38 protein-coding genes and 1 pseudogene are annotated in these 45741 nt (G+C 59.9%); 15 read left to right on the top strand and 24 right to left on the bottom strand.

The features are described from left to right. The first annotated feature begins 64 nt into the window (after positions 1-64). The 5 genes from trpA (at position 65) to VF629_RS21060 (ending at position 5837) form a co-directional block, all read left to right on the top strand. Positions 65-847: a tryptophan synthase subunit alpha gene (trpA, locus tag VF629_RS21080; RefSeq protein WP_331060485.1), complete on the top strand. Its 783-nt coding sequence runs from the start codon at positions 65-67 to the stop codon at positions 845-847. Positions 848-1003: 156 nt separating this feature from the next. Next, positions 1004-2008 carry a 3-deoxy-7-phosphoheptulonate synthase gene (gene aroF, locus VF629_RS21075; protein ID WP_414653918.1) on the top strand — a complete coding sequence of 335 codons (1005 nt, stop codon included), beginning with the start codon at positions 1004-1006 and terminating at the stop codon, positions 2006-2008. Positions 2009-2240: 232 nt separating this feature from the next. Beyond that, entirely contained in the window at positions 2241-2960 is a 720-nt protein-coding gene (locus VF629_RS21070; protein ID WP_331060484.1) for a phenylalanine-4-hydroxylase, read from the top strand. Between the two features lie 136 nt (positions 2961-3096). Next, on the top strand, positions 3097-4434 hold the full coding sequence (locus tag VF629_RS21065) for a helix-turn-helix domain-containing protein (protein WP_331060483.1): 1338 nt from the start codon (positions 3097-3099) through the stop codon (positions 4432-4434). A gap of 95 nt (positions 4435-4529) precedes the next feature. Further along, entirely contained in the window at positions 4530-5837 is a 1308-nt protein-coding gene (locus tag VF629_RS21060; RefSeq protein ID WP_331060482.1) for a DoxX family protein, read from the top strand. A gap of 138 nt (positions 5838-5975) precedes the next feature. On the opposite strand, the gene VF629_RS21055 is transcribed toward VF629_RS21060, so the two are convergent. From VF629_RS21055 to VF629_RS21030, 6 genes are all read right to left on the bottom strand, one after another. Further along, the gene (locus VF629_RS21055; protein WP_331060481.1) at positions 5976-6848 is read right to left on the bottom strand and encodes a dienelactone hydrolase family protein; all 873 of its coding nucleotides are present in this window, start codon (positions 6846-6848) and stop codon (positions 5976-5978) included. Positions 6849-6887: 39 nt separating this feature from the next. After that, positions 6888-7433, bottom strand: coding sequence for a hypothetical protein (locus VF629_RS21050; protein WP_331060480.1), 546 nt, complete (start codon positions 7431-7433; stop codon positions 6888-6890). Positions 7434-7492: 59 nt separating this feature from the next. Continuing rightward, positions 7493-8815 (bottom strand): AarF/ABC1/UbiB kinase family protein, encoded by a 1323-nt coding sequence (locus VF629_RS21045; protein ID WP_331060479.1) that lies wholly within the window; start codon positions 8813-8815, stop codon positions 7493-7495. Positions 8816-8938: 123 nt separating this feature from the next. Further along, entirely contained in the window at positions 8939-9568 is a 630-nt protein-coding gene (locus tag VF629_RS21040; RefSeq protein WP_331060478.1) for a TetR family transcriptional regulator C-terminal domain-containing protein, read from the bottom strand. Positions 9569-9678: 110 nt separating this feature from the next. Continuing rightward, on the bottom strand, positions 9679-11004 hold the full coding sequence (locus VF629_RS21035) for a deoxyribodipyrimidine photo-lyase (protein WP_331060477.1): 1326 nt from the start codon (positions 11002-11004) through the stop codon (positions 9679-9681). A 124-nt stretch (positions 11005-11128) separates the two neighbouring features. After that, positions 11129-11845: an SDR family oxidoreductase gene (locus VF629_RS21030; protein WP_331060476.1), complete on the bottom strand. Its 717-nt coding sequence runs from the start codon at positions 11843-11845 to the stop codon at positions 11129-11131. Positions 11846-12045: 200 nt separating this feature from the next. Here VF629_RS21030 and VF629_RS21025 point away from each other — a divergent pair, with 200 nt between their 5' ends. The 3 genes from VF629_RS21025 (at position 12046) to VF629_RS21015 (ending at position 17781) form a co-directional block, all read left to right on the top strand. After that, entirely contained in the window at positions 12046-15486 is a 3441-nt protein-coding gene (locus tag VF629_RS21025) for a pyruvate carboxylase (protein WP_331060475.1), read from the top strand. A 71-nt stretch (positions 15487-15557) separates the two neighbouring features. Further along, complete coding sequence (locus tag VF629_RS21020) at positions 15558-16361, top strand: hypothetical protein (RefSeq protein ID WP_331060474.1); 804 nt, start codon at positions 15558-15560, stop codon at positions 16359-16361. Between the two features lie 193 nt (positions 16362-16554). Beyond that, a complete protein-coding gene (locus VF629_RS21015; protein WP_331060473.1) occupies positions 16555-17781 on the top strand; it encodes a M20/M25/M40 family metallo-hydrolase in 1227 nt (408 codons plus the stop codon). Positions 17782-17786: 5 nt separating this feature from the next. On the opposite strand, the pseudogene VF629_RS21010 reads toward VF629_RS21015, so the two are convergent. The 3 genes and pseudogenes from VF629_RS21010 to VF629_RS21000 form a co-directional block, all read right to left on the bottom strand. Beyond that, positions 17787-18068, bottom strand: a pseudogene (locus VF629_RS21010) (META domain-containing protein); the annotation flags it as partial. A 21-nt stretch (positions 18069-18089) separates the two neighbouring features. Further along, a complete protein-coding gene (locus tag VF629_RS21005) occupies positions 18090-18260 on the bottom strand; it encodes a hypothetical protein (RefSeq protein WP_331060472.1) in 171 nt (56 codons plus the stop codon). Positions 18261-18343: 83 nt separating this feature from the next. Further along, positions 18344-19165: a transporter gene (locus VF629_RS21000; protein ID WP_331060471.1), complete on the bottom strand. Its 822-nt coding sequence runs from the start codon at positions 19163-19165 to the stop codon at positions 18344-18346. Between the two features lie 129 nt (positions 19166-19294). Between VF629_RS21000 and VF629_RS20995 the strand changes: the two genes are divergently transcribed. Beyond that, positions 19295-20221, top strand: coding sequence for an alpha/beta hydrolase (locus VF629_RS20995; protein ID WP_331060470.1), 927 nt, complete (start codon positions 19295-19297; stop codon positions 20219-20221). A 322-nt stretch (positions 20222-20543) separates the two neighbouring features. On the opposite strand, the gene VF629_RS20990 is transcribed toward VF629_RS20995, so the two are convergent. Then, entirely contained in the window at positions 20544-21881 is a 1338-nt protein-coding gene (locus VF629_RS20990; RefSeq protein ID WP_331060469.1) for a leucine-rich repeat-containing protein kinase family protein, read from the bottom strand. A 185-nt stretch (positions 21882-22066) separates the two neighbouring features. Between VF629_RS20990 and VF629_RS20985 the strand changes: the two genes are divergently transcribed. Next, positions 22067-22606 (top strand): vitamin K epoxide reductase family protein, encoded by a 540-nt coding sequence (locus tag VF629_RS20985; protein ID WP_331060468.1) that lies wholly within the window; start codon positions 22067-22069, stop codon positions 22604-22606. An 80-nt stretch (positions 22607-22686) separates the two neighbouring features. Here VF629_RS20985 and VF629_RS20980 read toward each other — a convergent pair whose 3' ends face one another. Next, entirely contained in the window at positions 22687-26091 is a 3405-nt protein-coding gene (locus VF629_RS20980; RefSeq protein WP_331060467.1) for a UvrD-helicase domain-containing protein, read from the bottom strand. Between the two features lie 653 nt (positions 26092-26744). On the opposite strand from VF629_RS20980, the gene VF629_RS20975 reads away from it, so the two are divergent. Continuing rightward, positions 26745-27866, top strand: a complete 1122-nt coding sequence (locus tag VF629_RS20975) for a capsule assembly Wzi family protein (protein WP_331060466.1) — start codon at positions 26745-26747, stop codon at positions 27864-27866. A 3-nt stretch (positions 27867-27869) separates the two neighbouring features. Here VF629_RS20975 and VF629_RS20970 read toward each other — a convergent pair whose 3' ends face one another. Continuing rightward, the gene (locus tag VF629_RS20970) at positions 27870-28283 is read right to left on the bottom strand and encodes an acyl-CoA thioesterase (protein ID WP_331060465.1); all 414 of its coding nucleotides are present in this window, start codon (positions 28281-28283) and stop codon (positions 27870-27872) included. Positions 28284-28439: 156 nt separating this feature from the next. Here VF629_RS20970 and VF629_RS20965 point away from each other — a divergent pair, with 156 nt between their 5' ends. Next, complete coding sequence (locus tag VF629_RS20965; RefSeq protein WP_331060464.1) at positions 28440-28634, top strand: cold-shock protein; 195 nt, start codon at positions 28440-28442, stop codon at positions 28632-28634. A 481-nt stretch (positions 28635-29115) separates the two neighbouring features. After that, complete coding sequence (locus VF629_RS20960) at positions 29116-31140, top strand: DEAD/DEAH box helicase (RefSeq protein WP_331060463.1); 2025 nt, start codon at positions 29116-29118, stop codon at positions 31138-31140. Positions 31141-31279: 139 nt separating this feature from the next. Here the strand turns inward: VF629_RS20960 and VF629_RS20955 are convergent, their stop codons facing one another. From VF629_RS20955 to VF629_RS20945, 3 genes are all read right to left on the bottom strand, one after another. Next, positions 31280-31726: a PA2169 family four-helix-bundle protein gene (locus VF629_RS20955; RefSeq protein ID WP_331060462.1), complete on the bottom strand. Its 447-nt coding sequence runs from the start codon at positions 31724-31726 to the stop codon at positions 31280-31282. Positions 31727-31789: 63 nt separating this feature from the next. Continuing rightward, positions 31790-33064, bottom strand: a complete 1275-nt coding sequence (locus tag VF629_RS20950; RefSeq protein WP_331060461.1) for an NAD(P)/FAD-dependent oxidoreductase — start codon at positions 33062-33064, stop codon at positions 31790-31792. Between the two features lie 39 nt (positions 33065-33103). Continuing rightward, a complete protein-coding gene (locus VF629_RS20945) occupies positions 33104-33982 on the bottom strand; it encodes an NAD(P)-binding domain-containing protein (RefSeq protein WP_331060460.1) in 879 nt (292 codons plus the stop codon). Between the two features lie 183 nt (positions 33983-34165). Here VF629_RS20945 and VF629_RS20940 point away from each other — a divergent pair, with 183 nt between their 5' ends. Further along, positions 34166-35038 (top strand): SDR family oxidoreductase, encoded by an 873-nt coding sequence (locus VF629_RS20940; RefSeq protein ID WP_331060459.1) that lies wholly within the window; start codon positions 34166-34168, stop codon positions 35036-35038. 358 nt (positions 35039-35396) lie between these two features. Here the strand turns inward: VF629_RS20940 and VF629_RS20935 are convergent, their stop codons facing one another. The 8 genes from VF629_RS20935 to VF629_RS20900 all read right to left on the bottom strand — a co-directional run bounded on the left by VF629_RS20935 (position 35397) and on the right by VF629_RS20900 (position 42836). Further along, positions 35397-36224 (bottom strand): LysM peptidoglycan-binding domain-containing protein, encoded by an 828-nt coding sequence (locus VF629_RS20935; RefSeq protein WP_331060458.1) that lies wholly within the window; start codon positions 36222-36224, stop codon positions 35397-35399. A 101-nt stretch (positions 36225-36325) separates the two neighbouring features. After that, on the bottom strand, positions 36326-36625 hold the full coding sequence (locus VF629_RS20930; protein WP_331060457.1) for a hypothetical protein: 300 nt from the start codon (positions 36623-36625) through the stop codon (positions 36326-36328). A gap of 214 nt (positions 36626-36839) precedes the next feature. After that, a complete protein-coding gene (locus VF629_RS20925; RefSeq protein ID WP_331060456.1) occupies positions 36840-37367 on the bottom strand; it encodes a YkvA family protein in 528 nt (175 codons plus the stop codon). An 89-nt stretch (positions 37368-37456) separates the two neighbouring features. Beyond that, positions 37457-38647 (bottom strand): hypothetical protein, encoded by a 1191-nt coding sequence (locus VF629_RS20920; RefSeq protein WP_331060455.1) that lies wholly within the window; start codon positions 38645-38647, stop codon positions 37457-37459. Between the two features lie 27 nt (positions 38648-38674). Beyond that, complete coding sequence (locus VF629_RS20915) at positions 38675-39499, bottom strand: type 1 glutamine amidotransferase (RefSeq protein WP_331060454.1); 825 nt, start codon at positions 39497-39499, stop codon at positions 38675-38677. 121 nt (positions 39500-39620) lie between these two features. Further along, positions 39621-40718, bottom strand: a complete 1098-nt coding sequence (locus VF629_RS20910) for a carboxylate-amine ligase (protein ID WP_331060453.1) — start codon at positions 40716-40718, stop codon at positions 39621-39623. 98 nt (positions 40719-40816) lie between these two features. Beyond that, positions 40817-42058, bottom strand: coding sequence for a hypothetical protein (locus VF629_RS20905; protein WP_331060452.1), 1242 nt, complete (start codon positions 42056-42058; stop codon positions 40817-40819). 70 nt (positions 42059-42128) lie between these two features. Then, a complete protein-coding gene (locus VF629_RS20900) occupies positions 42129-42836 on the bottom strand; it encodes an alpha/beta fold hydrolase (protein WP_331060451.1) in 708 nt (235 codons plus the stop codon). A gap of 140 nt (positions 42837-42976) precedes the next feature. Between VF629_RS20900 and VF629_RS20895 the strand changes: the two genes are divergently transcribed. After that, positions 42977-44539 carry an alpha/beta hydrolase-fold protein gene (locus VF629_RS20895; protein ID WP_331060450.1) on the top strand — a complete coding sequence of 521 codons (1563 nt, stop codon included), beginning with the start codon at positions 42977-42979 and terminating at the stop codon, positions 44537-44539. A 298-nt stretch (positions 44540-44837) separates the two neighbouring features. Here the strand turns inward: VF629_RS20895 and VF629_RS20890 are convergent, their stop codons facing one another. Beyond that, positions 44838-45464: an ATP-binding protein gene (locus tag VF629_RS20890; RefSeq protein WP_331060449.1), complete on the bottom strand. Its 627-nt coding sequence runs from the start codon at positions 45462-45464 to the stop codon at positions 44838-44840. Between the last annotated feature and the right edge of the window lie 277 nt (positions 45465-45741).

Below are 45741 nucleotides of genomic sequence, written 5' to 3'. Positions count from 1 at the left end.
GCAGTGGACGACCTCCGCGAACCTCTGCGGTTTTCCTCCGCGCACCTCCGCGAGAAACTTCCTTATGAACAACCGAATAGCCAACGCCTTTGCGAGCAAGCGAAACCTGCTCAACATGTATTTCACGGCCGGCTACCCGAGCCTGCACGACACCGTGCCGCTGGCCGAAGCGCTGGTAAACGCCGGCGCCGACATCCTCGAAATCGGCATGCCTTTCTCCGACCCGCTCGCCGATGGGCCCGTCATTCAAGGCAGCAGCTCGGTGGCCCTGGCCAACGGCATGAACCTGCCGGTGCTCTTCTCGCAGCTGCAAGGGCTGCGCGCCGCGGTGCCCGAAACGCCGGTGTTGCTCATGGGCTACCTCAACCCGGTGATGCAGTTCGGGGTGGACGAGTTTTGCCGGCAGGCCGCGGCCGTGGGAGTCGATGGCTTGATTCTGCCCGACTTGCCGCTCGACGAGTACGAGGATACTTACCAGGAAATCTTCAAGAAACATGGATTGAAGGCCGTTTTCCTCATCACGCCGCAGACTTCTGAGGAGCGGATTCGCCGGCTCGATAGCCTGTCCGAAGCCTTCCTATACCTCGTGTCGGGCCCCGGCACCACGGGCGGCACCACGCCCACGGACGCGCCGGCCCAGCAAGACTACTTCGAACGAATTGCCGCCCTGAACCTCCGCAACCCCCGCCTCATCGGCTTCGGCATTGCCGACAAGGCCGGCTTTGACCGGGCCTGCCAGCACGCGGAGGGAGCCATCATCGGCTCGGCTCTCATCCAAGCTCTGAAGGACGTGGACGACGCGCCGGCTGCCGCCGCCCGGTTTGTCCAGGGCATCAAGCAAGCGTAGCATTTTACCAACCCAATAAAGAACGGTCATGCTGAGCGTAGTCGAAGCATCTCGCGTGTGGTAGTAACTCAATCGTTTTACGAAGCGGTAGAGATGCTTCGGCTGCGCGGACGCCAGATGAGCATGACCGCCTTTTAACATTCCTACTTCTTATCCGTGATAATTCAACTCGAAAAAACGGCCCAGGTGCCCGCCATCACCGAGCACCTCAAGCTGCAAGGCTACAAGACCACCGAAGTGACCACCCAGCACGCGCACTACTTGGTGGCCATCGGGAAAAAGGACTTTGACATCCGCGCCATCGGCCAATTGCCGGGTGTGCGCGACGTGCACCGCGTGTCGGACGACTACAAGCTGGTGAGCCGCAAGTGGCGCGTGAAGCCGACGGTGCTCGACCTCGGCGACGGCGTGACGATAGGCGAGGGGACCCTGGCCTTGTGCGCCGGCCCGTGCAGCATCGAAAGCGAAGCGCAAATGGAAAAGGTGATGGCGCACCTCGTGGAAAACAACGTGCGCCTGATGCGCGGCGGCGTGTTTAAGCCGCGCTCGTCGCCTTATGCGTTTCGCGGGTTGGGCATGGAAGGCCTGAAGGATTTTCACCGCATGGCCCGCGCACGCGGCATCAAAATCGTGACCGAGGTGATGCAGGTGTCGCAGGTGGAGGAGATGCACGATTTCGTGGACGTGTTCCAGGTGGGCGCCCGCAACACCCAAAACTTTAACCTGCTCGACGCCTTGGGCGGGGTGGATAAACCCGTGCTGCTCAAGCGCGGCATTTCGGGCACCATCGAAGAGCTGCTGTCCTCGGCCGAATACGTGTTTTCGGGCGGCAACGAGAAGCTGATTCTCTGCGAGCGGGGAATTCGCACGTTTGAAACGGCCAGTCGCAATACCTTGGATTTGAACGCCGTGCCCATCCTGAAGGAGAAAAGCCACCTCCCGGTGGTGGTCGACCCTTCGCACGGCATCGGCATTCGCGACTACGTGCCCCAAATGGCCATGGCGGGCGTCATGGCCGGGGCCGACGGCATTGTGTACGAAACGCACGAGACGCCCGAAACGGCGGCCTCGGACGGCCAGCAAACGCTGAATTTTGACGAGTCGGCCAAGCTGATTCGCAACCTGCGGCGGGTGTATAAGCTCCGCGGTGAGCTGGAGTAAGCAAAAATTTAATCTAGCTATTTGCTTGCTATTTAAAAATCGGCTCTTACATTCGTTTCACTCATGCGCCTCCAACACGTCAACCGTATTATGCTAGCGACTTGCCCCAAGAAGGGGAAGAACGGGCTGCGGTTGGCGCTAAGGAAAGACAAGGCATGAAACCTGACTTTCACTAGAAACTCCAAAAAGCCCGGTTCCGTAAGGATATCGGGCTTTTTTTTGTCACAACGCTATGTTCACCAAGCCCTACCCAGCTAACGCCCTCGGCCAAGACCAACTGGTCTGGAAAATTCTGTTTGACCGCCAGACGGCGCTGTTGCACAAGCGCGCCGCCCCGGCATTTTACACCGGCCTGACCAAGCTGGGCCTCCGCCGCGAGTTCATCCCCGACATCCCGGAACTGAGCGCTACCGTGCGGGAGCAGACCGGCTGGCAACTGGCTCCGGTGGGCCGGCCATTCGCGCCCGATGCCTTCTTTGAGCTGCTGGCCGAGCGCAAGTTTCCGGTGGTGACGCGCATCCGGCCCATGCGGGCGTTCGACTTCAGCCCCGAGCCCGACCTGTTCCACGACCTCTTCGGCCACGTGCCCATGCTGCTGGACGAAGGGCTGGCCGATTTCCTGCACGTGCTGGGGCAGGCGTATCGGGCCCAGCCGGCGGGCTCGCCGGCGCGCGAGCAGCTGTGGGCGCTGTATTTCTTCACGGCCGAATTTGGCTTGGTGCAGCACGAGGGCTCGCCGCGGCTGTACGGCGCGGGCCTGTTGTCGTCGGCCGGCGAAATCCACCACTGCATCAACGAGCACACCCCGCGCTTGGCCTTCGACCTGGCCACCGTGCTGCGCACGCCCGTAACGGGCGCCCGCTACCAACACCAGTACTTCGTGCTGCCCGCCTGGGAGCAGCTGAACGAGTGCGTGGCCGAGCTGGCGGGCATGCTGGCCACCGCCTGGTAGTTGTTGGTTGTTGGTTACTGGTTTTTCGTTGCTGATTGTCAGTTATTAGGTAGTTCTATGCCAGTATCTGCCAACCGATAACCAGCAACTAACAACCAACAACCAACAACTACCAAGCGGTATGTAGCTTCGCGGCGTGCTGTTCGAATTCAGAGCTTATAGTGCGTTGCTGCTGCCGTTTGTGGTGCCGGGATTGGCGCTGGCGGCTCACCTGTTTATACGAGCCGCCCGCACTGGCACCCTGGCCGATGGCTTGTTGGGCTTGCTGCTGCTGCTGAACGTGCTGCCCGTGGCGCAGTGGATGCTGGGCTTTGCCGGCTGGTACGACAGCCACGACGCCTACAGCACGGCCATGTTCTACGTGCCGTGGCGGCCGTGGCTGGCCTGGGGACCGGTCTTTTACCTGTATTTCCGCAGCCTCACCAACCAGGAGTTTGAGCTGCGGCGGCACTGGTGGCACCTGGCGCCGTGGCTGCTGTTTGTGGGGGCGTTCGCGGGAACGGCGGTCTACGACGTGGGCTGGCAGCACCTGGTGCGCGGCCTGCCCATGCCGCACCATTTCGGCACCAAAGGCGCCGGGGCTGCCGCTCTCGACGAGGTTGACCTGCTCCTCGACATAGTTGGTTACGGGTCGATGCTGGGCTACGGCATTGCCACGCTGCGCCACTACCGCCACTACCGCCGCTACCTCGACGACAACTTCTCGGACACCACCCGGCTGCGCTTTCGAGGCCTGCGTGATTTGCTGCTGGCGGCCCTGCTGGCCTTGGTGGTGTGGCTGACGCTCGAAGTGCTGGATGCCCTTATTGGCCCGCTGGGGTATAGCGGGTCCTGGTACGCGTACCTGGCCAACGGCGTGCTGATTTATTACCTCAGCGTGGTGGGCTTGCAGGCCAATTATGCGGCCACCGTGCCCTTGCGGTTTGAGCCTGACGACAGCCCCCGGGCACCCATCGCCGCGGAGCTGCCAGCGCCTGTGCCGGTAGCGCTAACCGAGGGCCCGCCGACTCCTGCGTTCGTCAGCGCCGCCACCGCGGCTCGGCCAGAACCAGCAGCGCCGAGCCTGGAGCCTGATTCATTGCAAGTAGAGTTGCCCAAAACGGCCGGAGCACCAGCGGTTGAGCTGGCGCCCGAGTTGCGGCCGTGGCGCGAGAAACTGCTGCGCCTGATGGCGGAAGAACAGCCCTGGCTAGAGCCCGAATTGACCCTGGCGGAGCTGGCGCATCGGCTGCGGACCAACACCTCCCTGCTCTCGCACGTCATCAACACCGGGTGCGGGCAGAATTTCAACGACTTCGTGAACAGCTACCGCGTGGCCGAGGCCGAGCGCAAGCTCCGGGACCCGCGCCTGGCGCATTACTCACTGGTAGGCATTGCATTAGAGTGCGGATTTAATTCCAAGTCCACCTTCAACCGGGTGTTTAAGAAGCTAACTGTGCGCACGCCGGGCGAGGTCACCAGGCCCAAATCATAAATTGGGGCGGCCCAACCCGTAAGTTGGAGCGCGGGGAGCAGGGGCGAAGAGGACTTTTGGGGCATCCATTCGCCAACCCATACCCCTTTCCCCTCATGGAAACCTCCACCACCCTCCGCCCCGACTGGCGCGGTCCCGCCGCGGCTCTCGGGCTGCTTGTTTTCCGCCTGCACCTGGGCTTTGTCATGGTCGAAGCCGGCCTGCCCAAACTGGAAACGTCCGACTGGTTTACCCAACAAGTCGCCGACCTTGGCTTCACTTTTCCGTCGCCCGTGATGTGGGCGTGGCTGGCCGCCTGGGGCGAGCTAGCCGGGGGCCTCATGCTGATGCTGGGGCTGGGCACGCGCTGGGCCGCGGCCCAATTGGCGTTTCAGTTCTTCGTCATCTCGTTTATGTGGTACGACAAGCCGGAGTTTTTCACGGGCATGTACGTGCAGCAGGAAATGTTCTGGGGCTTTGTGCTGCTGGTGGGCACCGGCGCCGGCCGCTGGTCGGTCGATGCCTGGCTGCGGGGCCGGGCCTGGGCCATTTGGCCGCGCCGCACGCTGAGCCCAAAGGCCATCGCGACGGCTACGGTGGTGCTGTTGAGCGCAACGGCACTGGCGGGCTCGGCCGTTGCGGGCTGCGTTTCCGACCATCTGCGTTCCGACCTGACCATTGAGCCCGGCAAACAATTTTTGCTAGGTGGCAGCCAGCGCGGGGCCTTTAAAGTAGCCGCTAAAAATAAAGGCAAAGTGGCAGTGGAGATAAAGGAGCAGCTTTCGAGCGGCGCTTTCCTCAACAAAGCCACCCTGAAACCCGGTCAGTCCGGCGTCATTCGCTTTGCGGCGGGCTCGGCGGCAGTACTGCTCAATCCCAGCACCAGCCCCGCCCGCATGGACCTAACCGTAACCGGCGACAACGGCAACCTGCGCATGCAATCCGAAGTCCTGCCTGCCCGCGGCCAGGCTACTGCAACGCCCCGGCTGACCGGTGGCGACCTGTCCGACGTGCTGGCGCTCTGGCAAGGCACGCTGAAGTACGTGGACTACCGAACCAACAACACGGTGACGCTTAACACCTCGGTGCGAGGCGAAATGACCCGCCCCGAGCAACTTCTGCTGCGCTTCGATTTTGAAGAGCCCAGCAAAAAGCACGTGACCAGCGTCGATACGTTGAGGCTGTCGTCGGACGGCTCGCGGGTGCGGTGGGACGAGATGGATTACACCGTTCAAGCCAAAGAATGGCTGCCCAACCAAACCCTGCGCCTCGTGCTGCAGGGCCAGGGGCAGGACGACAACCGCCCCGCCACCATCCGCACAACGGTTCTGCTTAGCCCGAAGCAGTTTAACTTGAAAAAAGAAGTGCGCTACGAAGCCAGCGCGCCTTTCGTGCAGCGCAATCAGTTCGAGCTCTCCCGCTGAAACAAGCGCCGGCTAACCTGGAAATAAGGCGCCTCTGGCAGCAAAAAGCCTCTCCGGTTTGGGGAGGGGCTTTGAAGCGGTTTCACAAGTCGATGCGGGCCGTCATGCAGAGTGCAGCAAAGCATGACGGCTTGGTCTTTAGGCCTTCACTTTGAACTTGGTGCGCAGGTAAGTGAGTGCCTGGCCATGGGCCTTGGCGGCGTACTCGGCGTTGAACTTAGGGTTGGAAGGGTTGGCGAAGGCATGGTCGGCGTCGTAGCTCTCGATGGTTACTTTCTTGCCGGCCGCGGCCATGTCCTTTTTGAATTGGGCGGCTACTTCGGGATTTATCCACTTGTCTTGCGCGGCGAAGATGCCCAAGACGTCGCTGTTCAGGGTTTTGAGCTTGGCCACGTCTTTCTCGGGCATGCCGTAGTACATCACGCAGCCCACCGTTTGCTTGCCGGCGAGCAGGGCTTGTTGCAAGCTCCAGCCGCCGCCGAAGCACCAGCCCACGCTGGCAAACTGTGCCTTGGGGCCGGCGTACAGCTGCGCGCCTTTGAGGATGGCTACGGCCCGCTCCGACTTCACCTCGCCCATGTACTTGCCGGCTTCGTCGGGCGTGGTGGCCACTTTGCCGTCGTACAGGTCCACGGCAATGACGTTCACGCCGGGCATTTCGGCCGCGAACGTGGCGGCTTCTTTCTTGATGTAGTCGTTCAGCCCCCACCACTCGTGAATAACGAACAGGTACTTATTACTCGGCGTGGCGCTCTTGATTTCAAAGCCTTTGCCCGAGGTACCGTCCGGCGTCTTGAACTCAATCATCTTGCCCTCGCCCGCATAAGAGTAGGGCAGCGGCGCGTCGTGGCCGCCCGAAAAGTCTTTGTCGGCGGCTAGCATGGCGAAGGCCTCGGTGGCCGAAGCCGAGAGGTTGCCGGCGGGGCGGGCGCAGCAGCTGGCCATTTTCTGGGCCGAAGCAGAGAACGTAAGGCTCAGCAAAGCCGCACCAAGCGTAAGTAGTTTCTTCATAAAGTTGTGAGTGTTCAAACGGTTGAGCAAGCCCAACAACTAACCCGGCAAAACTTCCCGCAACACGCTGCGCAATTTGGGCAGCTCCCGGCCCGCGCGGCCGTGCAAGGCCGCCGAAGTGGTGGTGCTCAGGACACTTTCGGCCGCTGCCAGCACCTCTGCCGCCAGCTCCGGGTAGGGAGTGGCCAAACGGGCGGCGGCGCTCAGGGCGTACACTTTCACGGCCACGGGCTCGGCCGAAGCCACGAGCAGGCGCATGCACGTGTCGAAGGCGGGGGCTTGCCACTCCTCGGGCACGGCCACAAACTGCAGCACCCGCGCCACGCAGCGCCGCACGGCTGGGTGGTGCTCGGCGCCGGCATCCACGGCGGCCAGCAGGCCCGCCACGTGCGGCACCAGCCACTTGGGCCGCTGCTCGCCCACCCAGCCCAGCACGTCGGCGGCCAGCTGCCGCTCGCGCGGGGTTCCGTACCAAAACACCTTCAGCAGTTCAGCGAAGTGGCGCGGGTGCGAGCAGGCATACTGCATCAGTCGCTTCGTTTGCCGGGCCGAATGCTCCCGTAATAGCTCCGCCCGAATGTCCATAAGCGCGAAGGTAAAACCCCGGTCGTTTCGGTGCCGGAACCTACTCGCTGCGCAAGCAGCTACGCCGCCGCCACGGCTGGCACACCGGTTGCTACCACCGCGCCCAATTCCGTGAGCAGGGCGAAAAGCCCCACGTAGGTCCGGTTGAGGTAAATAAAATGCTCGGAGCCGCGAGGTTCACGCTGTTTGCGCAGTTCGGGGTCGGCCATCAGGTCGTCGCCCAGCGCGTAGAGCGCGGTCATGTAAGACGGGTCGCCGAAGTCGAAGGTGGCTTGGCGGAAGGGACGGCCCACCAACTCCAGCGAAACCTGCAGGGTGCGCAGGTACAGGGCCCGCATTGCGGGTGCATCGGTGGCGCGCAGCACACCCGCTTCGGTGAGCAGCGCGGCTAGCCGGGCTTCGTCGGCAATGGTTTCGGGGGCCAGCAGGGCGGTGAATAGCAGGTACACGTCTTCGGGCACGTCTTTCACGCAACCGAAATCGAGCACGCCCAGGGTGCCGCCGCTTTCAGCCCGCATGAGGAAGTTACCGGGGTGAGGGTCGGCGTGCAGCTGGTGCAGGGTGTTGAACTGAAATTGGTAGAAGTCCCACAGCGCCTGGCCAATCTGGTTGCGCACTTCCGGCGAGGGGTTACTGGCCAGAAATTCTTTCAAATGCTGGCCGGGCAGCCAGTCCATGGTCAGAATTCGGGCCGTGGAAAATTCGGGGTAATAACCTGGAAACTCCAAATGCGCCAGGCCCTGGCAGCTGGCCGCAATTTCCTGGCCGCGGCGCAGCTCCAGCACGTAGTCGGTTTCTTCCAGCAGGCGGGCCTCCACTTCCTCCAAGTAGGGCCGTACCTGCGCCTCATTCAAGCCCATGATGCGCAGGGCAATGGGCTTCACTAGGTTAATGTCGGATTTGATGCTGGCGGCCACGCCGGGGTATTGCACCTTCACCGCCAGCGCTTTGCCATCCTTGCGGGCAAAATGCACTTGGCCGATGCTGGCTGCCTGGCGCGCTTCGGGTTCAAACTCATCAAACAGCTGAAACGGCGACTGGCCGAAAGCATCGCGGAAGGCCTTCACCACCAACGGGCCCGATAGGGGCGGAGTGGAGTACTGCGCCTTGGCAAACTGCTCAGCGTAGGCCGTGGGCAGCATGTTTTTCTCCATGGCCAGCATCTGGGCCACTTTCAACACCGAGCCTTTCATCTCGCTCAGGGTGCCGTATAGCTCGGCGGCGTTGGCGGCGTGCAAGTCTTCGGTGGTCGACTCCGCGCCCACGGCTTTTTTGGCGTAGTGCTTAATGTAGTTGGTGCCAACATTAAAGCCAGTTTTGGCGAAGCGCGCGGCGCGGGCCACCTTGGTGGTTGGCAGGGAGGTTTGGGGTTCGTCGGACATGTATTGTTTGAAAGGCCGTCACGCAGAGCGCAGCGAAGCATCTCGCGTGCTTCAATTGGTTAGTGACTGCGGGCAAGATGCTTCGCTGCGCTCTGCGTGACGGTTAACTTTTGGGTTTTTCGCCTACCGCCGCACCAAAAACCGCACGAAATCCACGGCCGAATCCAGGGTATTGCGGCCCACCAAGTCAAAGCTCAGCGTCACGGCCTTTTCCACGGCGGCGTCGGTGCGCTCGAAGTTGACGGAGTCGTCTTTGGCGAAGAAGCCGAGCACGAACAGCACCTGCTGCCAGAAGAAGCGCGGGTAGCCTTCCTGCACCAGCGGGCGGTTGGCAATTTCGCCGCTCACCCGGCCCGCGCTCAGCAAGTCGCCCACGAAATATTCAAAGTCTTGCCGGAAGTCGTCGAGCACGCGGGGCGAAAGGCCCGGCATTCGGCTCAGCGAGCGGCGCAGGCTCATGAGGGCGTAGGACCGGTTGTTTTTCAGGATTTCGAGCAGCGTGTAGTAAAACGCCAGCAGCTTCTCGCGGCTGCCGTAGCCTTCCCACACCGGCTCGGCCGCCGCGGTGGTGCGCGCCTGCCGCCCGAAGTCCGCCCAGATTTCGCGGTCAATGGCCTCGAAGTTGGGGTAGAATTTGTAGAATTCCTGTTCGGCCAGGCCCAGCTGCTGGGTGAGCTTGAACACCGATTGCGGCGGGCGGCCTTCGTTGAGCACAAAGGCGAGGTAAGCTTGTTTGATGCGGTCCTTTTCCATGCCCCTGTAACCGCTTTGCCCCCGCTACGGTTCGGCTGAGGTAGCGCGGACTTTTAGTCCTCGAGGAGCTCACCACCAAAGAGGCATTCGCGGACTAAAAGTCCGCGCTACTACCCCGCCGCAATGCGCGCCGCCCGAATGGCTTCCACGGCCCGCTCGCGGGCAAACTTGTGGTCGACAATGGGAGTGGGGTAGGCCGCAGTGCCCACTTCGGGCACCCAGCGCTTCACGTATTTCAACTCGGGGTCCACCTTTTCGAGCTGGCTTTCGGGGCTGTACACCCGGAACCAGGGCGCGGCCACGGCGCCGGTGCCCGCCATCCACTGCCAGTTGCCGATGTTGTTGGCCAGCTCGTAGTCCAGCAGCTTGTCGGCAAAATACTTTTCTCCCCGGCGCCAGTCCGTGAACAAATGCTTCACCAAAAAACCCGCCGTGGCAATGCGCACGCGGTTGGGCAGGTAGCCGGTGGCGTTGAGCTCGCGCATGCCCGCGTCCACCAGCGGGTAGCCGGTGCGGCCCTCGCACCAGGCTTGGAATTCCTCGTCGTTGTTGCGGTAGGGGATGTTCCGCATCTTGGGGTCGTAGGCCTCGGTGGCGGTGTTGGGAAAGTGCCAGAGCAACATCATGAAGAAGTCGCGCCAGCTGATTTCAGCCAGCAGCTTCGGGTTCAAGGCTTGGGCTTGGCGCACCACTTGCCGCACGCTCAACGTGCCGAAACGCAGCTGCACCGAAATGCGGGTGCTGCCGTTTTGCAGGGACGGGGTGTTGCGGGTTTTGTGGTAGTTGCGCACCACGTCCTCCGCGGGCAGGTCGGCGGTGGGCACGAATTGCTCTTTGCGCGCGAACCCCATGCTTTCGAGCGTGGGGCGCGGGCCGGCTTTATCGGCGTCCAGCTTGGCCAAATGCGCTTTGGTGAAGGCGTCGGCCGAGCCAAAGGGCAGCAGCATGTGGTCGGTCAGCCGGGCCAGGTACGACTTGTGGTAAGCGCCAAAAACCTTGGGCACCGTGCCCGATTTGGTCATGATTTCGTCTTTGGCGAAGATGACCTGGTCTTTGTACAGAAAGAAATCGACGCCGTGCCGGCTCAGCATTTCGCCCACCTCGCCGTCGCGCTTGCGGGCGTAGGGCTCGTAGTCTTCGTTGGTGTGCACGGCCGCCACGTCGAACTCCTGCACTAGCTTTTCCAATACCTCCACAGGCTTGCCGTAGCGCGCCAGGAAGGTGCCGCCGGCCTCCTCGGTTTGCCGGGCCAGCCGCTCCACTTCGTCGTAAATGAAGGTGAGTCGGGCATCGGCCTTGTCCGGCAAGTAGTCCAGAATGTCCGAGTCGTAAATGAAAAGCGGCACCACCGGCAGGCCGCTGGCTAGGGACGCTGCGAGGCCCGCATTGTCGTGAATGCGCAAGTCGCGCCGGTGCCAAAAAATGCAGACTTTCATGCGTCGGTAGTTGTCGGTTGCTCGTTGTCAGTACCCATCCGGTCGCAGCAGGGTTGTGTAGGCAAACACGCCGCATTCGCCGCCCGCCGCTAGCAACCGACAACGAGCAACTGACAACTAACCTCTATTTAAGTTTCCCCATGCCGCCGTCTACGGCCAGCACTTGGCCGGTCACAAATGAGCTGTGGTCCGATAACAGGAAAGAAGTGGTGTAAGCCAAATCCTCCGGCTGGCCGATGCGCTGCAAGGGGTGGCGCTTGGCGCCGGCTTCGGCTTTTTCGGGCGAGTTGAGCAGGGCGGCAGCCAAGGGAGTATTGGTCAACGAAGGCGCAATGCAGTTTACCCTTACACCGCTGGCGGCGTACTCGGCGGCCAGAGCCCGCGTGAGGCCTTCCACGGCCGCCTTGGCCGTGGCAATGCTGGCGTGAAAGCTCATGCCCGTGTCGGCCGCCACGGTGCTGAACAGCACCACCGAAGCCGTGCCTTCCGCTTTTTTGAGGCGCTTCATCGTGGCTTGCAACACCCGCACCGCCCCCAGTACGTTCAGGTCAAAATCAGCCTGAAAATCTTCGGTGGGAATTCGCTCGAAGGGGCGCAGCTTAATGCTGCCGGGGCAGTACACCACGCCGTGTAGGGTGTCGGGCAGGCCGTCGAAAGCCGTGCCTACGGCTTGCGTGGCATCATACTCCAAGTGGGTGGTGCCCAATTCTTGCAGCTCGGGCGAGAGGTGCCGGGAGGCGGTGAACAAATGCGCGCCAAGGCCGCTCAACAGGCGGGCGGTGGCCAGGCCAATGCCCGACGAAGCCCCCACAACGAGGATATTTTTGGTGGTGAAATCCATGCGAGAAAAGGTTGGGCTTTGAAAGCAAGCACAACTGCCGATGGGTGCGAAAGTTTACCCAATGGCCCTTCAGCGAGCGTGGGTAATGCGGCAGAATATTCTCATTTAGCGAAATTTCGCTGAATAAAACCGCGAGCCGTACGTTTGTGGCAGCCTTTCGCGTAGTTTCGCCGTAAGCGCGCTTATCTCACCACTTGCATATGAAAATAACTAAACTCCTGGTCGCCAACCGCGGCGAAATTGCCATTCGCGTGATGCGCGCCGCCACCGAGCTCAACATCCCCACGGTGGCCGTGTACACCTACGAGGACCGGTACTCGCTGCACCGCTACAAAGCCGACGAGGCCTATCAAATTGGCCGCGACGACGAGCCGCTGAAACCCTACCTCGACATCGAGGGCATCCTGCGCATTGCCAAGGAAAACGGCGCCAACGCGGTTCACCCCGGCTACGGCTTCTTGTCCGAGAACGCCACGCTGTCGCGCCGCTGCGCCGAGGAAGGCATCATTTTCATCGGCCCGCGCCCCGAGGTGATGGAAGCGCTGGGCGACAAAGTGCGCGCCAAGGAAGTGGCCCAGCAGTGCCAAGTGCCCCAAATCGAGAGCAGTGAAGCAGAGTTGGTCGATTTCGAAACCGCCAAAACCGAAGCTCAGCGCATCGGCTACCCCGTAATGCTGAAGGCCGCCAGCGGCGGCGGCGGGCGCGGCATGCGCATCATCCGCAGCGATGAGGAGCTGGAGAAAGGCTTTTTTGAAGCCCGCAGCGAGGCGTTGAACGCCTTCGGCGACGACACCGTGTTTCTGGAAAAGTTTGTGGAGCGGCCCAAGCACATCGAAGTGCAGCTCGTGGGCGACCACCACGGGAACTTGGTGCACCTCTACGAGCGCGACTGCTCGGTGCAGCGCCGCTTCCAGAAGGTGGTGGAAGTGGCCCCGGCCATGAACCTGCCCGACCACCAGCGGCACCTGTTGTATGAATATGCCCTGCGCATAGGCCGTGCCGTGGGCTACGACAACGTGGGGACCGTGGAGTTCCTGGTGAACTCCGAGCTTGACCGGATTTACTTCATCGAAGTCAACCCGCGCATCCAGGTCGAGCACACCGTGACGGAGATGATAACGGGCGTGGACCTGATAAAAACGCAGATTTACATCGCGGCCGACCACAAGCTCAGCGACCCGGAAATTGGCCTGGGGCCCGACGTGGTGCCGCTGCGGGCGGGCTTTGCCATGCAATGCCGCATCACCACCGAAAACCCCGCCAACGACTTCAAGCCCGACTACGGCACCATCTTGGCCTACCGCACGGCCGGCGGCTTTGGCATTCGGCTCGACGAAGGGTCGGTGTACCAGGGCTCGGTGGTGTCGCCGTTTTTCGACTCGATGCTGGTGAAGGTGTCCACGCACGCGCCCACGCTGCTGGGCGCGGCCCAGAAAATGCGCCGGGCCCTGGCCGAATTCCGCATCCGGGGCGTGCGCACCAATATTCCGTTCCTCGACAACATCGTGGCCAACCCCGAATTCCGGGCCGGCAACGCGACCGTGGACTTCATCAAAGAGCACGCGGAGCTGTTCGAGTTCAAGCCGCGCGAAGACCGGGCCACGCGCCTGCTCGGCTTCATCGGCGAGACGGTGGTGAACGGTAACCCCGACGTGCGCAACCTGCTCGACCCGCGCGCCAACCCGCGCCGCCCGCACATTCCGCATTCCGGCCACGCCGCTCCCGCGCCCGGCACCAAGCAAAAGCTCGACGAGCTGGGCCCCGAAGGCTTTGCCCAATGGCTGCGCGACGAGCCCCTGATTCATTACACCGACACCACACTGCGCGACGCTCATCAGAGCCTGCTGGCCACCCGCATGCGCACCTGGGACATGCTGAAAGTAGCCGGCGCCTACGCCCAGCAACACCCCCAAACCTTCAGCCTGGAAGTATGGGGCGGCGCCACCTTCGACGTGGCCCTGCGCTTCCTGCACGAAGACCCCTGGGAGCGCCTGGCCCGCCTGCGCGCTGCCATCCCCAATATCCTGCTGCAAATGCTCATCCGCGGCGCCAACGGCGTGGGCTACAAGGCTTACCCCGATAACCTCACCGAGCGGTTTGTGCAGCAAGCGGCCGAAACCGGCGTGGACATCTTCCGCATTTTTGACTCGCTGAACTGGCTCAAAGGCATGGAAGCTTGCATCGGTTTCGTACGCAACAAAACCGACCGGCTGGCCGAAGCCTGCATCTGCTACACGGGCGACATTCTGGACCCCAAGCGCACCAAATACAGCCTTGAGTATTACCTAAAGCTGGCCAAGCAGCTGGAAGACGCCGGCGCGCACATCCTGTGCATCAAGGACATGGCAGGCCTACTCAAGCCCTACGCCGCTACTGAGCTGATTCAGGGCCTGCGCGACACGGTAAAGCTGCCCATTCACCTGCACACCCACGACACGTCATCGCTGCAAGCCGCCACCTACGCCAAAGCCGTGGAGGCCGGCGTCAACGTCATCGACGTGGCCTTGGGCGCACTTTCGGGCCTTACCTCGCAGCCCAACTTCAACTCGGTGGTGGAAATGCTGCGCCACACGCCGCGCCACCGCGAGTTCGACCAGCAGTCCTTGAACGAGTTCAGCAACTACTGGGAGGCCGTGCGCGAGATGTATTACCCGTTCGAGTCTGGCTTGAAGGCCGGCACTTCGGAGGTGTTCCAGCACGAGATTCCGGGGGGGCAGTATTCTAACCTGCGGCCGCAGGCGTCGTCGCTGGGCTTGCTCGACAAGTTTGAGGAAGTAAAGCAGCGCTTTGCTGACGTGAACGATATGTTCGGCGACATTGTGAAGGTGACGCCGAGCAGCAAAGTGGTGGGCGACATGGCTTTGTTTATGGTGTCCAACAACCTCACGCCCGAAGACGTGATGGAACGCGGGGAGGGCCTAAACTTCCCTGAATCGGTGCGCGAGCTGTTCCGCGGCGACATCGGCCAACCCGAAGGCGGCTGGCCCGCCGAGCTGCAAAAGCTCATTCTTAAGAACGAAGCGCCCTTCACCGACCGGCCTAACGAGCACCTTGCGCCCATCGATTTCGACCAAGAATGGCCGGCGTTTCAGGAGAAATTTCCCGGCGCCAAGTTCACCGACATGCTCTCGTCGCTGCTCTACCCCAAGGTTTTCGAGGAGTACTGGGCGCACCGGCAGAAATACGGCAACGTGAGCAGCGTGCCCACCTCGGTGTTTTTTTATGGCCTGAAGCCGGGCGAGGAAACCCTTATCGAAATTGCGCGCGGTAAATCAGTCATTGTGCGCCTGGAGTCGGTGGGCACCATCAACGAGGAAGGCTGCCGCACCATCTTCTTTACCCTCAACGGCCAGACCCGTAACCTGCAAGTGCGCGACCAGTCGGTGGCCGCCACCAAAGTCAGCAACGCCAAGGCCGACAAAGGCAATCCGAGCCAGATGGGTGCGCCCTTGCAAGGCATGCTCAGCAAGGTGCTGGTGAAGCCCGGCCAGGCGGCGCCCAAAAACACCCCGCTCTTTGTCATCGAGGCCATGAAGATGGAAACCACCATCACCGCCCCCCAAGACCTCACCGTGGCCGACATCGTGCTGACCGAAGGCAGCCGCGTGCAAGCCGACGACCTGGTGCTCACACTAGGGTAAGTGGTTAAAGTACAAAGCACTGTTTACCTCCTATATTGGCAGGGCATTCATTCTTCTACTTTTAACTCTTTATGCAAGTCAGACTCTTATGGTTGTCCGGTCTTAGCTTCATTGCCATTCCTTTGGCTGCTCAGACCGTAGTGCCAGGCACCATTTCAAAACCTTCAAGTAGCGCGTCCGGCGTAAAGAATACGGGAGCCGAAGCGGCACTTGCAAACAAATTGCAAACTGTCAACGAGTTTGGAGACAACGGTTTCGACCTTATTGCATTTGATACCCGTCCCCGTACTGTGCGCGGTACCCCATTCGTTGTGCCAGGCTGGGCAATGGGAGAAGTACGGTTGGGTGCAAAGGCGAAACCAATGAGTGGAGTACTCAAATTTGACGTGTTTAACCAACAGGTTCGGGCATTGCGCCCTCAGGGAGATTCCATCATCTTAGCCCCTGGGAGTATTTTGAGCTTCTCGTTGCGGCCCACCGGAATTAACGGTCAGCCTGAAGAACGACGCTTTGAGCTCTTACCACCCGGTGCAGTGACAGGCGTCCCTGTGGCATTTGCAGAAGCATTGTCGAGCGGGGAAGAACTGCGCTTGTTAAAGCTTCCGCGTAAAACTATAATAAAGGGAAATTCAGACCCTTCATATAGTAGCAGCAATCCCGTGGATTCCTACCAAAACTCTGCGCAATATTTTTTGCGGTGGGCTGATGGCACAGTGGTGTCAGTCAAACCGACGCAAGCCAGTATTGTGGCCGCGGTTGCTCTTCGTCAGTCTGCTGTTGCTGCCGCTGAAACAAAGAATAAAACCAAGGCACGTAGCGATGCCGAACTTGCTGCCGTTGTGCAGCGCATGAATGAAGCGATGCCGCGCAAATAGGCCGACGAATCTAAGGCAAGTGAAAAAAGGTCATCGTATGACGCCAAGGCCTACCAAAAACTTAGTAATCTTGATGATTAAGTATTCCTTCGCTGTTGCGTTGACGCTAACAGCATTCACAGCAGTAGGGCAAAAGCAGAAATCTGCTGGACGTGCAAAAGCTCCTCTCGTATCAGCCGCCACAGTCGAACGCGTGGTGCGCACCTTGGCCGCCGACGACATGCAGGGCCGTGGCACCGGCCAGCCCGGCGGGCTGAAAGCTGCGCAGTTCCTGGCGGGTGAGTTCAAGCGCATTGGCTTGGAGCCGCTGCCAGGCGCCACCGGGTTTGAGCAGGCGTTTACCGTGTACCAGACCGTGCCTGGGCCGGCTACCGCCACCCTCAACGGGCAGGCCGTGGCCCCGGGCAAGTTGCTGGTTGTGTCGGGCCAACCCACCTTGACGTGGACGAGCGAAGACGCGCAGCCGGTAACCGTCGCTTCCATTGGCGCCGACCCTGCCGAGCGCCGCAAGCTGGGCGCTTTTCTGCGCCCCACTGCTAACACCATCGTGTTCGTGGACACGGCCCAGACCAAGACGTTCAAGCAAATTGCCGGCTACGTGGGCCGCGGCGCGATGAGCACGGAGCAGCCGGGTCTGTATTCCACGGTGTTTGTGCTGGGAGCTGCGCCTGCTTCGCCCAAGTTTCGCATCACGGCCAGCACCGCGGTACGGCCCGTAGAATTGCGCAACGTGGTGGGCGTGCTGTCGGGGCGCGACGCCGCACGAGCCAAAGAGTCGGTGGTGTTCTCGGGGCATTACGACCACCTCGGCACCATCAAGCCCACGGCCGGCGACTCCATCGCCAACGGCGCCGACGACGACGCCAGCGGCACTACGGCCGTGGTCGCGTTGGCCGAGTATTTCAAAAAGAAGAAGGACAACGCTCGCTCGCTGCTTTTCGTGGCCTTTGCGGCCGAGGAAGTGGGCGGCTTTGGCTCGCAGTACTTCTCCAAGCAGCTCGACCCGCAGCAAGTGGTGGCCATGTTCAACATTGAGATGATTGGCAAGGTCTCGAAGTTTGGCCCCAACGCGGCCTTCATCACGGGCTACGAGAAAACCGATTTTGGCAAGCTGCTGCAAGCCAACCTGGCCGGCAGCAAATTCCGCTTCGAGCCCGACCCTTATCCCGAACAGAACCTTTTCTACCGTTCCGACAACGCCACCCTGGCCAAGCTAGGCGTGCCGGCGCACAGCATCAGCACCGACCAAATTCCCACCGACAAGCTCTACCACTCGGTAGACGATGAAGTGGAAAGCTTGGATTTGGTCAACATGACGGCTGTTATTCAAGCCATTGCGCAAAGCGCCAGTGGCATTGCCAGCGGCCAGCAAACGCCCACACGCGTGGCCCCGGAACCAAGCGGCGGGGGCACTAAATAGCAACGCTACTTCTCCGGCACCGCTTCCAAGCGGGCTAAGGGCGCGCTAAGCGTATCGGTCCCGTAAAGACTTAGCGTGCTGCCGCTGATGCGGTAGTGCTGCGCCTGGTTGAGGGCCTGCAAAAAGGGCCCTTCGGCCGCAAGGTCGGGGCAGGCGCTGCGCGTGGTGGCCAGCGGACCCAGCCGCAACGCACCGTCACCCGCCGCGGCGTAAGGCCCCGAAAACCGGTTGCAGGCGGCGCGACCCTCCACGCGGGCCTTTTCTTCGTGCAAGAGCAGGTAGGGCGTTTGCTCCGTGGCCGGAGCGGGTTAGCCGCCTATTTCCCGCAGTTCCCACCGCACGTCTTGCAAGGGCGAAGCGGCCACAACGGTGCCCGCCACAGGGCCCGCTGCGGGGCGCTCGGCAGGATTGTAGCTGCAAGCAGTGGCGCTAGCCAATAACGCGAGAGTGACCAGCCGGAAATACGAGGGTGAAAGCATGGCAGCGGGCGAAAGGGTTCGGTTCCGCTTACCTGTACGTAACAACCCGCTTTTGGTGCTGATGCCGTGGCGAATCCGAGCCGCTACTTGCCTACTTTAAAGGTCATCCCGGCGCCTACCGTTGACGTGCCGGCTGCGAGGCCGCTCACTTGGCGGCCGGCCGTCACGTCTACTCGAACTTCTGGAATGGGGCGGAAGTACAGGCCCGTGGTGGCGCCGGTGCTGATGGCACCCCGGCCGTAGCCGTACCCTTCCACGAAGAAGCCGGCTCGGTCGCCCAAGGGGCCGTTGAGGGCCAGCGTGCCCAAAAACTGGCCTTTGTTCATGTCGGCCACGGTGAGGCCTGGCTGGCTAAAGCCAAAGTTGCCCTCTAGGCCAAACCGCTCGCCTAGCTGCTCGCTCACGAGCAGGCGGCCGCTGGGGCCCCAAGTCGTGGTTCGCAGGCCCTGGCCGCCGGTTTTGGGCACCGACGATTCCACCAATATGGCCACCTGGGTGCGGGTGTCGTAGTTGGGCGAGAGCATCAGCTTGGTGCCGATGACCACGGGGGCCCAGCCGCTGGCGTCAATCCGCCCAGCTTCGGTTACCACGGACGGCCCGTTGTGGAAGTAGGGCTGGCTCACCCGCAGCTCCATGCTGTTGAAAAAGCCCACGCGGAGGGTGGCGGCGCTCCGGCTTTGGGCAAAAGTGGTGCCGCCGAATTGTCGCTGAAAGCCGGTTTCCAGTTGGAAGCGGCCCGGGCGAAGCACTTGGGCGGTGATGGTTTGTCCGGGACGGTCGGCGCGAATGTTCCGCACGAAAGGAGCATCCACGTTGGGGTTGTTTTCTTCCGGCGTATTTTGGGCCAGGGTGAGGCCGGGGCTGCTCAACAGAGCGGCGGCGGCCAGCAGAGTGGTCTTGCGCATGTTTTAAAGACCGCCGCCGCTACGGCAAGGTTCACGATAGGTTGCACTTTGCCCGAATTTTATTAGCTATTTTGGGATAATTTTGGTGAATCGCTACTTGGCACGACCTTGCGTTAAACAGCAAATTTTATGAAATTAACTCTTCCCGCCAAGGTCGCAGCTATTGCATTGTGGGCATCCGGAGCCGCTTTTGCGCAGCAAACGTTCCCCATCTACAGCGGGACGATTCCCAATTCCAAGCCCAGCAAAGTGGAGGAAACCAGCGTCACGCTGGACAATGGCGGGGTGCGCATCTCCAACGTGGTGCAGCCCAACCTCACGGCGTTTCTGCCCGCCGCAGGCACGGCCAACGGCACGGCGGTTGTCATCTGCCCCGGCGGCGGCTATGCGCGGCTCTCCATCGACAGCGAGGGCTACGACGTGGCCAAGCGCCTCAACGAAATGGGGGTGACGGCCTTCGTGCTCAAGTACCGCTTGCCCAACGACCAAAGCCAGCCCGACAAGTCCATTGCGCCGCTGCTCGATGCCCAGCAAGCCCTGCGCCTCGTGCGCCAGCAGGCCGCCAAATACAACCTCAAGCCCGAGCGCATTGGCCTGATGGGGTTTTCGGCGGGCGGGCACTTGGCGGCCACGGCGGGCACGCATTTCGCCCGTCCGGTGGGCCCAAATCCAGGCCCGGAATCGGTCCGGCCGGCGTTTTTGGTGCTCATGTACCCGGTCATCAGCTTCAGCGACAGCCTGAAGCACGGCGGCTCCCGCGATAATCTGCTCGGCAAACAGCCCACTGCCGACCAAGTGCGCCTGTATTCCAACGAATTGCAAGTCACGGCCCAAACGCCGCCCACGTTTCTGGTGCACGCTCAGGACGACAAAACCGTGCCCGTGAACAACAGCATCGTGTTCTACCAGGCTTGCCTGCGCCACGGCGTGCCCACCGAAATGCACCTCTACTCCAAGGGTGGCCACGGGTTTGGCCTAAACAACAAAACCACCCAAGACCAGTGGGCCGACCGCCTGCGCAACTGGCTGGACGCCAACGGCTGGCTCACCAAGTAGCGCGTAAGAAGCAGTAAAAATTAGCTGAGGCTATCAGAACGAGTACCCTGAAATTCCATTTCGGCCCGGTAGAACGACCATCGTGCTAGGGCATGTGGACAGTAAACCAACAGAACGTCATGCAGAGCGCCGCGAAGCATCTCGCGGGCTTCAACTAAGTAGTGGCGGCAGGTAAGTGGGGGCGGCAGGCGAGATGCTTCGCGGCGCTCTGCATAACGTTCTTTTTTAGTAGGAATCCTTAGTGTCCACACCCCCCAGCGGGCCGAAATGGAATTTCGGGGTACTCGTTCTGCCCGGTGCAAACGCCCGCTTAATAGAGTCGTTACGCCAACTGCTGGGAGCTGAACGCAGGTTGTAGCTGCGTCAGCGTGCGGTGGATTTCAGAGAACAAAGGGCGCGCCGCTACCTCGGGCTGCGTGCACCGCTGCTGCAAAGCCCATAGCTGTTCCGTGGTGCTGGGGTCGGCAACGCAGTGCTCCAGCAATTCTTCCAGTAAGCAGCCGAATGCGCGGGCCTCTAACTGTTGCAACGCAGTGGCCGTGGTTGTTGCGGTGGGCTCGAAGAAACAGGCTGCCCCAAAATCGCCCAACAAGGGCTTGCCGGCGTCGTTGATGAGGATGTTGTGGGCGTAGAGGTCGCCGTGCATGATGCGGCGAGCGTGCAAATGCTCGGCCGCCGCAGCAATGCCGCGCGCAATGCGAAACACGGCCTCCAGGCTAAAGCGCGTGCCCGCCGCGTACACGTCACGGGTGCAGGACTCCAGGCTGGGCGGCCCGGCCAGATTGCGGAAGCTGGGGCTAACCAGCTCCAACACCAAGCCTTCGGCACCGGTGGGGTGGCGGGCAAGTTGGCCTTGCACGGCAATCAGGTTGGGGTGGGTGCCGGCCCCAATGCAAGCCGCCATTTCGTGGAGGGGCAACCCGTCGCTGGTAAGCGCGCCCTTAAAAATCTTCACCGCAACCTCGGTGGGTGGGGCGTCGGGGCGGCGCCACTCGGCCCGGTAAATGACGCCCGACGCGCCTTCGCCCAATTGCTGCTCCAGGGCCAACTGCTCCCAATCGATGCGGTCGATGTGGGGATGGGCTGCCGCCTCCGACGAATCGGCAAAGGGGTTGCCGGCGTAAGCCAGCCACGTGAGCCGCGGCATGCGGAGCAGCCAGGCCGGCAGTTCGGTGAGTTCGTTGGCCGCGATGCGCAGCAGTTCCAGCTTGATGCAGCGGGCCAAGGTTTCGGGCAGCGTCTTCAGCCGGTTGCCCGCGAGCATCAGCTTTTGCAGGTGCTGACAGTTTCCAATTTCTGCCGGAACGGCTTCCAACTGGTTGTCGGACAGAATCAGCCAACGCAACTTGGATGGCAGCGCGGCCGCGGGCAAGCTGCGAATTTGGTTGGCCTTGAAGCCCACCATGCGCAGCTCCGGGCAGCGGGCCAGCACTTCGGGCACGGAGGTGAACTGATTATCCGAGCAAAAGATGACGCGCAGCTTGTGCAGCTTCGGAAGGTCGTCGGGGAGAGAGGAGAGGGCGTTGCCGGAAAGATTGAGTACTTCCAGCGAGTCAGCCAGGGCGAATATTTCGGGTGGAAACGCCGTCAATCCAGCGGCTAAGTCGAGGCGTTTGATGCCCTGGAGCTGGCCGGAGCGCAGTTGGTCAAGCGTGTGCATACGGGCAAAGGTCGGCACGAAGAAGCCCGGCGCAATCATAAAAGGCTGCCACTGCCCGCCGCCCACGGCTGTTGCCTGGCACGGCCGCTGCCCGGCGTGGGCCATCGCGCAGGCTAAGCCGGACAATAACTCCGCTGCGGCGCCCGCGTACTCCTCACACCTTCTTTCCCCTTTCATTGCGTTCCATGTCCACACCTTCTCCCCAGCAGCTCAGCCAGGAGCTGCGCCAGGGCGACTCGCCCGACCTCACTCGTCGCCGCTGGATTTTGGGCCTTTCCCTGTTCGGCACCGCCATGGGCCAAATCGTGAGCCTCTACCAAACCGGCATCATCAACCACCTGCCCGACCCGCCCCCGCACGGGCTTTTCGACGCGGATAAAGTTGACGCTTCCACCTACGCCTACAAGCGCCTGGCTACTCCCGATGCCTTGCTCATGGTGGTCAGCTACGGCCTCACCGCCGCGTTGGCCGGCGCCGGCGGCGCCAATCGAGCCGCCGAGAGCCCCCTGCTGCCCGTGGCCATGGGCGCCAAAACCGTGTTCGACACCGCTACCGCCGTCCAGCTCGGGCGCGAGGAATGGCAAGAAAACAAAGCGCTGTGCGCCTATTGCCAACTGGCCACCGTGGCTTCCATCGCGTCGGTGGTCCTGGCCTTTCCCGAAGTACTTAAAGCGGCCAAAGGGCTTTTCGGTCGCCGCCAAGGAACGGCTTCAGCCCGTGCTTGAAATAAGTAGCGCCGGGCGTACGCAGCCTAGCATTTTACTACCGCATTAGCTCGAATGCTTTGCGAGACGAGGGCGTTTTATCACACCTCCACCACCTCGCCGGTACCGAAATAATACAGCACGCCGCGCACCTCCGCATACCCCAGCTGCTCAAACAGCGTGGCGTAGTTGCGCAGCTGCCGCTTGTGCCTTTCCTGGGGCGGCGGCAAGTGAAAGTCGAGCAGCGTAACCCGGCCGCCCGTGCGGTGGTGTTCTTCCAGCGAAGGCTCCAGCACCACGCGGTCGGGCTTGTAGTCGCGCAGCTTCACGCCGCCCACCAAAATTTCCCGCTCGGTTTCCACGCTCAGGTGCGGGGCGAAGTAGGGCGCCAGGCGCGGGTCGCTCACCAGGCGCTCAAGGCTCTCCACCAGCGTCGGGCGCTCGCGGGCACTCAGGATGCCCTCGGCCACGAGCTGGCTGGCCACGCGGCCCACGTCGGCGGCCGTCAGCAAGCGGCGCAGCGCAAAGTGGAGCTTGCGGTTCCACTCTCCCTGCGCCTTTTGCTCGTCAAAATCGAAGAGCACGGTGGCGTGGCGGCGCAGCTTCAGGCGGTCTTCCCAAGGCGCGGCGGCCAGGTTGGTAAGGGCGTAGCTGTTGGCGCTTGGCGCGGGGCGCTTGGTGCTTGGCGGGGCCGGCGTGCCTTGCGAAACGACAAAAGACACCTGTTCTTCCTGCAACTCTCCGCGGCTCAGCAAGTAGCCATGCAGCAGGTCGGCCACGGTGCGGGCGGCGGCTGCGGGGGCGCTTGGGGCAAGCTCGTCGGTGGTTTTGGTGCTGCGTTTTTCCTCGGGCCGCTTGCTGATGACGTACAGGCGGTGGCGGGGCCGGGTGAAAGCCACGTACAGCGTGTTCAGGCCTTCTAGGAAGGTTTTTTCGCGCTCTTCGTCGTACTGCGGGCCCAGCGCCGTTTGCTGAATTCCCTTGCTCAAGCTCACCACCGCCACTTCGGGCATGTGCTCAATGGGCTTTTCGCCCGCCTCCAGGTGCCCCCAAAGCAGCGTGCCGCGGTGCGGTTCCAGGCTCCAGTCGGCAAAGGGCACAATGACCACCCCGTAGGCCAAGCCCTTGGCTTTGTGCACCGTAGTGATGGTAATGGCCGCCCGCCCGCCCGGCGCGTTGATGCTGATGCGGCCCTTGCGCTCTTCCCAGTGCGTCAGAAAATTGCCCAGGTTGTTACCAAATTTCAAGCTGTATTCCAGGGTCAAATCCAGGAAGCGAAACAGGTAGTCGCTCTCGCCGTTGCGCCCCAGCAAGCCAAATAGGTTCAGCAGTCGTTCGGCCAGCTCGTACAGGCCCAGGTTGCCGGTTTCCGCTTCCCGCACGTCGTAGCCCAAGCGGCGCAGCTCATCAAAAAAAGCGCCGCCGCCCGCCGCGTTGGCTACTTCGGCAATGTGGCGGGCGCGTTCCGGGGTGGGGGCGAGGCCGCGCACCACTTTATCCACGAGCAGCAGGGCTTCGGCGCGGGCCAGGGTGTCGGCGGGCTGGTGCAACACCCGCAAAATGCCCACCAGTAGGTTCACCACTTCCGCAAACTCCAGCGCCAGCGAGTCGGCCGAAATAATGGCGTAGCCCCGCTCTTTCAAGAACTTGGCGATGATTTTACTGGCGTAGCGGGTGCGGCACAGCACCGCGATGTCGGCCAGCTCGTAGCCGTCGCGCAGGCTTTGCTCAATCAGCTGCAGAGTGAGGTAGCACGTGCTTTCGTCGTAGCCCAGCAGGGCGTCGGGTGCATGGCCCGGCAGCGCCTCGGCGGCGTACGTGCCGGCCGCCGCGTCGTAAAGCAGGGCAGGGGCGTCCTTCTGGGTGAAGAGCACCTCAACGTGCCCCGCCTGGTCGGCACTCAACGAGTTAGGCACCTGCTGGCCGAAATGGTTGTCGAAAATGCCTGTCACCAGTCCCAGTGCCTCGTGCCGCTCGCTCACCGCCCGGAAGAAGGCGTTGTTGAAGTCCACGATTTCGCGCGCCGAGCGGTAGTTCACCTGCAAGGCCTTGGCCTCCAGGGCGGGGGCCAGGGTTTCGTAGCGCAGCCGCAGCAGCTCGCGCATCTCTTCGTCGCGCGCCCGGCCCACCAGCGCAGCCGTATTGCCTTGGTGCAGGCGCAAAATCTGCTCCATCTCGCCGCCGCGCCAGCGGTAAATGGCCTGCTTGGCATCGCCCACGGCCAGGCTCGAATGCCCGTTGGCCAAGGTGTTTTCCACCAGCGGCAGCAAGTTGTTCCACTGCAGCACCGAGGTGTCCTGAAACTCGTCGATGAGGATGTGCTCGTACTTCTCGCCCAGCCGCTCATACAGAAACGGCACCGGCTCCGTCAGCACAATGCTGGCAATGCGCCGGTTAAATTCCGAAATGAGCACCACGTTGCGTTCGCGACTGATTTGCTCGACTATTTTATTTAATTCACTAAGCAGCGAAGCGTGAAATAAATACGGCTGCATGGCCGCCAGCAATAGGTAATTTGGCAGAAAATCAGCGCGCAGCTTGTCCAGCGTCGCCACCAGCTGGCTGAGCGGTTCCTTCACGGCATCCACCCGGGCCTTGTCGGCGGGCGTCTTGATTTTGCCGCTGTACCATTTGTCGTCGGCCAGCGTGGCGCGCACGTAGCTGTTGGGCCCGGCATCGGCGGCCAGCAATTCCACGCCCTTTTGCACGTACCCAAAAATGCCGCGTTTGCCCTGAAAGAAGTCGGCTTCCGTTGCGCCCGCTTCCGACAGCACCAGCGTGGCCACCTCTTGGGTCTGGGCAAATGCCGCCTCAATCTCAGCGCGCCGCTTCCGGATTTCGCGGTCCAACCGCCGGAAATCGGCCAAACTCAGCTTGTCCAGCTGCGCCACGGCTTCCTGCACCGTCTCGTTGAACAGCACCCGGCCAAAGCCGGCCAGCTCCTCGGGCAGCCGGCTCCAGCTTTTGCCTTCTTCGGCCTGCCCCAGGGCGTATTCGGCCAGCGTTTGGGAGAGCAGCTGGCTGTTGGGGTCGCGGTTCACCTTGTCGAGCAGCGCGGCCACCGCGCTTTGCAGCACCGCGTCGGTGTCCAATTCCACCTCAAACGTGGCCGGTAAGCCCAGTTCGCGGGTAAAAGCCGTGACAATTCGCTGCACAAACGAGTCGATGGTGCTCACCGCAAAATCGGCGTAGTGATACAGCACCAGCCGGAAAGTAGCGGCGGCCCGCCGCTGCACTTCTACCAGGGGCAGCTTCAAGTCGGCCGCCACTTCCGTCAGCAGCGAATCGGGCTGGTTGCCGGCCACGGGGTACGCAAAGCGGCGCAGCGCCCCCACAATGCGCTCTTTCATCTCCCCCGCCGCGTCGTTGGTAAACGTGATGGCGAGCACCCGCTTAAAGTAAGCCGGGTCGTCGGCGCCTAAAGCCAGCAGAAGATATTCTTTGGTGAGCTGGTAAGTTTTGCCCGAGCCGGCGGATGAAGAATAGATGCGAAAGGAAGCAGGCATGTAGGGAGCGCCAAAGGGGAGGCAAAACAACAATGTAAACGACGAGCAGCACCGGCAAAGCAAGTTGGTGCGCTTAGCTCGTTAAGCTCAGTGAAAAACAAGCAGGCGCAGAAAAACCCGGCAAAGCCCTGATTTCAAGAGTGTATGAGCTTTTCTGTCAGAGAGTTCTAAAGTGAGTGCAGAGCAGTTCGGAATACTAATCGTTCAAAAAAAATGTGAGATTAGTGTAATATATATTAATTATAATGCTTACATTTAATCATCCGTGTCTTGGCCTTGCCTCTATTCCTAAACCGCACTCTGCATGCGAAAAATTCTCCTTGCTTTCTCACTACTATCTACCAGCCAGTTGCAGGCTTAGGTAGTCGATTCTTTGCAAATATCGGTAGGGACTATTGCCACGGCGGCCACAAAGGGATATCAGCCCCTGTGGGTGGTAGTCAACCGCTTCGGAACCATCACCGATAGGCAAGTAGACGCCTCAACTTTTGTTGTGGTGCGCAACACGCACTGGCTGAGCAAAAAGCACCAAACCGGATTAGTGACGACCACTCCGCAACAACGGGGGTTCTACGTTGGGTATGGGGCCGCTTTATACAACAACAATCAGTTTCAACACTCCTTTCTGAAAGAAGGGTACGCGCTTGCGGGCTATGGCAATTGGCTGCTGCGCGCGGGCCGATACGAAAGTAACGGGCGAAATGGGCCCCGTCCTTTCCAGTGGTTCTTTGGGCATCAGCAGCAACGCCTTGTCGCTGCCTAAAGTTCAGCTTGCCGTGGCCAACTACACCCCCGTGCCGTTTACCAATGGCTGGCTGCAGTTTAAAGGCCACCTTTCGCATGGCTGGTTTAGCAATACGCCCGAAATCAAAGGTGCTTACCTGCACCAGAAAGCCTTGTATTTGCGCGTTGGTAAGAAGCAATTAGGGTTCTACGGGGGCCTCACTCACTCTGCGCAGTGGGGCGGCACTTTCTCGTCGGGGCAAGCGCCAAGTCGATTGAAAGACTTCATGCGAATTTTTGTGGGCGCCAGCGGCAACGGCGCCGACCCGATATATAACCAAGGGCCAATTGACATTGCCAATGCCGTGGGCAACCACATAATTATCCCCGATTTCGGCTTTACTTTTCAACAGAATAACTCAACGGTTAAGCTGTACACCCAAACCATTTTTGACAAAGGGATTGGGGATAGCTCCAACGTTAATAAAAGAGACCGGCTGGATGGCCTGAAAATATTGGGGCGCGACAGATTAGTAGGCGTAAGCTGGGAAACGAATAAAAGCGCAGTGCTGCGAAAGGTTCTACTAGAAGGCCTTTTTACCAAACACCAAGGGGGAAATATCATTTATAACGGCCGAGATAATTATTACAATAATGGCACTTATAGAATGGGTTGGCAATACAATGGGCGCATCATTGGAACCCCTCTTTTCTTAAATAGCGCTAATGCGGCGAATTATAATTTCGATTTAAATCCCAGCGTAATGGGCGGGTGGCCCGTGGTGAGCAACCGAGTAGTTGGGTTGCATTTGGGTGCTACCGGAAACATTACCAGCGCATTAGATTATCGGCTACTCGCTAGCTACGTGCAGCACTACGGCAATTACGATAATGACGCTTTTTTTACGCCGGCAAAAAAGCAGAGCCACTTCCTGTTGGAATTGCCCTATCGTTTCAACAAGTTCTCCTTAACCGCAGGAGTCGCGGGTGATGTTGGCAATTTATCCACCAACCTCGCGGGCCTGTTGCGAGCGGAGTGGAAATTGCGCTAACAATCAAACGCTCGGGGTCAGCCACGCCACCATTTCCGGAGTCACCCGAATGGGCCGGCCACTGCTGGGGTCGAGCAGCGCCCAGGTCGTTTCGGCTTGGCACAGCAGCGCCCCATCTCGCACCCGAACAAGACGGGTGAAGCGCTGCGAGGTGGCCCCGCTGCTTTCGCCCACCCAAGTGCTGGCCCGGAGTATTTCGCCCGCAAACGCCGACTGCTTGTATTGAATGCGGTGCTCCCGCACGACCCACACGTACTTCAAAAGCTCGGTTTTGGGGCAAATTGCCAGCCAGTGGGCCCCGGCAATGTCCTGTATCCAGCGCACGTACTCCACGTTGTTGGCGTGCCCCAGGGCGTCAATGGCACTTTCTGGGACGGCAAATTCTTGGGAAAAAGCGTCGGCTGGGGCGTCGGTCATAGCTTGGAAAAGGAGGGAAGCGGAGCAAAGGTCGGCACCGCTCCAAAAAAATAGCTATAGACTTGGTCATTTGGAATTTCTGCCTATCTTTGACGCAACCTAAGAAACCAAGCCACGGTGGCCCAAAAGCTTAGGGAAACTCCACAACCAACCACCATGCCCACCGGAACGGTAAAATTCTTTAATGAGACCAAAGGCTTTGGTTTCATCAAAAACGACGAAACTGGCGACGACATTTTCGTTCACATCAGCGACCTGCAAGTAAGCTCGATTCGCGAAAACGACAAAGTTCAATTCGAAGTAGCCCAAGGCAAAAAAGGCCCGAACGCTGTGAAAGTATCGCTGGTTTAGTCCTGCTATAGCTTTGTAATAAGAAAGCCCGCCTTTGGTGGGCTTTTTTTTGTGCCCTTTGACTTCCTCACTCTGACTGAAAAGGGTATCTGAAATCAAGCAATAGCATTTTATGATTGTTTGGCAACAAACCTGAGACGGTCGAGGCATTGCTTAGAATCATATAAATCAATGGAATTATTTCGGCGCGAAAACGCTTAATAACAGTCGGCGGCAGGCACTAATTTGTGCGTGCTGCGCCTCCTCCAAAATTCATTTTCCCGAACACCCTAGCTATTGCGAATTAGAATCCGTACCTTTGCACCCGCATTTGAGGACGGCCCTAAGTCCGCGCAAGCCTAAGAGAGGCGATACGCATTGGCCGCATAGTTTTTTGGTTGTTTTTCCCGCCTGATTGTGACAAGGTAGAAGGAGGGGAAACGTCGCTGAGTACGGCTGTTTTCGGAGCGAGTCTCTTACCCCCTTACCATTTTCCACATTCATGGAAGCTGAAAAAATTGTAGTTCGTTTTGACGAACTGAACCTCTCCGAGGAAGTACAACGCGCCATCACCGAGATGGGCTACGAAGAAGCTTCGGCCATTCAGGCTGCCGCCATTCCCGCCCTGCTCGCTGGCAAAGACGTTATCGGCCAGGCCCAGACGGGTACCGGCAAAACCGCCGCTTTCTCCATTCCCGCTATCGACAACATCGATACCGAGAGCAAAGACGTGCAAGTATTGGTGCTCTGCCCCACCCGCGAACTCGCGGTGCAGGTGTCGGGTGAAATCCAGAAGCTGGGCAAGTACAAGCGCGGCCTCATGGTGGTGCCCATCTACGGTGGCAGCCCTTACGACCGTCAGCTCCGCGCCCTAGAGCGCGGCGTGCAGATTGTTATCGGCACGCCCGGCCGCATCATGGACCACATCGAGCGTGGCACCCTGAAGCTGGAAAACACCACCAAAATCATTCTTGATGAAGCCGACGAAATGCTCGACATGGGCTTCCGCGACGACATTGAGTTCATTCTGAGCAAGATGCCGAAAGAGCGCCAGACGGTGTTCTTTTCGGCAACGATGAGCAAACCCATCATGGAGCTCACCAAAAAGTATCAGCGCGACCCGCAGGTAGTGAAGGTGAACCACCAGACGATGACGGTGACCAACATCGAGCAGAGCTACTTCGAGGTGCGCGGCCCCCAGAAAAAGGACGTGCTGACCCGCATCCTCGACATGTACAACCTGAAGTCGACCATCGTATTCGCTAACACGAAGCGCATGGTAGACGAAATCGTGTCGGACCTACAAGCCAAAGGCTATTTCGCCGAAGGCCTGCACGGCGACATGGGCCAGCAGCAGCGCCAGAACACGCTGGACAAATTCCGCAAGTCGACCATTGAAGTACTGGTTGCTACCGACGTAGCCGCCCGTGGTATCGACGTAGACAACGTGGAAGCTGTATTCAACTACGACCTGCCGGCTGACGAAGAATACTACGTACACCGTATCGGCCGCACGGGCCGCGCTGGCAAGTCGGGCAAAGCCTTCACGTTTGTGAGCGGCCGCGACATCTACAAGCTGCGCGACATCATGCGCTTCACCAAGGCCCAGATTAAACTGGAGCAGGTGCCGTCGTTTGCCGACGTGTCGGAAGTAAAAACCACGCTGTTCCTGAATCAAATCAAGGAAATCATCGAGAAAGGCAACCTCGAGAAGTACGTGGGCCGTGTGCAGCGTTTGCTCGACCAAAGCGAAGAAATCACCTCATTGGACGTAGCCGCCGCGCTGCTGAAGATGACCATGAAAGAAGACAAGAGCGCGCAGCAGAGCCTCGACGCCAGCAAGGCAGCCGGCACGGCCCGCCCGGGTTTCACCCGCTTGTTTGTGACCATGGGCAAGAAAGACCGGATTCACCCCCGCGACATTGTGGACCTGATTGCCGAATCGACCAACCTGACCGGTGCCAAAGTGGGCGACATCGCCCTCTACGACAAGTTCAGCTTCGTGGAAGTGCCTTCAGAGTACGCCAATGAGATTGTGGAGAAGCTGGGCCGCACCAGCATTCAGGGCACGCCGGTTAGCTTCAGCATTGCCACTCCGGTGCAAGAGGGCCAGGCTAAAGAGGAAGGATTCAATCGTACCGGCGGCACGGGTGGTCCCGGCGGCTTCGGCGGCGACCGCGAGCGTCGTCCCTTCAGCGGCGGCGAGCGCCGTGAGGGCGGCTACAAAGGCGGCAACCGCGGCGGCAGCTACGGTGGCGGCGAGCGCCGCGAAGGCGGCTACGGCGGAGGCTACAAAGGCAACCGCGACGGCGGCGACCGCCCCAGCTACGGCAACAAGCCGGCGTACGGCAACCGTGAAGGCGGTAGCGGTTACGGCAACAAGCCCAGCTACGGCGGCAACAAAGGCAGCTACGGCGACAAGCCCAGCTATGGCAATAAGCCTTCTTATGGCAACAAGCCCAGCTACGGTACGCCCCGCGAATACGAAACCCCGCGTACGCCTCGCACCGAAAGCTTCGACGAATAGCGCTAATTATTAGCAACTGGGTTACCCAGCTTTAGTGTTTATGTAGGTGAAATTAAGTTAGGTTAGCAAACAAAAAAGCCGCTCAATTTGAGCGGCTTTTTTGTTTGTGGCTATATCACGGAAAGGCTTTGCCAAGAAGCTATTTCGACGAGTCGCGCAACGCTTTTATGGTATTGTGGGCTTCTTGTACGCCTTGGTACTGCTTCTCAATCACCGATTTCAGGTTGCTGGGCAGGTCCTGAGCTTTGAGGGCGGTCTGGTAGGCTTTCACGGCGTAGTCTTCGCCGCGCTCGCACTCGTTGAGTACGGCTTTGTTGTCTTTGCTGGTCAGCGCCGATTTCAAGTCAATCCAAGCGCGGTGCACCGTGCCGGTAATGGAGGAGCTTTCGTCGGGCTTAAGGTCCAGCTTGAACATTTGGTCCTCGATTTCGGTGATGTAGCCCGCGCGCTGCACCGCGTATTTTTTGAAAGTATCTTTCAGGGTGCTGTCTTCAACGTCGGTCATGGCGTCGGCGTAGCCTTTCTGGCCGTCTTTCAGGGTCTCGACCAATTCGTTGAGCAGGGCAGTGGTTGCTTTGGCTTCCATGTGGAAAGGGTAAGTTTAGATTGAAAAATTACTATCTCCTTTACTCTTGGGCCGCGGCTAAGGTTACACCTCAACCACAAGCGGGGCCGCGAGGGCCCGGCCCGCCAGGAAGCCGGTAGTCCAGGCGGCTTGAAAATTGAAGCCGCCCGTAATGCCGTCGATGTCAAGAACTTCGCCCGCGAAGTACAGGCCCGGTACCCGGCGGCTTTGCATGGTTTTCAGGTCGACTTCATCAAGCGGAACGCCGCCGCAGGTGACGAACTCCTCCTTGTAAGTTGTCTTGCCGCGCACAGCCAACGGGGTGCGCAACAGCAGTTCCAGCAACCGGTTCTGAGTTTTGGCCGGCAGGTCGCTCCACCGAACCTCGGCGCCGATGCCCGCCTGCTCGGTGAGGTTGCGCCACAACCGTTGCGGGAGGCCAAACTGGGGATTGGCGGCCACGGTCTTCTTGCCGTTTTGCTGCCGAAACTCTTGTAGCCAAGTGCGCAGCGTTTCTTCGGTAAAGTTGGGAATCCAGTTAACCAAGGCGGTACCCACGTAGCCCAATTCGCTGAGCCGGCGGGCGCCCCAGGCGGAGAGCTTGAGCACGGCCGGGCCGCTCACGCCCCAATGAGTGACCAGCAGCGGGCCCTCGTATTGCAGTTTCTCGCCGGCCAGCACCACGCGGGCGTGGGGCACGCTCACGCCCATGAGCTCGTTCAGCGGGGAGTTGGGCACGTTGAAGGTGAAGAGCGACGGTACTGGCTCCGCAATGCTGTGGCCTAGGTTGCGCAGCCAGTCATAGTTGGCGCTTTTCGGGTTGCCGCCGGTGGCAATGAGCACCCGGCTAGCTGCCAACAGGCTGCCAGTCTGGGCAGTGCCGCTGCCACTTAGGCGCAGGTGAAACCCGCCTCCGGCCTGCGGAGCAATTTCATCGACGCCGATGTTGGTGAGAATGCGGACGCCCGCTTGGCGGGCGGCCTCTTCCAAGGCGCGCGCGATGGTTTCGCTAGAGTCGGTGGTGGGAAACATCCGGCCGTCGGCTTCCGTCTTCAGCTGCACACCGCGGCGAGCAAACCACGCAATGGTGTCGGGGACGCCGAATTGCTGGAAAGCGCTTTTGAGCTGTTTGTTGCCCCGCGGGTAATGGGCCACGAGCTGCGCCGGCGTTTCGCAAGCGTGGGTCACGTTGCAGCGCCCGCCGCCCGAAATCCGAACTTTGCTCAGCAGCTTGCCCGTTTTTTCCAGCAAAACTATCCGGGCCGAGGGGTTGGCTTCGGCGCAGGCAATGGCACCAAAAAAGCCCGCGGCACCGCCGCCGAGCACGGCCACGAGGGGTTGGGCAGCATCGTTTTTCACGGTGCAAAGATACGCCGCCTACGGGGTCCGGCGGGCACCCTAGCTGTGCTCAAGCGCCCCAAACACGTCGTCATACTGAAACTTATACGGCAGCGTGTTGCGCACCAACGTGCTGTCGATGATTTTGCCACTCACCCCGTTGCCGGCTTTGAAGGTCGGCGGTTCGAGCTGCAGATGTTGGGCAGCCACCGGATAAAAATCGCGCCGCAGCGGGTGCTTAAGAGCGCATACATTAAAAGTGTGGCCCCAGGCGCCGTGCTGGATAATGGCCGAAAGCACGCCCACCGCATCGGTCAAATGCACCAGGTTGACAGGGGCATTGCCCTGGGCCAGGTCCCGGCGGCCGGCCAGGAAGCGGCCGGGGGCCCGGTCGGGCCCAATCAGGCCCCCCAAGCGCACCACGGTGCTCTTCCACTGCCCGTAGCGGGGCACGAAGTGGCCTTCGGCCCGCAGCACATCAGAAGCGGCGTCGCGGGTGCTCAGAGCATCGTTTTCGCGCATTACCCGGGGCTCATCGGGGTACACGCTGGTGGAACTCACAAACAGCACGTGCTTGGTGCCTGCCGAAGCCACGGCCCGGTGGACGGGCCGCAGCAAGTTGGGGTAGGCGCCGGCGGCCGCAGCGCGCGGGGGAACGTTGAGCACCAGCACATCAGCAGCGCTGAGCAAGCGCAGCAGCAGGGCTTCTGAAGCCGGAGTGAAGTCGGTACCTAAGCGTAGCACGTGGGCCTCAATGCCCGCCGCCTGCATGGGGTCGAGTTGCTCGGGGGTGGTGGTGGTGCCCAATACCTTGTGGCCATCGGCAACCAGGGACTTTGCCAGCGCCATGCCCAACCAGCCGCAGCCTAGCACCAGCACAGTGGGACGTTCCGCACCCGTAGCAGCGCCCTGAGAGCCCCCGGAAGTGGAACTAGTCATAAAAAATCTTCGAATTCGTCATTACGTTACCACGAAGGTGCGAAGAAATTGCCTAATCGTATATTCTATCAAGAAATTATTAATGGAACGGCTCTGGTGCTTGCGGCTAACATTCGCACCAGCAAGCTTGTACCTTCGGCCCGCGGATTGGTCCGCGTTTCCCACCCAATTCTACTTTTGCGCATGAACGCACCTTACACCCAGCCCATGCTGCGCGACAACGCGCTGGCCGGCAAAACCATCATCGTCACGGGCGGCGGCACCGGCCTGGGCCGAGCCATGACCACCTATTTCCTGCAGCTAGGCGCCAACGTCACCATTACCAGCCGCAAGCTGGACGTGCTAGAAAAAACTGCAGAGGAGCTGCGCGAGCAAACCGGCGGCAACGTGCTGGCTATTGCCTGCGACGTGCGCAAGTACGACGAAGTGGAAGCCATGCTCGAGCGCACCATCCAAGAGTTTGGCGGGGTAGACGTGCTGCTCAACAACGCGGCCGGCAACTTCATCAGCCCCACCGAGCGGTTGTCGCACAAGGCGTTCGACGTCATTGTTGACATCGTGCTGCGCGGCTCCTACAACTGCACCCTGGCGGTGGGGAAACGCTGGATTGCCGATAAAAAGCCCGGCACCATCCTCAACATCGTGACGACTTATGCCTCGGTGGGCTCGGCGTTTGTCGTGCCCTCGGCCGCAGCCAAAGCGGGCGTATTGGCCATTACCCGCTCGCTGGCGGTGGAGTGGGCCAAGTACGGCATCCGTTCCAATGCCATTGCGCCCGGCCCATTTCCCACGGAAGGAGCCTGGAGCCGCCTGTTTCCCGAGCCGCTGGCCAGCAAACTCGACCCTGCCGCCAGTGTGCCCCTCAAGCGCGTGGGCCAGTACCAGGAACTAGCCAACCTGGCCGCTTATCTAGTGTCCGATTTCTCGTCCTACGTCAACGGGGAAGTGGTGACCATCGACGGCGGCGAGTGGCTCAACGGCGCGGGTGAATTCAACAAACTGGAAATGCTAACGCCCGATATGTGGGACCAAATCGAGAAAACGATGCGCCGCTAAGGACCGCAGATTGAACGGATTTTCACGGATTACAACGGATTGTTTGTGGTTCTATCCGTTTATGCGGTCCTGAGCTTTCTTTATAACCCTGAAAATCCAGCTAAAAACCGGTCATGCTGAACGCAGCCGAAGCATCTCGCTCGGGGCAGTAATCCAATCGCCAGAAAAGAGTTACTACCACACGCGAGATGCTTCGGCTGCGCTCAGCATGACCGGTTTTTGGAAAGGTTATAATGAAAAAAGGCCGCCTTTGGGGCCGGCCTTTTTTCATTATAACCTATTGTTAAATTTCAAAACCTCGAACGGACGGAACCACAAATAATCCGTTGTAATCCGTGAAAATCCGTTCAATCTGCGGTCAGAGCTTGTACCCTTTGTAATCCTTTGAAAACTCCTCGAGTGGTATGCCTTGGTTGGCGATAACGTCGGAGAACTCGAACTTTTCGAACAGGCCTTTGTCGTCGTTCACCTGCACCATGGTGGGGAGGTAGGTTTTGGGGTCGACGCACACGATGGTGCGGCGGCCGTAGGAGTTGGGCACTTGCAGTACTTTGCCCTCCGGAATGGCCTCGCCGATGCTCAGGTTGTTGCGCTCGATGACGCGGTATTCGCCGCAGCCAAACCGTTCGGCTACGGTGCTGATGGTCTCGTTCTTGCCGGCTCGGTAGCTCACGTAGCGAAACTGTGGGTAGTCGGAGCGCAGCACGTGGCTGGTGCGGCCCAGCAGCGTGGTGTCGCCGGCGTACCGGAACGAACGACTGAAGGTATTATTCTGGCGGAGGCCGGTGGTTTTGAGCAAATCGGCGATGGTGCCAAACCCGGCTTGCAGGGCCGTGTGGTGCTGGTTGCCGCGCATGAGCTTGCCGCCGGGGTCCAGGCTCAACGTCACGTAGGGGAAGGCGGCGGGGTACACCCACGCGTCGCCGCCGTTCTGGCCGGTCACCCACAGCACCTCAACGCCTTTTTGGTTTTTAATGTAAATCCGCAGCGGCTTGTATGTGATTTTCATGATGCTACGCGCCTGGTTGATGCCGCTGCCAATGCGTTCCTGCGCCTTCACGGTGCACCGCAAAGTTTTCAGGTTCTCAATGGCGGCGCTCATTCGGGCGGTGAGCTGTTCGGTGGTGATGGTGGGCAGAGCAACCGGTGCGGTGGCGGCGGCTAACCCCACGGCCCCGAGGGGCAATGCTATTCGTAAAAAAGGAACGCGAGAAGCGAGCAACGCTGCCATAAAGTAGTATCAGACGCAGTCAGCACCCCCAAATGGGAGCGAGGGATATGGATTAATTAATTGATGCTAATGAGCGGAAAGCGCGACGCGGTGCTGTCGAAAATGAATAATTCATCGATTTCCACGCCTTTAAAAAAATGGTAGAGCGGGAATTGCTCCACCACGGCCTGGACGGCCGCGGCGTCGTCGCCATTCATCGTAACCCAGCCGCGGCTGCGGTCGCTGCTGATGGCGTACACCTCCACTACTTTTTCATTTAATAGGCGGTTGATAAAGTCACGGTGGCGGGGAATGAGTGCAATGAATTCCTCGTCATAAGTATCGGGCAAACTGAGCGTGACGACAAACGTAGGCATAAGGAGCGAGGCGACAAGGACAAGATTTTAACGCTTAGTCTTTCTCAGGGTTGAAAGTAGGCAAAACACGTGCCCTATCAATCGATAGCGGCTGACGAAGCGTAAAGGTTAATGAAGAGTACGAGTCATCGTCTCAAGTTCTGACGGGTGAACAAGGCGCAATTATGCCATTTGCGCCAGTATATCAAACTCCGAAGACAATGAGCAGCGGTTGTTACGAATGGCCCAACTCGGCCACCACGGGCTGGGCGGCATCGCCGAGAGCTGGTTGCGCCGCTGCATTGGGGCGGGGGGCAGCATCCACCACCGTGGCCGCTTGGCCGTGCGTGGTGGCTTCCCATTCGCGGAAGCGGGTTATCTCCGCCGAGAACTTGCCCACAAACCAGCCTACCAGGCTCAAGTCATCCAGAAAGCCCACCACGGGAATAAAATCGGGCACAATGTCGATGGGCGACACCACGTACAGCAGCACGGCCAAGCCCGACACAATGGTGCTGGTGGAGATTTCGCGGTACTCGCCGCTGATGTAGCGCCGCACCAGGCGCACGAGCGTCAGGGCCACGTCGAAAAGCTGGCGGAATTTGTTGGTTTTGCTCTCTTTATCGGCCAGCTTGTCGGCGGCCTCGTTCAAGATGGTAACCACTTTGAAGGGTTTGCCCAGCAGCTTGGCCGCACGGCCAATGAACACGTTAAAGAGGACGTTCTTGGAGATTTTTAGGCCTTGGTCGGTGAGGGAAGACATAAGAAAATGCGGTGAGAGGCTGTGAGCCCGGCTGTACGCGCAATTTCCGCCCGGCGTTGTTTGCCGCGGGTTTCCTGAGCGGCTTTGGGCTACCGTTCGAATAAAGGCGTGGTGCCGCCTACCCAATCCTTGTCCTTGTTGAAGTCTACTCCAATCATTTCGCCCCGGCTCAGGCGGCTGAGCCCCGTCAGCAGTTGCGGCCGCGCCTCGCCGTTTGGCCAGATGTAGAGGAGGCGTATTTCGCACTTCACCAAGCCATCGGGCGACTGCACCACGGGCTCGTAGGTCACTTTGCGCTGCAGCAAATAATGATGCTTATCGGTCAATGCATCTAAGTCGGCCGCCGTCACGTGCAGCCGTACGCCTGCCCCGGCAAAGGAGAACAGGGGCTTGAGCACGTAGCTGTGCAGGTCTTCGGGGTAGGCCGTCAACTCGTGCAGGTAATAGCTGGCCGGAATAAACGGCCCTTCTAAAAGCGGCAGCGTGTATTTGCTGATGCGGAAAAACCAGTTCGGGTGCCCCACCCACGTCACGTCAACATCTTCCGTCAAATTAAACTCGGTGTTTAATTCCGGATACCGCGCCAATTCGTCGAAAATAATGCGGTTGTAAATCCGCTTGACTTCAACTAGTCGACCTTCTTTTTCATAGAATAACTGCCGCCCATTACGCTGAACCCTGGTCAAGCAAACGGGTTCTATGCCCCAAAGCTTTTTGGTTAACGCGAAGTCAATTCGGGTCTTTTGCTTTTCTGGAAACAGCTCCAGCAGGATGACATTCTCGGCGGGCTGGCCGCCAAGAATAAACTGCCGCATGCGCTCTTGGTACGTTTCAAAATCGGGCGCTTCTAAAAAAGGAGTAACCGAGTCCGCAATGGGGTAGTGCGCTTTGAACACGGAAGGCAGCCAGGATTGGAAAGCGTAGAGCGACGGAAAGCCCTGCATTTCGATGAGCTGCGGCTCCAATTCGCCATCGGCGCCGCGGCATACTGCAAAGTCGAAAGTCAAAAACTCCGGTCGGCCCTCGTCGCCGGGCACGCGCTGATGCGCCGGAATGGAAGCTTCGGTCAGCTGTTTGAAATCGGGCCGCTCAATTACCTCGATGATGCTCTGCCCCGCCGCAATCAGTTTGTCGCGTAGAACTGCGGGAATAAACACCGGCGATTCGGCAACCCGAAAGTCGAGCTGGCCGGGCAGTTGGCTTTCGATGTCGGCCTGCATTTCGGCGTAGCGGGCCGGGCTGAACGCGGCGTTGAAGGTCTGGCGGTGCTCAGGAATCATGGGGAGGCAGGAACGGACCGAGTGAATTTACGCAGCGGTAAGCTGGCCCAACTTGGCCAAGGCCCGCCGCAAAAAAGTGGGCACAATGACGGATTCGGTGCGCTCGATGGTCTCGGGGTCGGCCAGGAGGTGCACCATTTCTTCGTATTTGGCTTCGCCGTAGGTCGTGACTACCTGCTGCTTGCGTTCGTCGGTTAGCATGTAGCGGAGCATGCCCTCACCGTCGGCCTCGGGGTGGAACTGGGAGCCAAATACCTCCGGCGTAAAGCGAATGGCCATAACGGCCCGTGCCAGCGGCACGTGCGGACGCTCTTTTTCCAAGCACAACACGGAAGCTCCGAGGGCTTCCAGGCGGCTTTCATCCAGGTCAGTTAGCTGGTAGTCTCGTGAATCCACGATGTAAAAAGGCTCGGGGAGGCCTTGCAAAACCGGTTCCGTCAGGCCAGTAGGGGTGAGGTGCACCGGTAGCACGCCAAACGACGTGGACTTGCGCTTGCTTACCGTGCCCAGACCCAGATGCCGGCTTACTAGCTGGAACGAATGGCAAATGAGCAACAGGTGCTTTTTATTGTCGCTGGTTTGGTTGTGGGCCAGCAGCGAGTCGATGAAAGCAAAATACCGCGGCTCCCAGGCCTCGTCGGAGGCCAGCGGGCTGCCGGGGCCGCCGCTGGAAATGTATACATCGTAGTCGAGGCTAGGAAGGGCGTTTTCGGCCCGCACGTTAAACGTGTCTACGCGGAAAGGAACACCGTTTTCAGCCGAGCTACGGGCCAGCAATTGTCGAATGCAACGCATGCCTTCGTTCGGCGCGTTGTTGTACATATCCAAAATGGCAATTCGAATAGCCTCCATTAATACAATACTCAATAGGCCGTTTCGGCCAAATAATAGAAAAAAGCCAAGCGTGAGCTCGGCCCAAAAAAGAAGCAACGCCAACCGGAAGGCGGGCGTTGCCATGACAAATATACTTGATTTACAAGCCGTGGGTTGTTTCGGCCAGGATGTAGTCGACCACCTTACTCAGGTCGCCGGTTTCGCGGAATACCTTAAGTTGCCGGTCGGCACCGGTGCCCATTTCCATCATTTTCAGGGCGTACTCTACTTCGTGGCGGCTGCCGAGTTCGTCCACCACGTCGTCGATGAAGTCGAGCAGTTCCAGGATGAGCTGGCGCGTGGGCATCTCTGCTTGCTTGCCAAAATCAATCATGTTGCCGTCGATGCCGTAGCGTGCGGCGCGCCATTTGTTCTCCTTGATGAGGGCGCTGCGGTAGATGCGGAAGTTCAGGTTCTGCATCTTGAGCTTGTAGATTTTGGCTACCAGCGCTTGCATGATGGCCGCCACGCAAATGGTTTCGTCGGCGCGCATCATCATGTCGCAAATGCGGTATTCGATGGTGTCGAAAAAGGGGTGGAGGCGAATGTCCCACCAGATTTTCTTGCCGTTGTCGATGCAGCCGGTTTTTACGAGCAGCGCAATAAACTCGTCGTAGTCGCTGGCGCTGTGGAAAAATCCGGGAATGCCCGTGCGCGGAAAACGCTCGAATACTTTGGTGCGAAACGACTTGTAGCCCGTTTCCCGTCCTTCCCAGAAGGGCGAATTGGTGCTGAGAGCAAACAAGTGCGGCAGGAAATACCGGAGCGTGTTCATCATGTACACGCCCATTTCCCGGTTCTCGATGCCGACGTGCACGTGCATGCCAAACACGAGGTTGGAACGGGCGGCCTCCTGCAGCTCTTCCACGATTTTGTCGTAGCGGGCATCGGGCGTGATGGGTTGGTCTTGCCAGCGCGAAAAAGGGTGCGTGCCGGCGGCTCCAATCTTCAGGCCCTGTTTGTCGGCCAGTTCAATTACTTGGCGCCGCAGGTGGAGCACCTCGTCGCGGGCCTGGCCGATGTTCTGGCAAATATTGGTGCCCACTTCCACCACCGATTCGTGCATTTCGGCCTTCACCTGCTCGTGCAGAGTGACGCGGCCGTTTTCCACGATTTGGGAAAGGTGCGAGCGCAGCTCGCGGGTGTGCGGGTCAATGGTTTGAAATTCTTCCTCGATGCCGAGGGTAAACGCGGGCATGGCCATGGGCTAAACGAATAAACGAGGAATATGAAAGCCGCAAGCGCCGGCGCGCTTAGATGGATGCGCGCCGGGCTGGCCGAAAAGGAATTAGCAGCTTATTCGGATTTCTTAGCTACAGGCTTTTTTGCAGCCGGAGCCTTGGGCGACGCGGCGGCTTTAGCAGCCGGTTTGGCAGCCGCTGATTTAGGCGCGGCGGCTTTCTTAGCGGCGGGCTGCTCTGTTGTGGGCACCTCGCCAGTGGGCGGCACGGCCAGGGAGGAAGCGGCTTTTTTAGTCGCGGCTTTCTTGGCGGCTGGTTTGGGAGCACCGGTGGCACCCAGGTCGTTGGTTTCCGTTACGGGCGTTCCTACCTGCACGTCGGTTTCGCGGGCCTTGGCGGTCGCAGGGGCCGAGCCCACGGCATCCTGCACAAATTTGCCCCAGGTGAGGTTGGTTTTGCCGGCTTGGTTGTTCTGGGCGCGCTCAATGGCCAGCAGGGCCGCGTGCTCAACCACCCACTCAAAGTTCTCAGCACCAACAGAGTTGACATCGGCGTCGGGAGCTGGGTTGCCAAAGTCGATGGCAATGGGCACCCCGCCGCGCACGGCAAACTCCACCGTGTTGAAGTCGTAACCCAGGCCCTGGCATAGGCGCAGGGTGTAGTCCTTGATGGTGTCGAGCAACTGCTGGCCGGCTTCTCCCTCGGTTTTCATGGTTGTCTGGTACCGCTCGTGGGGAGCGTTGCGCGGCTCGTAGGGCATGATGAGCACGTGCTTGCCACCCAGGCAGTAGCAGCGGAAATAGTCGTCAAACTCAATGGCTTCCTGGTACAGCATCACCAGCTGACCGGTTTCGTCGTAGGCGCGCCAGGCTTGTTCGGGGTTATCTACCTTATATACGCTCTTCCAGCCGCCGCCGGCGTGGGGCTTCATAAAGGCCGGAAAGCCAATGCGCTCAAAGGCCTGGTCCCAGTTGAACATGGACAAGTTGCGGAACGAGTTTTCGTTCGTGTCGTCGGGGCGCGCCTTGCTGGGCAGCAGGAGGGTTTTGGGTACCGGCACGCCCAACTGCACCGCCAGCGCGTTGTTGAAGAACTTCTCGTCGGCGCTCCACCAGAAAGGGTTATTGATGATGGCCGTGCCAGTGAGGGCAGCGTTTTTCAAGTAAGCGCGGTAAAAGGGCACGTCCTGCGAAATGCGGTCAACGATGACGTCGTAGCCACAGGGCACGGCCTGCTCTACTTGCTCAATCTTCACAAACTCGGCGGTGATGCCGTCCACGGCTTTCTGATTGACTCGGTCGATAAAGGCTTGGGGAAAAGTATTTTCCTGACCGAAGAGGATGCCGATTTTTTTCATGGCTTTGGGTGAATTGGTTGCGCACGGGCGCAGTGAAAGAAGAGGGTGTGGTAAGAAAACAAGTGCGGCGTTAGCCGATGGTGTTGAGGTACTGGGGGAACATTTCGCGCCACACGGGCCAGTCATGGTCGCCGAAGGGCTTCACGTCGAGGGTGTAGCGAATGCCTTTCTCGCTAAGAATGCGAGCAATGTCGAAGGTGGAATGCTTGCAAAAGTCGTGTTCGGCGGTGCCCAAGATGATGTTCATCCACTGGAAATGCTCGCTGTGCGCGCCGGGCAGGTACTCGGGCGGGTTGTTGAAGTAGACGTTGTCGTCGTGGTAGCCGTCCACAAATTGGCGAATGTCGAAGGCCGCGCCCATGGTAAAGACGTGGGCCACTTGGTTGGGATGGCGAAAGGCGAAATTCAGGGCGTGATAGCCGCCAAAGCTGCAGCCGGCCACGCCAATCTTGTCCACGTTGCACTCCTGCTGAAGCATGGGCACCAGTTCTTCGCTCAGAAACTGGTCGTAGAAGACGTGGTTTTGCACCCGAATGCGCGGCTCCAAGTGCTTGGCGTACCACGAATACCGGTCGATGCTGTCGATGCAAAACAACTTTACGCGGCCGGCCTCGATGAGCGGGCGGGCGGCTTCGATGAGCTTAAAGTCGCGGGCCTCGTTGTCGTGCCCACCCGACGTGGGAAATATTACCACGGGATAGCCCCAGGTGCCAAATACCAGCATGTCGATGTCTTGGCCAAGGTGGTGCGAGTAAAAGCGGCGATGTTGTTCGTGCACAGCGGGGGCGAAATGGGATGGAGCGAAGAGTAATTTTAAGCAGTACGGCAAACTAGTAAAAAAATAACGCCCTCACTCCATTTGCCCGATTTTAATCGAAAATGGGGCCGTCAATCCGGCGTGCTGCGTTTCTTTGCTGCATGCTTCCCGACACCTTCAGCGTACCTGCTTCTCCTGCCGGCACCCGGCTTTGCCGAGAAGTGCTGGCGTCTAACCTGTTGGAGCGGGAAGTTGAACTCAGCATTCTCCTGCCGCCGTCGGCAATCGACACAGACAGGCCCTTGCCCGTGCTATATCTCAACGACGGGCAGGACCTGGAACGGCTGAATTTTCAGCCCATGCTCGATGAGTTGTACGCTCAGCAATTGGTGCGGCCTTTCGTGGTGGTGGCTATTCACGCCAACGAGCGGCGCGTGCAGGAGTATGGCACTGCTGCGCACGCCGACTTCAACGGCCGCGGCAGCTTGGCCGGGACATACACTTCCTTTCTGCTAGAAGAGCTGTTGCCCTTTGCTCAGGCGAATTACCACGTTTCCTCAAACCCCGAGGATGCCGTGGTAGCGGGCTTCTCCCTGGGAGGCTTAACCGCCTTTGATGTGGCCTGGCATCACCCGGAAGTATTTGCGCGAGCTGGCGTTTTTTCGGGGTCATTTTGGTGGCGGAATCGGGCAGTAGGCGCCGGGTATACGCCCGCCGACCGTATTATGCACGGGCTGGTGCGCGCTGGGCAGTTACACCCCAGCCACCGATTTTGGCTGCAAACGGGCACGCTCGACGAGCACAATGACCGCAACGAAAACGGCGTCATCGACTCCATTGAGGACTGCCTCGATTTGATAGACGAGCTGGTGAAAGCTGGCCTCGATGCCCAGCAGGCCCTGCGCTACGTGCAAGTGGAGGGCGGCCGGCACCACCCCGATACGTGGGGCCGGGTGATGCCCGACTTTCTGGTGTGGGCATTTGGGCAGGAGGGAAGCGTGGCGGCATTGCCGGCCCCGTTGCCGGTGGTTCGCCTGCAACTAGACCCGGCGTTGACTCCCGCACTTGTGCCAACAGCTTCAGCCCCAGCCGTCACGCCGGCGCCTGAGCCTTTGGTTCTGCCTTCAGTCCCCGACGCTGGCGACCAAGCCACACCTTCAATTCCGCCTTTCACTGCTACTTCAGCGCCCTCGCATATGCCCATTGCCCGCCCTTCGGAAGGAGACTTTTTGCCCTACGCCGCCGGCTATATCAATCAAGTGCCCGACGGTGCCGACCCCCGAGAGGCCTTGCGGGCCGTTGGCGCAGAATTTCACGCCATTTTCGACCAGTTGAGCGAAGCCCAGGCTGAGAAATCTTACGCTGAAGGCAAGTGGACGCTCAAGGAAATGCTCCAACATCAGATTGATACCGAGCGCATCTTTGCCTACCGGGCCATGCGCTTCGCTCGGGGCGACAGCCAGAATTTGCCCGGCTTCGACCAAGACCAATACGTGGCCAACAGCGGCGCGAATGCCCGCCCCGTGGCCAGCCTCTTGAACGAATACGACGCCACCCGGGCATCTACCCAAGCCCTGTTCGATTCCTTTACCGAGGAGCAACTCGACCGCCGCGGCACGGCCAATGGCGGCCCGACCAGCGTGCGCGCGTTGCTCTTCATCGTGCCGGGCCACGAGCTTCACCACCTCCACCTCATCCGGGAGCGGTACTTGCCCATTCTGTAGCTAATTTTCCCGAAATTTTTACCTTCGCCCGCACAACTCGCCGGCCGGGCCGAACGTTGGAATCAGCATCCCAGAGACTACTAACCCCTAAACTTCTTTTAAATCATGGCCAAAGCACAAGACGCCCGCAAAGAGAAAAAGAAAGAGCCCGTGAAAACCACGAAGGAGAAAAAAGCCGAAAAAGAAGAGAAGAAAGTTGCCCGCGCGCGCAAACAAGAGTAGCGCCAAGCAGATGCCAACTTGTCGAAACGGATGTTTCTCGGTCTCTGGCCGAGGGACATCCGTTTTCTTGTATAAGCTACAGCGTATAGTACGGCTCCTTTTCCTTGTCGTGGTGGCGGAGGTACCCGTGCAGCACCAGTTTGATAAGGGTTTGAAAGGCCCGCCGCTTACCGAAGTTAACCAGTTTCATAAACTGCGCTAAATTGATGCGAGGGTGCGTTTTGAGGTAGTCGATGACGGCTAGCTCCTGCTTGTTCAAGGGAAGATGCTCGAACCGGGCCTCGGGCTGCTGGCGCTCCAGCAGCCGCTCGGTGAGCCCGCTGGTTTGAACGCTGGAGTCGCGCACGCGCACGTAGCCGCGCCAGTCGTCGGGGGCCACCTGGGCCCGGTGGGGCTTGTTGATGCTTTCCGGCACGGTCACGATGAGCACCGTGCGGCCATCGGTTTCGATTTCGCGAAAGCGCAGCGCCGTCAGGGGCGGGTCGACGTAGTGCGTGGCGGCTTCGAGCAGCACGAATACTTCCTCCTGCGCGTCGCGCACGCCCAGGATTCGTCCGCCGTCGTCGACGCCCACCAGCACTTGGCCGCCGCGGGTGTTGGCCAACGACGCCAGGGTGCGTGAAATCCGGTGCGGGTGGGTGGTTTTCTGCTTGAATTCCAATTCCTCGCCTTCGCCGCGGGCAATGAGCTCGTATAAGTCCATGCAGAAGTATACGAAATCTGGCCACAAAAAATGCCGCCTCCGGTAGTCGGAAGCGGCATTCAGTATGATTTGCTGGCAACCCTACCGGGGTGCTGCGAAAGCTGCCTTAGAAAGGCAGGTCGTTGTCGTCGTCGCTGGCGATGGGCGCAGCCGAAGGCTGGGCGCGCAGCGTGGGGTTCTGGTTTTGAGCAGCAGCGGGGCGGGGAGCAGCTTGCTGGCCACCACCGTAGCTGTTGCCGGCGTTGCCACCTGCCGAGGCAGGCTCAATCTTCCAGGC

Source organism: Hymenobacter sp. (assembly GCF_036388155.1).
Lineage (GTDB): Bacteria > Bacteroidota > Bacteroidia > Cytophagales > Hymenobacteraceae > Hymenobacter.
Note: the sequence above shows the minus strand (reverse complement) of the source record. Positions and strands in the feature narration are given on the sequence as shown.

What these genes read in the sequence shown, in the direction of transcription:
- trpA (WP_331060485.1), top strand. Translation starts at nt 65, where the DNA reads ATGAACAACCGAATAGCCAACGCCTTTGCGAGCAAGCGAAACCTGCTC.
- VF629_RS21070 (WP_331060484.1), top strand. Translation starts at nt 2,241, where the DNA reads ATGTTCACCAAGCCCTACCCAGCTAACGCCCTCGGCCAAGACCAACTG.
- VF629_RS21060 (WP_331060482.1), top strand. Translation starts at nt 4,530, where the DNA reads ATGGAAACCTCCACCACCCTCCGCCCCGACTGGCGCGGTCCCGCCGCG.
- VF629_RS21055 (WP_331060481.1), bottom strand. Translation starts at nt 6,848, where the DNA reads ATGAAGAAACTACTTACGCTTGGTGCGGCTTTGCTGAGCCTTACGTTC.
- VF629_RS21050 (WP_331060480.1), bottom strand. Translation starts at nt 7,433, where the DNA reads ATGGACATTCGGGCGGAGCTATTACGGGAGCATTCGGCCCGGCAAACG.
- VF629_RS21045 (WP_331060479.1), bottom strand. Translation starts at nt 8,815, where the DNA reads ATGTCCGACGAACCCCAAACCTCCCTGCCAACCACCAAGGTGGCCCGC.
- VF629_RS21040 (WP_331060478.1), bottom strand. Translation starts at nt 9,568, where the DNA reads ATGGAAAAGGACCGCATCAAACAAGCTTACCTCGCCTTTGTGCTCAAC.
- VF629_RS21035 (WP_331060477.1), bottom strand. Translation starts at nt 11,004, where the DNA reads ATGAAAGTCTGCATTTTTTGGCACCGGCGCGACTTGCGCATTCACGAC.
- VF629_RS21030 (WP_331060476.1), bottom strand. Translation starts at nt 11,845, where the DNA reads ATGGATTTCACCACCAAAAATATCCTCGTTGTGGGGGCTTCGTCGGGC.
- VF629_RS21025 (WP_331060475.1), top strand. Translation starts at nt 12,046, where the DNA reads ATGAAAATAACTAAACTCCTGGTCGCCAACCGCGGCGAAATTGCCATT.
- VF629_RS21020 (WP_331060474.1), top strand. Translation starts at nt 15,558, where the DNA reads ATGCAAGTCAGACTCTTATGGTTGTCCGGTCTTAGCTTCATTGCCATT.
- VF629_RS21005 (WP_331060472.1), bottom strand. Translation starts at nt 18,260, where the DNA reads ATGCTTTCACCCTCGTATTTCCGGCTGGTCACTCTCGCGTTATTGGCT.
- VF629_RS21000 (WP_331060471.1), bottom strand. Translation starts at nt 19,165, where the DNA reads ATGCGCAAGACCACTCTGCTGGCCGCCGCCGCTCTGTTGAGCAGCCCC.
- VF629_RS20995 (WP_331060470.1), top strand. Translation starts at nt 19,295, where the DNA reads ATGAAATTAACTCTTCCCGCCAAGGTCGCAGCTATTGCATTGTGGGCA.
- VF629_RS20990 (WP_331060469.1), bottom strand. Translation starts at nt 21,881, where the DNA reads ATGCACACGCTTGACCAACTGCGCTCCGGCCAGCTCCAGGGCATCAAA.
- VF629_RS20985 (WP_331060468.1), top strand. Translation starts at nt 22,067, where the DNA reads ATGTCCACACCTTCTCCCCAGCAGCTCAGCCAGGAGCTGCGCCAGGGC.
- VF629_RS20980 (WP_331060467.1), bottom strand. Translation starts at nt 26,091, where the DNA reads ATGCCTGCTTCCTTTCGCATCTATTCTTCATCCGCCGGCTCGGGCAAA.
- VF629_RS20975 (WP_331060466.1), top strand. Translation starts at nt 26,745, where the DNA reads ATGGCAATTGGCTGCTGCGCGCGGGCCGATACGAAAGTAACGGGCGAA.
- VF629_RS20970 (WP_331060465.1), bottom strand. Translation starts at nt 28,283, where the DNA reads ATGACCGACGCCCCAGCCGACGCTTTTTCCCAAGAATTTGCCGTCCCA.
- VF629_RS20965 (WP_331060464.1), top strand. Translation starts at nt 28,440, where the DNA reads ATGCCCACCGGAACGGTAAAATTCTTTAATGAGACCAAAGGCTTTGGT.
- VF629_RS20960 (WP_331060463.1), top strand. Translation starts at nt 29,116, where the DNA reads ATGGAAGCTGAAAAAATTGTAGTTCGTTTTGACGAACTGAACCTCTCC.
- VF629_RS20955 (WP_331060462.1), bottom strand. Translation starts at nt 31,726, where the DNA reads ATGGAAGCCAAAGCAACCACTGCCCTGCTCAACGAATTGGTCGAGACC.
- VF629_RS20945 (WP_331060460.1), bottom strand. Translation starts at nt 33,982, where the DNA reads ATGACTAGTTCCACTTCCGGGGGCTCTCAGGGCGCTGCTACGGGTGCG.
- VF629_RS20940 (WP_331060459.1), top strand. Translation starts at nt 34,166, where the DNA reads ATGAACGCACCTTACACCCAGCCCATGCTGCGCGACAACGCGCTGGCC.
- VF629_RS20930 (WP_331060457.1), bottom strand. Translation starts at nt 36,625, where the DNA reads ATGCCTACGTTTGTCGTCACGCTCAGTTTGCCCGATACTTATGACGAG.
- VF629_RS20925 (WP_331060456.1), bottom strand. Translation starts at nt 37,367, where the DNA reads ATGTCTTCCCTCACCGACCAAGGCCTAAAAATCTCCAAGAACGTCCTC.
- VF629_RS20920 (WP_331060455.1), bottom strand. Translation starts at nt 38,647, where the DNA reads ATGATTCCTGAGCACCGCCAGACCTTCAACGCCGCGTTCAGCCCGGCC.
- VF629_RS20915 (WP_331060454.1), bottom strand. Translation starts at nt 39,499, where the DNA reads ATGGAGGCTATTCGAATTGCCATTTTGGATATGTACAACAACGCGCCG.
- VF629_RS20910 (WP_331060453.1), bottom strand. Translation starts at nt 40,718, where the DNA reads ATGCCCGCGTTTACCCTCGGCATCGAGGAAGAATTTCAAACCATTGAC.
- VF629_RS20905 (WP_331060452.1), bottom strand. Translation starts at nt 42,058, where the DNA reads ATGAAAAAAATCGGCATCCTCTTCGGTCAGGAAAATACTTTTCCCCAA.
- VF629_RS20895 (WP_331060450.1), top strand. Translation starts at nt 42,977, where the DNA reads ATGCTTCCCGACACCTTCAGCGTACCTGCTTCTCCTGCCGGCACCCGG.
- VF629_RS20890 (WP_331060449.1), bottom strand. Translation starts at nt 45,464, where the DNA reads ATGGACTTATACGAGCTCATTGCCCGCGGCGAAGGCGAGGAATTGGAA.